Raw genomic sequence first — 57671 nt, 5'->3', positions numbered from 1 at the left:
TATTATTATAACGATTCTAAAAGTTATTTCGCGACGCACCTTACTTGGTTCCATCCGTCGTATGGAGTACCTTTTTCGTGAAATCTTGTGTAGAAAAGCATTACAAATAAAAACAACATATTATGAGGCAAATGGACCTGGTAAAGTTATGGCGTTGATGACAAATGATGTTACATCTCTTCGTGTAGCGTTAGGTTTAGGTGTAATGATCGTGGTGGATATTATATTTTATTCCATTGTAGGATCTATTATTTTAATACAAAAAATAGATGGTCTATTAGCTTTTAAAATCATGACACCTGTATTCTTCATCATTGTTGCAATATTTGTGTTGGGCAGAAAATTACGTGCTAAACAGCGTAGTGCTCAAGCTACTTATAGTGATATGACAGAGTTTGGGCAAGAATTATTCCAAGGTATAGATGTAATTAGAGCCTTTAATCGAGAACGTATTATTTCTGACTCGTTTGAAAAAATAAATAAATTGAACTATAAGAAAAATATGGAGGTTGCCTTATTAGATTCTGTACTAACACCGTTAACAAGAATTGCACCGTTTATTTGTATTAGTATCAGTATTTTCATATGTGGTCACCTAGCTGTAAATGGTCAAATGTCCATAGGTGAATTTGTAACTATCAATTCATTCATTATGCTAATCGTAGGACCTTTAATTGGCTTTGGTGGACTCATTTCGATTGTACAAAAAGGCTTGGCATCGTTAGATCGTATTACCGATTTCTTACGACTACCAATAGAGTCAATTGATGACTCAACTGAAGTATTACCACTTGAGGATATTAATATACGATATTTAGATTTTAATTATGAAAATTCTAAAGGTCATGCATTGTCTCAAGTATCTACAACTATTCGTAAAGGCTCTTTTATAGGCATTGTTGGTAAACCTGGATCTGGTAAAAGTACTCTCTTTAAATTACTCATTGGTTTGCAACAAAGCCCCGCTAAATCTATTTATTTTGGGAACCAAGATATTTCAGATATACCTTTATCTAAGCTTCGAAATTCAATAGCTTATGTACCAACTCAGTCTTACTTGTTGAGTACTACTATTGAAGATAATATTAAATTTGGTAAAAATTTACCTATGCATGAATCTGTAGAGGTGGCTGCTAAAAAAGCCGACCTATATAGAGATTTAGGAAATCTATTAGATAATGACTTACATACTCTCGCAGAAGAAGGACATGACTTATCTGGTGGTCAAAAGCAACGTATTAATATGGCTCGAGGATTTTACAAAAATGCACCATATTTATTATTAGACGATTGTTTCTCAGCTTTAGATGCAGTAACAGTAAATACTATTTTAGAGACATTACATACGGTAAATGCACAAACTATATTGTTCATTTCACAGCGTTTAGAGGTTATAGAAAAAGCAGATAAAATCCTTGTATTTGATGAGGGCCGTATTGTAGAAGAAGGTACTCATGAAGAATTATTAGCTAAAAAAGGCTTATATCACACCTTATATGAAGCGCAGAAAGGAGGGGCTAGTAATGAAAAAGCGTAATTTTAAAAATGATTGGGCTTTGTTCTCCTATATAACTGCGTATATTAAGCCTTATTTGGGGATTTTATTATTAGCTACCATTGCGCTAGCTGGCAATTTAGTACTTTTACTTTTAAGACCTTATATAACTAAGCAAGTTATTGATCTCGGCTTTGCTACTAATGATATTAATGTTATCGAATATTATGCTGTAATATATGGTCTTACTATTATTGGTAGTGTGTTATGTATATTTGTAGAAAATTATTTTTTGAAAAGCTTTGGACAAAAAATTATTTATAATATACGTGCCATTGTATTTCAAAAGATACTTCATAAGTCCCATGATGAGTTTTATAAATTACCCATTGGTAATTGGGTAACTCGTATTACTAATGATGTAGAATCACTTCGTACCTTATATACAGACGTACTATTGAATTTAGCGAGTAGCGGCTTAATGATTATCGGTATTTTAGGATTCATGTATGCTATTAATGTACCGTTAGCAATTATCATGACGATTTTATTACCAATCATGGGCGTAATCATATGGGTATTCCAAAAGTTTTCTCGTAAAGCATTCCGTCAAGTTCGCCGTTCTGTAGCTGCCTCTAATGCGAGTATTAAAGAGCTATTAAACTACATAGTCATTGTCAAATCTTATAGCGGTGAAAAAGAAATTGAGGAGCGTTACAATACGGTTAATAAAGGTTTTTTAGAAGCCGGTCTTTTTGAAGTAACAACATTTTCTATTTTTAGACCTCTCGTTGATGGATTATTTTTTGTAGCATTAATTGTTATATTTACCACTACCAATTTAATTGATTCTATAGCTGATGCAGGTACTGTTTTTGCTTTCATTCAATATATGGATCGATTCTTTCAACCATTAAAGGACATTGCAGACAAATATAATTCCCTGCAAAGTTCATTAGCTGGTGCAGAGCGGTTAGTTCCATTATTAGAGGAAAAAGAGCGAAATATGGTGGATGAAGTTCCAAAGGAACTGATTCCTGTAGAATCAATTGAATTTGATCATGTTTGGTTTTCCTATGAGAATAACGATGTCTATGCATTACAAGATTTCACCTTACATATTAAAGCTGGTGATTTTACTGGTATTGTAGGTCCATCCGGTAGTGGTAAGTCCACATTATTATCCTTACTAATGGGTATCTATAAACCTACAAAAGGTTCCATCTACATTAATGGTATTGATATTTCAAAATATGATACTTCTGTACTTCGTCATTTAATGGGCTATGTATTCCAACAAGCTTACTTATTTAAAGGTTCTATTAAAGATAATCTTACACTTTTTGATAACTCTATATCTCATGATGAAATGGTAAAAGCTGCAAAACAAGTAAATTTAGATACTATGATTGAACAATTACCTGAAGGCTATAATACACCTGTTGGGTACTTAGGTTCTTTATTATCAGATGGACAAAAGCAATTACTAGCCTTTGGTCGTACATTAATAAGAAATATACCTATTTTATTATTAGATGAAGCAACTGCTAATATTGATAGTCATACGGAAAAACAAATACAAGCAAGTATCGAAAATATCCGTGGCAGTAAAACAATCGTAAGTATTGCTCATCGGCTATCCACCGTACAAGACGCCAATGAAATTGTTTATATTGAATATGGTAAAATAAAAGAAAAAGGTTCTTTCAACGAATTGATTGAGTTAAAGGGCGCCTTTTATAATCTATGGATTCGTCAAAAAAGTGGGAGTTAGCATGGAATTTATCCAATCTAAAGATAATAAAACTATAAAGCATATAGTTTCTCTAGGGCAACGCAAAAATCGTAGTAAATATGGTGAATACATTGTAGAAGGGATTCGTTCCATTCGTGATATTTCAACTATGGGAGTAATAAAAGCAATTGTTATACGCGAATCTAAATGTAAAGATAAAAATATAGAGGCATTATTATCCTTAGAGTCGATGCAATCGATACCTACTTATATTGCTCAAGATCCAGTATTTGATAAAATTGATAACACCGTAAATGGACAAGGTATCGTTGCAATAGTATCTAAACCTAAACATAGTATGGAATCAATTTCTATTGAAGATGGTGTATATATTACATTAGATGGCGTACAAGACCCGGGTAATCTAGGTACGATTTTACGTACCGCTGTAGCGGCAGGTGTGAAGGGGATATTTTTAATGAAAGGTACTGTTGATCCATATAATGGTAAGACTGTACGTAGTACAATGAGTGCATTACATAAAATACCTGTTTATGAAGATGTTACATTATCTATGCTTAATGATCTTATTGCAGAATCTAATATGTCTACCTATGTAACTGCCCTAGATAATTCAAAACCATACCATATGGTGGCCTATGATAAACGTTGTATGTTGATTTTAGGCAATGAAGGGAATGGTGTAACACCAGAGGTTATGAATCTATGTAAACACCGTATTATGATTCCTATGTATGGAGATATAGAATCCTTAAATGTGAGTGTGGCAGCAGCTCTATGTATGTATAAAGCACAAGAACAATTGATGTGCTAATTAAAATATATTAGGGTTGAATTATGTATTTATGATAAAAATTTATAAGTATATCGAAAGTCCTCTACTAGTATACAAGTAGAGGGCTTTTGTATTGATTTTATAGCTCTGTATTTGGTACAATAACATATATCCTTTGTGGGAGAACAAAGTTCTCCCTTTTTTTTATGAAAAGGAAGTAAACTATGTCCAAATTAATAGTAAATGCAGATGACTTTGGTCTTCATAGTGCAGTTAATGCTGCCGTCATTGATGGTCATCGTACAGGTATCATTACGAGCACCTCTCTATTAGCGGGAGGCGAAGCTTTTTCAGAAGCCATAAGTATGGCAAAAAATAACCCTAAGTTGGGCATTGGTGTTCATATCGCCTTAGTAGGTGGACTTAAACCGGTATGTAATCCTGCTGAAGTACCATCGCTGCTAACCTCTGAAGGCGTATTTCCAGAAACATATATCGATTTTATGAAGCGAATTTATACTGGAAAGATTAATTATAGTGAATTGCGCAAAGAAATTCACGCTCAAATGGAACGTATTATGGAATCTGGTTTACATGTAACGCATATTGATGGTCATCAACATATGCATGTATTACCGACGGTACTACCAATCGTAATAGAGCAAGCTAAACAGTATGGTATTAATGCTATACGCATTCCAGATGAATCTTCTTTATTTGTCAATTATATGTACTCTCCGGTGCGATTGTTAGGTAAGGTGGGATTATCCACTGTGGCTGCAAAAGCACGTCCTACAATACGTGATAATGGCATGTATTCCACACAATATTTTTGGGGTATGGTAAATGGGGGACACATTAATCAAAAAACGTTAATGGGTATATTAAAATCCGTATCTAAAAAATCGGGTACTCATGAATTGATGATTCATCCAGGTTTAAATAATACGCTTCTTGGAAATCAATATAAATGGGGCTATCATTGGGAAGATGAATTACAAGCTGTGTGTTCCAACCATACGCATTTATATATTAGACAACATAATATTGAGCTAATTAATTATGGAGATTTGATATGAGTAAAATGATGAAGAGAGGCATTTTTATGTTTCTCTTACTATTGGCTGTGTCAATTGGCATCATTTACTACACTATTGATCTAGATGCATTAAAAACAATTTCATCATTTAATAGTATTTCTTTATTATTGGCTTTAGTGGCCTTAACAGTAGGCATGTATTTTGATGGTTTACGGTTACAAAGACTCGTAAAAATCGGAGGATATAAGTTATCTATAAAGGCTGTGCTTCGTGTAATCTTTAGTAATTATTTCATGGCTATGTTAACCCCAGGTGCTAGTGGGGGTGCTGTTGCTCAAGTATTAGTATTACGGAGTTATGGTGTGCCAATATCTAAAGGGACTCCTATTGTGTTAATACGTACCGTATTTTCTATTATGTTCCTTGTTATTATGTTACCCTTCGTATTCTTAAGAGATGCTATTGAAATTCCATATATTTCAAGAGATACGCTATTGATTTTTGCAGTAGTATCTGTCATTGCAATGCTGGTAGGTACTTATATCTTACAAACTAAATATATGCGTCAATTTGTATATAACTTAGCGCAACGGTTTAAAGCACATAAAACGAAAGATTGGCTTTCTAAATTAGAAACATTGAATCAAGGTTTAGGATTACTATATAAACAACCAATTCAATCATTTATTGTATTTATTGAATCTGGGTTGAGTCTATTATGCTTATACTGTATTGCGCCAGCATTAATGTATGCTTTTACACCAGATGTTTCGATCATTGATATATTAGATCGAATGATTCTATTGAATCTTATTTTATATTTTGCACCAACACCAGGGGGAACAGGGATTGCAGAAGGACTATTTGTAGTATTGTTTAGTACCTTTGTCCCTAATGGAACGGTTGGTATTGTTGCTGTAGCATGGCGCGTTATGGCAGAGTATTTGCCATTTTTTGTCGGCATGTATGCGGTGTTAACATTATATGGGCGTCAATTTGTAGCCCAAGAAACTTCAACAGAACAATAAGGGAGTGTGTGTTCTATGACTAAACCAAAAAAAGATAAGTTTTATCTGGTGCAAGAAGATATTTTACCAGAAGCGATAAAAAAGACAATTAAGGTAAAAGAAATTTTGAAACTAGGTGAGGTTAAAACTATTAACGAAGCAGTGGAAAAGATGGATTTGAGTCGTTCTGCATACTATAAGTATAAAGATTATGTATTCCCATTTTTTGAAATTGCTCAAGGTAAAATTGTAAGCATTTATGTTTCAATGTCTAATGAATCAGGTATGTTATCTAGTGTGTTAAAAGCTATTGCAGAACGCAATGGTAGTATATTGACTATCAATCAAGACATTCCACTACAAGGTATAGCTAATAGCAGCATTTCCTTTGAAACTAAAGACTTACAAGGTTCATTAGAAGATTTATTATTAGATATTCGCTCTATGAAGGGCATTATTAAAGTAGAAATTTTAGGCCAAGCATAGGCTAATTAAGAGAGTAGGACAATTATGACCACTATAAAAATTGCGTTATTAGGTTTTGGTACTGTTGCACAAGGTACATTTAATTTATTGCAAGATAATGCTGAGTTAATTAGAAATCGCACAGGTGTTAATGTTGAAATTTCTAAAATCTTTGTACGTAATCCTGATAAATATAGCCATATTACATTGCCTGAAACAGCTCAATATGTAACAGATATTGAGGAAGTACTAAAAGATGATTCCATTCAAATGGTTGTGGAATTAATGGGTGGTACAACCTTTGCTAAAGATTGTGTAGAAGGTGCTTTAAAGGCTAAAAAAAATGTAGTAACTGCAAATAAAGATTTGTTAGCAGAATCCGGCCCATATCTATTAGACTTAGCTAGCAAAAACGGCGTAGATTTACGCTTTGAAGCATCTGTATTAGGTGGGATTCCAATTATCCGTACATTATATGAGTCCTTAGCTGGCAACCGTATTACAGAGCTCATCGGTATTATGAATGGTACTACAAACTTTATTTTAACTAAAATGTCTGAAGAAGGTTTAAGCTATCAAGACGTACTAAAGGAAGCGCAAGATCTTGGTTATGCTGAGGCCGATCCTACAGCAGACGTTGAAGGTCTAGATGCGGCACGTAAACTTGCTATCCTTGCATCTATTAGTTTCAATCGTCGCATTTTCTTTGAAGATGTATCCGTAGAAGGTATCACTTGCATTGATACGGAAGATATTAAATTCGGTAAAGAATTTGGTTATAATATCAAGCTATTAGGTATTGCAAAAGAAACTAGTCAAGGTTTATCTCTAAATGTATACCCAGCATTTATTCCTACCACACATCCTTTAGCATCTGTTCGCGGTTCTTATAATGCGATTTATGTAAAAGGTAATGGTATTGATGATGTAATGCTATACGGTCGTGGTGCTGGTAGCTTACCTACAGGTAGCTCTGTAGTATCCGATATTATGGAAGTAGCTAAAAATGTTTCATACAACGAAACAGGTCGATTGAAACCATTCTATTATGACCAAAAGAATATTTACTCCCCTGGTAAGATTCAATCTAGCTATTACTTACGTTTGGAAGTAGATAATAAAACAGGTGTATTAGCTAAAATTTCTGCCAAATTAGCAGAACAAAAGATTTCTGTTTTATCCATCGTTCAAAGAAATATGGATCCAGAAACTGCTGTATTAGCGATTGTAACATCTAAATGTCCTAGATCTTATATTTTAAATCTTATCGATTCCTTTAACAGCTTGCGTTCCGTTAAGTCTGTTAATAGTGTAATTCGTATTATGGAAGCTTAAACTATGAACACTGTTCGCGTACAAGTACCAGCCACTAGTGCTAACTGTGGACCTGGTTTTGATTGCTTAGGTTTGGCACTCAATCTATACAACATTTTTAGCTTTATACCTGATGTAAAAGCTACAGAATACACCTATACTTTTGAAGGTTTTGGCGCAGACATTTTACGTGCTGAAGATCCTAAAAAAAATCTTATTGGCTTTGCAATGGATCAAGTTTTTGCTACTGCGCAAGAACCAATCCAATATGGACATATTACGTCTGAAACTTTAATTCCTCCATCTCGTGGGCTCGGTAGTAGTAGTACAGCAATTGTAGGCGGATTATTATTAGCTAACGCATTAGTTAAACATCCTCTTTCAAAAGAGGAATTGTTAGTCATTGCAAACCGTATGGAAGGTCATCCAGATAATGTGGCACCTGCTATTTTCGGTAATTTATGCTGTGCTACAGGCTTAAAAACAAAGGTATTAAATACAGTTATCTCTGTTCCATCTGAATTGCATTTTGCCGTAGTCGTACCTGAGGTGATGGTTTCTACAGAATACGCTCGTTCTGTGTTACCTAATCATGTACCATTTAAAGAGGCTGTACAAAATGTGAGCCATGCATCTTTATTTGTAACTAGTTTGATTACACATCAATTAAGCAATTTATCTGTTGCATTAGATGATAATTTGCATGTACCATATCGTAAAACATTAATACCACATTGTGAGGCAGCCTTTGAAGCAGCTAAAGCAGCTGGTGCATATGGTGCAACTATTAGTGGATCTGGTTCCACACTAATTGCCTATGTAGATAAAGCCCACGTACAAGCTGTGGCAGATGCTATGGGTGCTGTATTTACATCTAATGGAATTGAAAATAGAACATATTGCTTAGAAGCCGATAGTACAGGAGCATCAATTATCTAGTTTGTGGTATAATTATAGTGTTAGGCATAGTCCATAACTATAATTGGAGGAAACTATGAACAATATGAAAACAACGCTTTTATTAGCGACTTTGACGGCCATTTTAGTGGTCTTAGGTGATATGATTGGCGGTAGAAGTGGTATGATGATTATGTTCGTTATATCCATGGGCATGAATTTTATGTCCTATTGGTATAGCGACAAGATTGTTTTAGCACAATATAACGCACAACAAGTTACGGCACAATCTAACCCTAAATTATATGGTATGGTAGAACGATTGGCTAAAAATGGTAAATTACCAATGCCAAAGATATATATCATCCCTAGTGATGTACCTAATGCATTTGCTACAGGCAGAAATCCGAGTCATGCAGCAGTTGCTGTTACAGAAGGTATCCAACGACTATTAACAGACGACGAGCTAGAAGGTGTTTTAGGACATGAGTTAACCCATGTCAAGCATCGTGATACATTGATCAGTACTATTGCTGCCATGATGGCAGGCGCAATTTCCATGATTGCCCATGTGCTTCAATTCTCAGCTATATTTGGTCGTTCAGATGACCGTGAAGGCTCTAACCCGTTAGAGTTAATAGGCGCCATAGTTATTGCACCTATCGCAGCAGCTCTTATTCAGATGAGTATCTCTAGAGCTCGTGAGTTCTTAGCTGATGAGGGGGGCGGAGAGATGTGCCGCAACCCTTTAGCTTTGGCATCAGCCCTTGCAAAAATTGACTACTATTCAAAACATGGTGCATTGCCAAATGCAAGTAATGCAACAGCCCATATGTTTATTATCAACCCTATGGTTGGTATTGGTGAAAGCTTGAGCAATCTTTTTAGTACACATCCTCGTACAGAGGAACGTATTGCAAAATTGAAACAACAAGCAATGAATCCTAAATATAAAGAGAAAGCATTATTTTAATTAATATCTACAGGAGGATATCATGCAAGAAACATTAGTTTTAATTAAACCAGATGCAGTTAAGCGTCAATTAAGTGGTGAAATTCTTAGCCGTTATGAACGTAAAGGTCTTGTCATTAAAGCATTAAAACTTTTACAAGTGCCTCGTGAATTAGCGGAAGAGCATTATGCTGAACACAAAGAAAAACCATTCTTCGGTGAATTAGTTGATTTTATCACATCTGGTCCAGTTCTTGCTTTCGTATTGGCCGGAGACAATGCCATCGTATCCGTACGTGCTTTAAACGGTGCCACAAATCCTGTAGATGCTGCCCCTGGTAGTATTCGTGGTGACTATGCCCTAACAATGGATGCAAACGTAGTACATGCGTCTGATTCTCCAGAGGCTGCTGCTCGTGAAATTCATCTTTGGTTCCCAGAATATAAATAATCTCAAGTTGAGAACATGTAGCTTTTCATTCTACATTTATGTATTTCTATAGGAGGTAATACATATGGCAAGTAGTGTTTATACAAAAACAGGCGATGCTGGTACAACTGGTTTATATACCGGTGAACGAGTACCTAAATCCTCTTTACGCGTAGAAGCTTATGGTACAATCGATGAATTACAAGCCTTTTTAGGCTTGGCTCGTTCCTATGCTGAAAATCCACGTGTTGCTACTGAATTATATGATATTGAGCGCAACTTATGGACTTTAATGGCAGATATTGCTAGTTTAAATGCGGCGCCAGTCATTACAGAGCAACATGTTAAACATTTAGAAAAGGTTATTGATCGCTTTGACGAAAAGCTTGAACCATTATCTAATTTTGTGATTCCTGGTGAAAAACAATCTTCAGCTTATTTACATGTAGCGAGAACGATTACTCGACGTGCTGAACGTGATTTATGGCGTGTATTAGATGCTGGTGAAAGCGTTCACGAATCTAATTTAAAATATTTAAATCGTCTATCCGACCTTTGCTTTATTATGTGTCGCGTAGAAGAGGAAATTGGAGCTGAATAAACAAAAAAAAGCTATGTATTTTACATAGCTTTTTACTCGTTATAGACCTTATTGTGAAATTGTTTGATTTAAAACATCGTGAGGACTTGGATAGTAGAAGAAAATATGAGGAATTTCATAACGGAATTTTTCTCTCAATAGATCAGAAAGTGTTGTTTCGAAGTTTATAATCTTATCAGCTCCGAAATCAAAATCTTCTACCAAAACCAATAACTGTGGTTCTACTTGAGGTGCATTTTCTGGTAACAGTTCTGGTGGTAGTGGAACATTTACTACTACACGTGTGGTACCAATATATTTACCTTGTCCATCGTCGATGGCAACACGATAGGTATTATCCCATAAAGTAGCCATCATTTTTAGTTTCATATTCATAATTTCCATAGTATCGCTCCTTTGTTATACTTATAATGATACTGAAATTATAAATTCTTGTATAGGTGCATTATGAAATCCCAAATTATATTGTGTTCCGGTGGAGCACGCAGTGGAAAAAGTGAATTTGCAGAACGTTTAGCACTTTCTACGGAAGGGCGTAAAGCTTATGTAGCAACAGGACAAGCGTTTGATGAAGAAATGGTTGATCGCATAAAAAAACACCAAGAACGACGTGGCGACATATGGAGAAATTTTGAAGTACCATTATATTTGGCTAAAGAGTGGCAAAATATTAGCCAATCTGCTGATGTAATTCTTATAGATTGTTTAACTATGTTTACTACGAATCACATGATGGCACATGGTTCTATACAAGGGCAACAAGATGCTAATGACTTGGAAGAGGCTGTACTTTCAGAATTAGAATCATTACTAAGTTTAATTGCATCAAGTGATGGGAAAACAGTTATTTTTGTAACTAATGAAATTGGTCTTGGTATTGTACCAGATAATAAGCTAGCAAGATATTTTAGAGATATTGCAGGCCGCGTCAATCGAACAGTAGCAACTGAGGCTGACAAATTATACCTAACGATTAGTGGCGTTACCATTGAGTTAAAATCCCAGGAGGTTCATATAAATGGCTAAGAAAATTATGTTCCAAGGAACAAGTTCCAATGTAGGCAAAAGTATTTTATGTACTGCATTATGCCGTATCTTTTATAGAAGAGGTTTTAAAACTGTTCCCTTTAAAGCTCAAAATATGGCCCTCAATTCTTATGTAACAAAATGGGGCGATGAAATTGGTCGTGCTCAAGTAGCGCAAGCTGAGGCTGCTGGCATAGATCCAATTGTACAAATGAACCCTGTGTTATTAAAACCTACAGGTAATCAATCTTCTCAAGTTGTATTGATGGGTAAACCTGTGGGCGTTTATAGTGCTAAAGAATACCATACAAAATATTCCTTAACCGCTCTTGATAAGGTAAAAGAATCTATCGATTTCTTAGATTCCAATTTCGATATGATGGTTATTGAAGGTGCAGGTAGCCCTGCAGAAGTGAATCTCAAGGCTAATGATATCGTAAATATGCGCATTGCTAAGATGACGCAAGCACCTGTATATCTCATCGCTGATATCGATCGTGGTGGTGCTATTGCATCTATTGTGGGTACATTAGAATTACTCGAACCAGAAGAACGAGATCTCATTAAAGGTATTGTTATCAATAAATTCCGTGGTGATATTAAACTACTAGAACCTGCACTAACCTTCATTGAAGAAAAAACAGGTAAAAAGGTAGTTGGTGTCATTCCTGCCATTGAAAACCTTGATATTGATGAAGAAGACTCTGTTGCACTGGAAAACAAACGCAATAGTGGTGCTAAAGAAATTCAAGTAGTGGTTATGCAAACACCTAAAATTTCTAACTTTACTGACTTTGATGCATTAAATTATGAACCAGATGTATCTGTTCGATTCGTCGGCCCTGGCGATGTTATTGGCAATCCGGACTTAATCATTTTACCGGGCTCAAAAAATACACTAGCAGATCTTACATATCTTCGTAACTCTGGTTTTGCCGATGAAATAAAAAAACTTGCCGACCAAGGTACACCTGTTATTGGTGTATGTGGGGGCAATCAAATGTTGGGCAAAACAATTTATGATCCGCATCATATGGAAGGAGATATTGAAGAAATTGAAGGCCTTGGTTTAGTCGATTCTTCTACGACTATGAAGAATCAAAAAACAACACATCAAGTAGAATTCAATGTTTCAAATCTTCAATTTTTAAATGGTACATTTACAGGTGAAAAACTAGTAGGCTATGAAATCCATATGGGTGATACTACACCATTAGTAGATACTGTGCGCCGTTGTTTCACCATTACAAGTCGCAGTGAAGAAGCCGTTAATGTAGTTGATGGTTTTATCGATGGTAATCACCAAGTAATGGGGACATATATTCATGGTGTGTTTGATAATGATGAATTTAGACGCTTTATTATCAATCAGTTGCGTGAACGTAAGGGGTTAGAACCATTAGATGTAGTATTCCATTATTTCGAACACAAGAATGCAGCTTATAATCGATTAGCTGATATTGTAGAAGAACACTTAGATATGGATTATATTATGTCTACCTTGGGGTAATAGGGGAGATATATGGAACATTTAACAATCTTGCATTGGTTTACAAAGTATAGCTTTGTATGTATACCAGTCTTAGCATTTTTATTAGATTTACTCATTGGAGATCCTAATAGTAAATACCATCCTGTAGCTATTATTGGTCGCATTATATCTTTTTTTGAAGCAGTTCTCTATAAAGATACTGATAACGATACTAAAAAATTATGGTACGGTGGTATTGCGGTTGGCTTAATCCTCGTTTCTGTATATATTATAGTGTCTTTAATATTGTGGCTTGGTGGCGTAATTGATGAATGGGTAGAATATGCTCTTGAAGTAATTATTTTATATATTGCTATATCTCCACGTTCACTAGCTGGTGCAGGCTTTACTATTAGCCAATTAATTAAACAAGATAATATTGTAGAAGCACGCAAGCGATTATCTTGGATTGTAGGTCGCGATACAGAAGAATTAGATGAAAGTGAAATTACACGAGCTACTGTAGAAACCATTGCTGAAAACACAGTGGATGGAATTATTGCTCCGTTATTTTTCTTTATCCTCGGCGGCCCAATGGGTGCAATTCTATATAGAACTGCCAATACTATGGACTCTATGCTTGGGTATAAGAACCAAAAATATTTATACTTTGGTCGAGTAGCAGCTCGCTTTGATGACGTGCTCAATTGGATTCCTGCACGCATTACCTTTATATTATTAATAATTTCTGCATTCTTTTTACGCTTTGATGCTAAAAAAGCCCTACAAATTGGCTTGCGTGATGCCCATAAGCATCCAAGTCCTAATGGCGGTTATGCAGAAGCACCAGTTGCAGGAGCCTTACATATTCGATTAGGTGGTTACAACCAATATTTCAAAAAAATGACCTTCCGTGAATACATGGGAGATCCCATTGAAAAATTAAATCGTAACCACATTACACGTACAATTTATATGATGTATTTTACGACTATACTAATGATTATAATTAGTACAGCCATTACTTATGGGATGAATGTATAATGACACCTTTTTTCATAGCATTACAGTTTCTAACACGTTTAAAAATCGTTAATCAAACAGAATGGTCTGTAGAAGATTTTGGTAAATCCGTTGTAGCCTTTCCCTATGTAGGCTTAATTATTGGCCTTATTTTAGCATTATTGTATGGTATATTATCACCATTTATACCGTTAGTACCATTGATGTTAATCCTTGTTATAGCGGAATTCTTAATTACAGGTGGTCTCCATGCTGATGGCCTAATGGACACCAGTGACGGTTTATTTTCTGGACGTGAAAGGGAACGTAAGTTAGAAATTATGAAAGATAGCCGTATAGGCTCTTTTGGTGTTGTTGCTTTTGTATTTGTTACACTTTTAAAATGGCAATTATTAACAGCGATTCCAACAGCGGAATTTATTCCAATGGCACTAATTATGATGCCATTAATGAGTCGTTGGTCCCTTGTTTTGAGTATTCGATCCTATCCCTATGCACGAGAGCAGGGGATGGGGGCTGCATTCGCTAATTTAGCACCAAAGCATGTTATTACGTACAATACACTTTCAACCTTCTTTATGCCTATTGTAATATTACTAATTGGTGTAATTTTATATACCCTTTTATATGGTGTATATTCTATTTTTTCCATAGCTGATGTAGGCTATGTTGTTGGATTAGGTGTATTGGTTTACGCTACATTAGGTATTTTTCAAATCAATATTGTAAGTATGATTATTACCTATATTATCAATCGTATACTCAACCATTATATTGTTAAGCAACTTGGTGGTACTACAGGTGATACTTACGGATTTGTTGTTGAAGTTACAGAGGTTTTATTACTTTTAATTTATATTATTATATTATCTGTATTATCTGCTTCTGTGGCTTCTAATACTACGATGTTTTAATACTTATTTATCCATTGTTTTATAAAAACAATTACTGTTTTTGTTTAATGCGAAAGGAGTTTAATGTGACCTATTATGTAAGAGCCCCAGGTACATGTGGGGAATTTCTACAAGGTTCTATTAATGGCCAGTCATTTTTAGTGACTTGTCCTATTAATCGTTACTCCTACGCATTAAGTAATGTAAAACATCCATTTTCACAACATTATTGTGCATTACAACCTAAGTCAGCTCTGGCAAGACAATTAGTACAACGATTATTAGAGAAAAAAAATAAAGATCAAACTTGTCCACCTGTATATGTACGTTCTGACATTATACAAGGTAAAGGGATGGCTTCAAGTTCTGCTGATATTTCTGTAACGGCTATGGCTACCGCTTTAGCTATGGATTATAATTTATCACTAAAAGAACTAGAGCAAATCTGTTTATCCGTAGAACCTACAGATGCTTCATTTTATCAAGGTGTTACGCAGTTTGATTATATTAAAGGTACCATTTCTCAACCACTAGGAATGTGTCCGCCATTGAAAATTCTTGTATTTGATGAAGGCGGTAGTATAGATACCATTACCTTTAATCAACAAGTAGATTTACAAACTAAAATTTTAGAAAAAGAGCCTATTATACGTGAGTCACTAGATTTATTTAAACAAGGCTTAAAAACACATGATATCAATTTAATTGGTCAAGCAGCTACATTGAGTGCTTTTGGTAATCAACGCATACTATATAAAGCAAACTTATATGATTTTCACGATATAGGAAATTACTATAACAGTGTTGGTACAATCATAGCTCATAGTGGTACTATTATGGGACTGCTATTTCCAGTAGATTACAGTCGCATTGATGATTGTAAGCAAGAAATCATACGTAAGTTACCTCACTTATCCTATGTGGATACAGTAGAAACCACAAATGAAGGATTAACCTATATTAAACGATAATATATTTAATAGAAAGAGAATTATATGTCTAAGATACATGGGGGCAATATATTTCAGTTTGCCCATGAACAACGAATTGAACCATATGAGGTGGTCGACTTTAGCGCTAATATTAATCCCCTTGGACCTAGTCAACGTGGATTAGACGCATTAAATGTACAATTGCGCTACATTTCTCATTACCCTGATGCTACCAATGATGATGTATTAAATGCTATTGCTGATACATATGGAATGGATAAACATCAAATTATAGTTGGTAATGGTGCAGCCGAGCTATTATATGCTATTTGCCGTTTACCTGGATATACAGGTGCTTTTGTACCAGCACCAGGATTTTCTGAGTATAAAGAGGCTCTTGAAGCAAGTAAGATTCCTGTACTTGATATTTTTTATCGACCTCGGGAAGATGATAATGGAAAACCTTATTTTGAGGTACCATATTTGGCATTGGAAACCTTTGCAGCTGAACTAAAAGGGCAAGATGGTCGCATCATTGTATTTTTAGGTAATCCTAATAATCCAGATGGTACATTACTTGATAAAGATCATATTCGCACTGTAGCGAGCATGTTGAAAGATGCAAATAGCTTACTTGTTATAGATGAATCATTTATCGATTTTGTTGGAAATGATCCGTTACAAGATAATGAGCATTCTATACGCTCTTTAGTAAATGAATTCGATAATATCATCGTAGTTCATTCCTTCACAAAATTCTATGCTGTACCTGGTTTACGCATTGGTGCCGCTTTTACTAACGAAACATTAATTACTCAATTACAGCAATATATCCCTAGTTGGTCTGTAAACACATTAGCGCAAGCATATACAAAGGCTGCCTTGAATGATGTGGATTACATTAAGCGAACTAAACAAGAATTAAATGAAGAAAGAGCATTTATGTACAATGCATTAGATGCTATAGAAGGAATTACTGTATATCCACCTTCAGCTAATTTTATTTTGTTCCAAGTTAATCAAGAAGGAATTACAGCAAACTATATTAATGAAGAGCTAAAAAAATATAATATGATTGTGCGCAATTGTGACTCCTATGTAGGTTTAACTAATCACTGGGTACGCATTGCTATTAAAGATCATGATACTAATATTAAACTGGTGGATAAACTGACAGATATTTTGAAAGTATAGGAAGATTATGAAGACATTATATATTGTGCGTCATGGTGAAACTGATTGGAATAAAATGGGGAAATATCAAGGTATTACAGATATTCCCCTCAATGAAAACGGTTTGAATCAAGCTAAAGCATGTGCTAATGCCCTTAAAGATGTTACCTTTGACCGTATCCTATCTAGTGATTTAAGTCGTGCCTTAGTTACAGCCGAAACGATTCGAGGTGACCGCACAACATCTATCACAGTAGATAAACGATTGCGAGAGCTTAATTTTGGTGACTGGGAAGCTATGCTATTTTCAGACATTGAAGCACGTTGGCCTGGCCTTATTGATGAGATGTATTTGCGGCCTCATCTTGTAAAAGTACCAAATGGCGAAAGCTTTAAAGATTTGCAAGATCGTGCCTGGGCAGGTCTGGAAGAATTCCTCAATGTTAATGATGAGGAAGAGACTCTTTTAATAGCATGTCATGGCGGAACAATTAGAACCTTATTATGTAAATTATTAGATATTTCTATTAGTCATTGTTGGAATTTTAGCCAAGGTAATACAGCTATTAATCGTATTTTCTATAATGGTATGGGCGAATACGATCATAATATTTTGAATTTGCTCAATGATACAGCTCATGTTGAATTACTCCAAGGACATGTATGATGCGACTCGATAAATTATTAGCTAATAAAGCTTATGGCAGTCGAAAAGAAGTTCATCAACTATTAAAGGATCAAAGAGTTACTATTAATGGTGAAATAACAACAAAAAAAGATATCCACGTTGATATTGAATCTGATGTAATAACAGTTGATGGTCAAGTGGTTAGTACTAAGCAGCAGTATTATGTAAAATTTCATAAACCCAAAGGCTATGTTACAGCTGTGGAGGATGCAAATCATCCCGTTGTAATGGATTTATTGCCCCCTGAATATATTAAAATGGGGGTAGTTCCTGTGGGAAGATTAGACAAGGATACAGAAGGATTACTGTTGCTTACCAATGATGGTGTTTGGGGACATTTAATCATCAATGGTAATAAACATGTATCCAAGGTTTATTACGTAGAATATGATGGTGAGTTAACAGAAGAAGGAATTCAACGTATAAAAGAGGGGATTGTACTAGGTGACGGAACCCATTGCAAGCCTGCTTTAATTGATGTTGTATCTTCTCAATCTCTGCATATTACCATTGAAGAAGGCAAATATCATCAAGTAAAACGTATGATTGGTGCTGCAGGCGGTACTGTTACATATTTAAAACGGTTAACTATAGGCCATATAGATTTAACAGGCATAGAAGAAGTTGGTTCTGTACAGGACTTAACCATTGGTGATATAGAGGCTTTCAAAAAATAGCATAAAATTCTATTCAATATAGGTATTTTATGGTAAGATTAATTGTACTTTATAGACTAGGAGCATGATTATGAATGGTTTAAATCTGCTACAACAGTATATTAAAGACCAAGAATTAACAGGCGTCATTTTGATGAGCCCTATAAATTTACATTATTTTGCTGGTTTTACTGGTACTACAGGCTTTGCTATCATTACACAAGATAAAGCCTTTATGATTACTGATTTCAGATATACTGAGCAAGCTACAAAACAATGTGAAGGATATACAGTCATTCAATATGAATCCTCTGTTATGGATACTCTTGTAGATATATTCAATGAGCATCATATTCACGAAGGTTTATTCGGTATTGAAGGCAAGCAAATGCCGGTAGATACGTATGAAACCTTATGTGATACATTAGATGAACGCTTTAATTTTACATCTATCAATTTTGCTAAACTACGAGCAGTTAAGCGAGAAGATGAATTAGAATTATTGCGAAAAGCTGCCAAAATTGGTGACGACGCCTTTGCTGCATTATTACCACAATTAAAGGTAGGAATGACAGAAAACGAAGCGCGCATCATATTAGAAACAGAAATGTTAAAACGTGGATCAGAGGAGCCTTCCTTTGCAACCATCGTTGCTTCTGGTAACCGTTCTAGTATGCCTCATGGTGTAGCTAGTGATAAGGTCATTGAAGCAGGTGATTTTGTTACCTTCGACTTTGGCTCCGTATATAAGGGTTACCATTCCGATATGACTAGAACTATTGTAATGGGTCCTGCCTCTGAATTACAAAAAAAGCTGTATAGTATAGTTTTAGAAGCACAAAAACGCGGCGTAGTTGCTGTTCGGGCTGGTATTACTGGTAAAGAACTCGATGCAGTATGTCGTGATTATATCAAAGAACATGGATATACCAAGGAATTTAATCACGGTACTGGTCATGGCGTAGGTCTCGAGATTCACGAAGAACCAGTGGCTAATACAAAATCCGATACGGTATTTACAGAAAATATGATCATTACGGTAGAGCCTGGTATTTATATTACAGGTACTATCGGATTGAGAATAGAGGATAGTGTCATCGTCAAATCTGACGGCTATGAGGTGTTGACACATAGTCCAAAAGAGTTAATTGAAATAGGTATTTAGAAGGAGAAGAGTTAGATGATTTCCAGTAATGATTTTCGTCCAGGTGTAACCGTTGAAATCGACGGTAATGTATGGCAAGTAGTTGATTTCCAACACGTTAAACCAGGTAAAGGTGCTGCATTCGTACGTACTAAAATGAAAAATTTGCAAACTGGTTCTGTAGTAGAACGTACGTTCAATGCTGGTGAAAAAGTTCCTAAAGCACATGTTGACCGTCGTCGTATGCAATACTTATACGAATCTGATGGCGCTTACACATTCATGGATAACGAAACTTATGATCAAGTTGAACTTAACCTTGAACAACTAGGTGATGCTAAAAACTTCCTTCTTGAAAATATGGAAGTATCCATCATGTTCTTCCAAGGTATCGTAATCGGTATCGATTTACCTGTAGCTGTTGAACTTCGAGTAGTTGAAACAGACCCTGGTATCCGTGGTGATACTGCTACTGGTGGTAACAAACCAGCTGTATTGGAAACAGGCTACACTGTAAAAGTACCTCTCTTCATTGAAGTAGATGATGTACTTCGTATTGATACTCGTACAGGTCAATACATCGAACGTGCCTAATACTTATTGATATGTATTGGGGCTAGATCTTTTCATGGAATCTGATTCCCCATATATCTAACATTTGCACTGTAAGCACTTGTCGTCTATGTAATTATATATAGGGACAAGTGCTTTTTTTGAAAGAGGCCAGTATGACCAAGAAAAATACTGAACTAGAGTCTGGTAAAATTAAGATTAGTGAAGATGTATATGCTACGATTGTCACTATGGCAGCACTTGAAACAAAGGGTATACATCATATGAGCTCCACCTTTAATGATGGTGTTAATACCTTCTTTAGACGTAAATCTGATCATGAAGGTGTAAAGATATCATTTAATGATGAAGGAGCAATTTCTGTTACTTTATATGTTTGCATTCAATATGGGTATCGTATCCCTGATGTGGCCTTACGTTTACAAGAACGTATCAAAACAGCTTTAGTTTCTTATACAGAAATTGAGGTACAAACCATTGATGTAGTGGTACAAGACATTATTTTTGATGATTTAGTAACACCATCACAGCCTTAGGAGGGTATCTATATGAGTTCAGACAATCAATTAAACTATGGATTAGATATGGATACCATTGATATTGCAGACTCTGTCATCATCGATGTAGCTACTAAAACGTTAGCTACGATTCCAGGTATTCATTCTTTAAGCCCTCGCTTTTACGATGAATTAGTAGAGGGCATTACACATGCCTTTGGTCAACGTAGTTTACCAGGTATCAATGTTAAACATCGTAAAGGTTTTATTGAAATCAATATTTATATTAAAGCCTTGTATGGATACAATCTTATTGAATTATCCAAACAATTGCAGTTAGAAATCAAACAAACCTTAAAGAATATGCTTGATCTTGATCATGTTAAGGTTGATGTTCATATTGAAGGTATTGTTAAAGAAAAGGAGCCAACTCCACATGGTAATTAAGCGAAATCGACGTGAAGCACGTCAATACGCATTTCAAATGTTATATGCTAATGAATTTCATGTAGACCAAAGTGATGTTCAATTTCCAGAAGGACATATGCATAAATCTATGGATAAGGCCTATGCGAATAACATTATAAATGGTGTATTATCCGCTTCTGAAATTATAGATGCAGCATTACAGCCATTTTGTAAATCACGTAAAGTCGAAAACTTAGACAAGGTTGATCGTGCTATTTTACGTATTGCTCTATGGGAAATGACAAATGAAGATGAACCTTTAGAACCATCTATAGCTATTAATGAAGCTATTCAATTAGCTAAAGATTTTGGTTCTGATTCTTCCTACAAATTAATTAATGCAATTCTAGATGCATATAATAAGAGTAAATAATGAAACGATATTACTTAGGCATTGATACTAGTTGCTACACTACAAGTTGTGCCATTATAGATAGCGACTTTCAAATAGTTGGGGAAGCTCGCAAAATATTAGAGGTCAAACAGGGTGAGCGAGGACTACAACAATCAAATATGGTCTTTCAACATACAAAGGCATTGCCTAAGTTGATATCTGAATTGCCACAACTACCAATTAGCGGTATCGGTGTTAGTGGTTTTCCTAGACGTGAGGAAAATTCCTATATGCCAGCCTTTATGGTAGGGCTAGGGTATGGTCAATCTCTAAGTCATATGATGAATGTACCGCTACACGTTTTTGCACATCAAGAAAATCATATTTTAGCTGCCCTTCGAGAATTAAAAACAATTCCCAGTGAACCATTCTTAGCACTTCATTTATCAGGTGGTACTACGGAGCTCGTGTATTGTCATTATAAAGGTGAAGGCATTTTTGATTCTCATATTATCGGTGGTTCTAAGGATTTACAAGGCGGACAATATGTGGATCGGATTGGTGTAGCTATGGGCTTGCCATTTCCAGCAGGGAAGCATCTTGAAGCATTAGCATTACAAACTACCGAATATGAACCGTTGCCATCTTCGGTAAAAGAAGGTTGGATCAGTTTTGCTGGTCCATGTAGTGCAGCTATGCGACGTATAAGTGATTCTATGAATGATACAGAAAAGTCTAACTTAGCGAGAGCTGTATTCACATCCATAGGAAATGCATTAGAAAAAATGATTACCTATCATTTACAAAATAAACCGGTTCAAACATTAATTGCCGTTGGTGGTGTAATGAGCAATAGCTTACTTCGTCATCGTATGGAGCAGTATTGTAGACGTAACCATCTTACATTACATGTAGCACAGCCACAATTTTCTGTTGACAATGCCACTGGCAATGCTTTTGGCGCAGCTTTTTTACAAGAAACTAGAGGATAATCGTGAATGTATTAACCATTACACAATTAAACAATCTTATAAAGCGCACCTTAGACCGTGAATATCTCCTTAAGAATGTCTATGTTAGCGGTACTATTATTAACGCAAAACGCCATAGTAGTGGTCACATGTATTTCTCGTTAAAAGACGAAGAATCTGCTATTGATGTTACCATGTGGTCTAGTACTGTTATGCAAAAGGGCCTTGCCAATGCCATTCAGAATGGTTTATTAGTGACTGTAAAAGCATCTGTTAATTTTTACAATAAAATGGGCCGTTTAAATCTTATTGCATCCGATATGCAAATAGGGTCTAAAAGCCCATTACAGCTCGAATTTGATGCGTTAAAACGAGAGTTAACGGCGCTAGGATACTTTGATGACAGCCACAAACAAAGTCTTCCGTACATGGCAAGTTGCATAGGCATTGTTACATCTCAATCTGGTGCTGTATTACATGATATTTTACATGTCAGTGAGAGACGTAACCCACTAGTGCAATTTAAGTTATTCTCTGTTCCGGTCCAAGGCAATACTGCAGGACCTGTTATTGCCAAAGGTATTGCTGCTGCCGATACTGATCCTGATGTAGATGTCATCATCGTTGGTCGTGGCGGTGGATCTATGGAAGACCTATGGTGTTTCAATGATAGATCTGTTGTAGAGGCGATTTATAATGCTAATACACCAATTATTTCAGCAGTAGGTCATGAAACAGATTATACCTTATGTGATTATGTAGCAGATGCTCGTGGAGCAACACCTAGTCATGCTGCAGAAATGGCCGTACTTCCTATAACGACATTGCAAGATCAATTGTCAGAAAAAGAAGAGTATCTACATGAGTTTATACGGTATACATTACAACAGAAACGTACCGATTTAACATTGCTCTTTAATCGTAGATTAGGCATTCCAGCTCTACAATTTCTACATAAACAAAAAACACATTTACAAGAGCTTTCACAGTCTTTAACCAATGCCACAAAAGAACGATACAATACAGAGAAACATAGTCTAGCATTGTTAGCTCAACAATTAGAATCTCTAAATCCATTACAAATGATGGTAAAAGGATTTGCAAAGGTTGAACATAAGGATAAACCTATAACGTCTGTTACACAATTACATCCAAAGGATGATATACGAGTTACACTTGCTGATGGTTATGTGAATGCTATGGTAAAGGAGGCGCACAAAGATGGCCGCATCACTAAAAAGTTATGAAAAGAAATATAAAGCCTTAGAGGATATCGTGAAGCAATTAGACGATGGTGATATGACCATCTCTGAACTCTTAACTCAATATAAAAAGGGCTTAACATTAGTAAAAGAATGTGCAGAAATGCTCGATTCGGTTGAAAATGAAGTTCAACAAATTATCGAAGAAGTCCGCATCAGCGAATAAGGAGATTCTATGTTCAAAGATTATTTAGGGTCTAGCAAACAACATATTGAACAATGGTTAGGTGAGGTCTTAAGTAGCCCAAATCAAGAATTTAAACCTCTTTATGAATCCATGAGTTATAGCTTAATGCAAGGCGGCAAGCGAATCCGACCAATCTTATCTAAAGCTGTGTTAGAAATGCTTCATAAAGATCCAGCTGATTATAAGGAATTTCTATGCGCCATGGAGTGTATCCATACATATTCCTTAGTACATGATGATTTACCCGCTATGGATAATGATGATTATCGCAGAGGTAATTTAACAAATCATAAAGTTTATGGTGAAGGTATGGCGATTCTAGCAGGTGATGGTTTATTAACTTATGCTTTTCAGCTAATGACTGAGAATAAAACTGCTACGCCTCAGCAAAAAATAGAGGCCATTCAATGTGTAGCTACTGCAGCAGGCCCGGAAGGCATGGTCGGTGGTCAAGCCTTCGATATGCTCAGTGAAAATAAGCATATCCCACTAGAAGAGTTAAAGGTTTTGCACAGTGGAAAAACGGGTGCATTATTTAATGCATCAGTAGAATTAGGCCTTATTTTAGGCAATGTAGATACGACTACTCGAAAAGCGCTTATGGATTATGCTAATTGTTTAGGATTGTTATTCCAAATTACTGATGATATTCTAGATGTAACTGGAACAATTGAAGAATTAGGAAAAACTCCTGGTAGTGATATTCGACAACATAAATCGACGTATGTATCTTTCCTTGGTTTAGAAGGAGCAAAAGAGCAAGCCCTATTAGTTGGCAAACAAGCTCACGATGCATTAAACTCTGTTTCTTATGATACATCTATTCTGGCTGCTCTAATTGATTATCTTTTAGAACGCACTAATTAATTATTACGACCTGTAGAAGGTATAAATAATGATTGATATATTACCACAAATAGCACACAACTACATAGCGCAAGCCGCATTTTGGGGATGGTTTACTGCGCAGGCTATCAAATTCGTATGGCAACTAGTTCGGCATGGTAAATTTCGTCCAGAACGATTAGTCGGATCTGGTGGTTTCCCAAGTTCGCATACATCCTTTGTAATCGCTACAACCACGGCTATATATCTAAAAAATGGAGCATCTGATCTTTTTATTCTATCCTTAGTATTCTCTATCGTAGTCATGTATGATGCATCTGGCGTACGTTTAGAAGCTGGTCGTCAAGCTCAAATTCTAAACCAAATTGTAGATTATTTTACAAAGAAAAACATACCTGTTGTCATTACTCGTAAAGAGGCCTTGAAAGAGTTATTAGGCCATACACCAATAGAGGTATTTGGGGGATTAATTCTTGGCATTCTTGTAGCATGTATTCAATTTTATTATATTTATAATGGTGTCATATGAGCAGTAAAGAACGTTTAGACATACTCCTTGTTAATCGAGGACTTTTTGAAAGTAGAGAAAAAGCCAAAGCAGCCATAATGGCTGGCCAAATCTTTATGGATACAACGCGTATTGATAAAGCGGGTACAAAAATTCCTGTAGATGCTAATATCGTAGTAAAGGGTAACACCTTACCTTATGTTAGTCGTGGTGGACTAAAGTTAGAAAAGGCTATTCAAACGTATCCTATCGATTTACAAGACGCTGTTATGGTCGATATAGGTGCCAGCACTGGTGGTTTTACAGATTGTGCTCTACAAAATGGAGCAGCTAAAGTATTTGCTATCGATGTAGGCTATAATCAATTAGCTTGGAAGTTACGTCAAGACCCACGTGTTATCAACATGGAAAAGCAAAATATTCGCACTGTCACACCAGAACAATTAGGTGAACTGGTTGACTTTATTTCCATAGATGTAGCATTTATCTCTTTAGATAAAGTATTGCCTGTAGCTACTACATTGTTAAAAGATACAGGCTCCCTCGTTGCTTTAATTAAGCCGCAATTTGAAGCTGGCAAAGAAAATGTTGGCAAAGGTGGTATTGTGCGCGACCCGAAAATCCATAAAGAGGTTTTACATCGTATCTTACACGTTGCTCATGATTGTGGATTATATGTTCATGGATTAACTTTCTCACCAATTAAAGGTATGGAAGGTAATATTGAGTTTTTAGGTTATTTTAAAAAGTACGAAGAAGGGGCTTTAACCATTGATGATACTTTAATCGATACAGTGGTTGCAGAGGCTCATTCATTATAGGAGATTACTATGCGTATCGGATTCTTCCCGAATATGGGGAAAAGCAACATTATGGCAGTTTTAAAAATGGCTGCTCATATTTGTAAAGAAGAAGGTATCGAAGTATTCTTGCCAGATGATCTCGAATCAGATGCACCTGCACGAGTACTTAAGATTCCTGAAACTCACATTTTAAGTCGTCCAGAAATCTTTAAACAAATAGATATTGCCTTTAGTTTTGGTGGTGATGGTACCATCATCCATTTGGCACGACAAATTTACCCATACAATGTACCTGTTTGTGGTATTAATCTTGGTGAGTTGGGTTTCTTAAACCAAATCGAAGTTCACCAAATGCAAAGTCATATTAAACGTATTGCCAAGGGTGATTATAATATCGAAAAACGTGGACATTTATATGCATATATTGACCGAAATAATTGTAATGAAGAAGAATTAGTACCTATCATTAATGAAATCGTTATTACCCGTGCTGAACCAGCAAAAATGGCACGTATTAACATGTCCATCAATAATCAACATACACAAATGTATCCTTCAGATGGCTTGATTATTTCCTCTGCAACCGGGTCTACGGGATATAATCTATCCGCAGGTGGCCCTATTATGAAGCCTGATAATAGATCCATTATTGTTACACCTGTTGCGCCACATCTGATTCAAGGTGTTTCACTTGTATTAGAAGAGCATGATACAATCCAAATCACAATGCCAGAACGTGAACCACAATTACATATCTGTATAGACGGTACATTTGACTATACATTTACCAATAAAGAAACACTACATATAAACTCTAATCCTGTATATTGTTTATTCGTACGTTTTAAAGATCAATGTTTCTTCGGTACATTATTTAAAAAACTAGCATCTCGTCGTGACGAGTTATTATAATACTAAAATCTCAAGTGGGGTGATTTTGTGATTAACATTAACAATGCTGTTCAGTTTCAACATTTAATCTGGGATCGAGTAATGAAACACGCTAATGTTGTAGTAGATGCAACATGTGGCAATGGCCATGATTTATTGTATCTAGCAGAGCGAGCAAGAAAAGGCTGTCATTTATATGGCATCGATATCCAAATGAAAGCTATTAATAGTAGCCAAGAGTTATTGCAGTCAAATGATATAGCTGAAGATGTGAGCCTAACATTTATCCATGACTCCCATGATCGTGCATTAGTTAATCAGTTAAAAGATGAAGTAATTGATTTAATGATTTTTAACCTAGGATATTTACCAGGTGGCGATCATCAAGTTATAACTAAACCGCATCAAACAATTGACGCTATAAAAGAGGGTTTAGAGAAATTATCTAAATCTGGAGTTATCACAATTGTTGCTTACCCTGGAACAACAGAAGGGTTAGAAGAAATGCAGATCCTTAAATCGTATTTATCAGATTTAAAACAGAAATTGTATAATGTATGTCATTGGCATCCAATGAATCAAATAAATAATCCACCTGAGTTATTTATATTGCAAAAACGATAAAAAGAAATATATCTTTATTCATTATGAATAAAAGTCATAAGAAACATGTAAAAGCCCCTTTATAGGGGCTTTTATTTATACATGCATATTATTCTAGTTTTAAATTATTAATTTCGTATAAATAGATGAAGCCTATAGGCTATGTGTTTGTACGCCCTCAATCTATAGAATGTTAACGTTTTTTTAAATATAAATATAATATGCATAACTAGTATGAGATATGCGATTTATACCATATATTAATTATGAATATATGGTATAATAATAGCAGAAAGATACTATTCTCTTTTATGTGCAAGTTTTAAAAAAGGGAGTTTAAAATGAAACGCTATCGCTATAACAAAATTAAAGAAATCGTTCAGTCCAAGGCGATTGAAACTCAGGAGGAATTAGCAGCGGCCTTATTAGAAGAAGGTATTGAGGTAACGCAAGCTACTGTTTCTCGTGATATTAAGGAATTGATGTTAATCAAAATTCCTACAGGCGATGGACACTATCGATATGCATTATCTCCAGAAGAAAATGTAGTTCTATCTCGTAGTCGAATCAATCGATTATTCCAAGATTCTCTAATTAAGGTAGATCATAGCTTGAATCAAGTCGTATTACATACAATTCCTGGTTCAGCTCAATCAGTAGCATTTTCTATTGACCATGCAAAATGGTCTGAAATTATTGGTACATTAGCTGGTGATGATACAATTTTGTTAATTGCAAAATCTGAAGCTGAAGTTCCAGCAATTTTGGCGAAAATTCAAGATTTAATGAAGGACTAAATAGATGTTAACGCAAATGAGCATTCGCAACTTTGCGTTGATTGAGCAAATGAATATTTCATTTAATGATGGCATAACTATCTTTACCGGCGAAACTGGGGCAGGGAAATCCATATTAATGGATGCCTTTAGTATCCTTTTAGGAGAACGCGCAAGCAGCGAGTTCATTCGTCATGGTAAAGATAGTTTTGTTATAGATGGAATATTTGATATTGCCGATCACCAAAGTATACAAGAGCTATTAGAATCAAAAAATATTATGGTTGAGGAAGGGGAGTTAATTCTCTCCCGGTCATTTAACCGCAATGGTAAATCTACCATCTTAGCTAATGATCAACCTATACCATTAAAAGCATTAAAAGAGATTGGACAATATTTAGCTGATATTCATGGTCAATATAGTAATCAACTATTATTAGATGCCAACACGCATCATGAATATTTGGATACCTATAATAAAGAGGGACAAAAGGCTTACAAGACCTATTTAGATGCTTATAAAGTATATAAGCAAGCCAAACAAGATGTAGATCATTTACAAGAAAATATGTCTGAACGAGCACGAGAGCTCGATATGCTGCGATACCAAATCGATGAGATTGAAGAAGCAGGACTAACTATCGGTGAAGATGTTTCTATTGCAGAGGAATTAAAACGACTCGATAGTTTTGAACATATTGATAAGGTATTAGGTTCCTGTTATGATGCCTTTTATAATGGTCGCCAACCATTACTAGACACGATCAACTCTATTAAGGTAGAGGTTAATGACCTTGTAAAATATGATGGTGAACTGAAAGAAGTATCTGAAATGGTTGATTCTGCTTATTTCCAACTGGAAGAGGCGGCGCAATCGTTAGATCGTTATAGAGATACTATTAGCTATGACGAAGAACGCTATAAATATTGCCAAGATAGAGATACAACTATTTACGGCTTAAAGAAAAAATATGGTGAAACTGTAGAAGAAATTCTGGCTTACGAAGAAAAGGCACAAGCTCGTTTAGAAGAACTAGAAGGCCTTGTATTTGCACAAGACGAATTAGAAGCTCGTCTTGAAGAGGCAAAAAAGGTAGCAGAAGAAGCTTTAACAGTTTTACGTGATATACGTCTTAAAAATGCAAAGACTATTGCTAACGCTCTACATCAGGAATTAGTAGACCTAGGCATGCCAAAAGGGGAGATACAGTTCCATATAGAGGATGAGGATGGCTTATCAGCTTTAGGTGCAAACTCCATTGAACTACTATTTTCTGCCAATAAGGGGGAACAATTGTTACCGCTTCACAAGGTAGCCTCTGGTGGCGAATTAGCTCGGATTGCATTAGCCTTCAAATCTGTCTTCCGTAGTGATACGTTCAAAACAATGGTATTTGATGAAATTGATGTTGGTATCAGTGGAGATATAGCTTTAAAGGTTGCTGAAAAGATCCTACATCTTTCTAAGACTAATCAAGTATTCTGTATTACTCATTTACCTCAAACAGCAAGTATTGCAAAGCAACATTACCATTTGGCTAAAATTGAGCAAGATGATCGTACTGTTTCAACATTGTCGGTACTTAATGAAGAGGAACGAGTTACACAAATTGCTTCTATGATGTCTGGTCGAGGCATGTCTTCCACTGCATTAGCTGCAGCTAAAGAACTAATTGACCATTTTAATTGACTAAAATCGCATAATTACTTATACTAATAGTATTAAGTGAATATGTTGATAGAGGTGCGAGTATAAAGAGTAATCATGAGGAGTAGGCATGCATTGATCCATGATAAAAGGGATGCTTGCCGAAGTTCGGTGATTGCGACTCATCGTTCTGGTTGTCTATTTAATAGATGGACGACTGTCATCAATTTGAATTGGTGGAGTGCTATCATTGAGCTTTTAGTAAAAGTTATAAGCTATATAAACTATAAGGCCAGTGGATGCATCCACTGGCTTTTTTGGAGGTATATATGATTCGAGTAATGGTAAATGGCGCTGGCGGTAAAATGGGCCGCGAAGTAGTCAAAGCAGTACATAATGATTCTGAATTAACATTAGTAGGTGGTATCGATCCTACTAAGGCAGGTCAAGATGTAGGCACCGTAGCGGGCATCGAACAATTAGGAATTACAATGAATGCCTCCATCGATGAGGTACTTGATACAAATAAACCTGATGTTATTGTAGATTTTACAAATCCTGCTGTCATCTATGAAAATGCTAAAAAGATGTTATCCGCAGGCATTCATGTAGTTATTGGTACTACTGGTTTAACAGCGGAACAACGCGATGAATTAGATGCTATTGGTCGTAAGAATAATGCCAATTGCCTTGTAGCACCTAATTTCTCTCTTGGTGCAGTTATGATGATGAAGGTTTCTGCAGAATTGGCTCCATATTTCCCTAATGTAGAAATTATTGAGCTTCATCATAACCATAAATATGATGCTCCATCCGGTACATCTATTTTAACAGCTAAATTAATTAACGAAGCTAAACAAGCTGCGAATGCAACTGCAGCAGAAGATTTAACTCGTGAAAGTTTACCAGGTGCTCGTGGCGCTAAGGTTGATGACGTAACCATTCACAGCGTTCGTTTACCTGGTTACGTAGCTCACCAAGAAGTACTATTTGGTGGCTATGATGAAACATTAACAATTCGTCACGATAGTTTAAGCCGTCTTTCCTTTATGCCAGGCGTAGTATTAGCATGTAAAAAAATTAGTACTAAAGCTGGTCTAACATACGGCTTAGAGCATTATTTATAATATAAGAGCAAGGAGATATAGTAATGAAAAAACCTAATGTTGCAATTCTTGGTGCTACTGGTGCAGTAGGTGCTGAATTTATTACACTTATTGAAGAGCGTAATTTCCCATATGAAAATCTAAAATTGTTAGCATCTGCTCGTTCTGCAGGTACTGAACTTACCGTTAATGGTAAAACATATGTAGTAGAGGAAGCTAAACCTGAATCTTTTGCAAATATTGATATCGCTCTATTTGCAGGTGGTTCTATTTCTAAAACATTAGCACCAGAAGCAGCTAAAAGAGGCGCTATCGTTATTGATAACTCTAGTGCATTCCGTATGGATCCTGAAGTACCTCTTGTAGTACCAGAAGTAAATCCAGAAGATATTTTAAAACATAAAGGTATCATTGCTAATCCTAACTGCTCCACTATTATTATGAGCTTAGGTTTGAAACCACTTCATGATATTTCTCCAATTAAACGCATTGTTGTAAGTACATATCAAGCAGTATCTGGTGCAGGTAAAGAAGGTATTGAAGAACTTGAAAACCAAGTAAAACAATATACAGCCGGCGAAGAAATGACTGCAAACTTATTGCCAACAGGTTCTGCGCCTAAACATTATCCTGTAGCATTTAACCTTTTACCACAAATTGATGTGTTCTTGGACAATGATTACACAAAAGAAGAAATGAAAATGGTTCATGAAACACAAAAAATTCTTCACGACGACACAATTCAAGTTGTACCAACTACTGTACGTGTTCCAGTGTATCGTTCCCACTCTGAATCTGTTTTAGTAGAAACAGAAGAACCAGTTTCTGTAGAAGCTTTCAAAGCAGCATGTGAGAAATTCCCTGGTTTACAAGTAAAAGATAATCCTGCAGAACAAATTTACCCAATGCCATTATATACATCTAATCAAAACGACTGTGAAATCGGCCGTATTCGTAAAGACTTATATAACGACAAAGGTATGAATTTCTGGATTGTAGGGGACCAAATTCGTAAAGGTGCAGCACTTAATGCGTTGCAAATTGCTGAATACTTGGTAGAAAAACAAGCTTTTTAATCTATCAAGGGGAGGACAGATATGAAAACCTTTGGTCGAGTATTAACGGCTATGATTACATCATTTAATAATGATGGATCCCTTAATATAGAAAATAGTGTAGCTATTGCTCATCATTTATTGGATAATGGGTCTGATGGACTTGTTGTATGCGGTACAACAGGAGAAAATCCATCCATGTCTAAAGAGGATAAATTATCATTATTTACAGCTATTGCTAAAGAGTGTGGTCATAAAGGTTCTATTATTGCTAATGTAGGTACAAATGACACAAAATCCTCTGTTGAATTTGTAAAAGAAGTATCTAAAATTGATGGAATTGATGGTTTATTAGTTGTAGTACCTTACTACAATAAACCAAATCAACAAGGGCAATATTTACACTTTAAAGCTATTGCAGAGGCTACTACACTTCCAATCATGGTATATAATGTACCAAGCCGTGTGGGAACAGGTATATTCCCTACAACACTAGCGCAATTACACAGTGAATATCCACATGTATGCGCTATTAAAGAAGCAAGTGGAAATCTTATGATTGCATCTGAAATCAAACGCTTAATACCAGGAGACGATTTCATGGTATACAGCGGTGATGATGGACTTACATTACCAATGTTATCTGTTGGTGCATGTGGTGTAGTATCCGTAGTATCCCATGTGGCTGGCAAAGATATGAATGCAATGATTCAAGCCTATGAATCGGGTCATAATCACGAAGCACTTCGTATTCATCAAAGCTTAGCAGATATTATAAAAGCTATGTTTATCACTACAAATCCTATTCCTGTTAAATATGCAGCTCGTAAAATTGGCTTACCTGCAGGTGTATTTAATTTGCCAATGTGTGATCCTAGTGCTGATGAAGCAGCATATATTGATAAAGCTTTAGCAGAATACGTAAAATAAAATATACAGATAAAAAAACAGTAGCTATCATAAGTAGCTACTGTTTTTATTTTATAAGTAGGAAGCATAATATGCATTCATATAGTATTACTAAAATGATGTAATTTTTATAATATGTAAGGTTTTATTTATGATATAATCTCTCTGGAGATAGTAATTTTAACTATACTCTAGTCTACTGTTAATTCATGATAAACAACAATTTGTGATATTTCGAATCGACCATAAGGCGATTACATTAAAACACAAGGAGTTTAACATGGAACTAACAATGTTAAAAGGTAAAATTCACAGAGCCACTGTGACACAAGCAGAACTTGATTATGTAGGGAGCATTACTATTGATACAGATCTATTGAATGCATCAGGAATACGAGAATATGAGCAAGTTCAAATTGTAAATATTAATAATGGAGCACGATTTAGCACATATACTATAGCCGGAGAAGCCGGTAGTGGTGTTATATGTTTAAATGGAGCTGCTGCACGACATGTACAAGTACATGATAAAATTATTATCATGTGTTATGCACAGTTGAATGAAACTGAAGTTGAGAGCCATAAGCCTCTCGTTGTATTTGTAGATACAAACAACAAGATAAGTCATATAAAAAACTATGAGAAACATGGTTTATTAGTTGATCAAAATTAATTGTTATTGATCGAATTACAGTAGACTGTATAGGACTATCTTCGTATTTACAATAAACGGAGGAATTACTATGGAACATGTACTTACAATTGAAAATGTACGCAATACGATTAATAAATGGAAAAAAGAAGGCTATTCCATTGGTTACGTCCCAACTATGGGGTTTTTACACGATGGGCACGCATCATTAATAGATCAAGCAAGAAAAAATAATGATAAGGTAATTGTCTCTATTTTCGTTAATCCCATTCAATTTGGAGAAAATGAAGATTTAAGCACATATCCACGTGATATCAATAGCGATAAAAAGCTATGTGAATCACATGGTGTGGACCTCATATTTACACCTAGTCCAGAAGAAATGTATCAAGATAAAAAGGCTTTTGTAGATATTGTTGATTTATCTAGTACATTATGTGGCATTCGTAGACCAATTCACTTTAAAGGTGTATGTACTGTTGTAGCAAAATTCTTTAATATTATTCAGCCTACAAATGCATATTTTGGTGAGAAGGATGCACAGCAATTAGCCATTATCCGTAAAATGGTTTTTGATTTAAACTTTCCTGTAAATATTATTGGTGTTCCTATTGTGCGTGAACAAGATGGATTAGCAAAATCTTCTCGCAATACATATTTATCGACTGAAGAGCGTAAGGCAGCAACTATATTATATAAATCTATCCAAAAAGGTAAAGAATCAATTACACCAGGTTGTTCTGCGGATAGCATAATTAATACTATGACAGAAATAATACAGTCAGAGCCTCTTGCTAAAATTGACTATATTTCAGTTGTAGATGCTAATACTATGCAACCAGTTGAAGAGATTAATGCTCCTGTTCTAGTTGCCATGGCAGTATATATTGGTACTACACGTCTAATAGATAACTTCTCCTATGATCCAAATTAGGAGGGAGAGGTTATGAAGCAACTAGTAACACTAAATCAACTGATATCCAAATACTTAATGATACTAATCATAGGCTTTTCTTGTATTGCTTATATAGTGCCTTCATATTTTTCTTGGGCCATAGCGTATACACCATTTTTACTTGGCATCGCTATGTTTGGCATGGGACTAACTATTAAATTTGAAGATTTGTGTAGTATTCTCAGACATCCAAAGGATATTTGTATAGGTGTACTGGCTCAATATACAATAATGCCTTTATTAGCTTGGGGAATCTGTCATATTTTTACATTACCTCCAGATTTAGCAATTGGTGTCATATTAGTTGGCTGCTGTCCAGGTGGAACCGCCAGCAATGTCATCACCTATATTGCTAAAGGTGATGTTCCTTTATCTGTAGGAATGACGATTACTTCAACATTAATAGCACCAATTGTAACGCCTTTACTAATCCTATATTTGGGAGGTACATGGGTAAATGTAGCATTACTACCAATGATAATAACTATGGTAAAAGTAATTATAGTTCCTATATTATTAGGTGCAATCATCCAATATGTTTGTAAATCACGGATTAATACATTAACTAGCGTAAGTCCTATTGTTTCTATGATTGCTATCATATTATTAATAGCAGCCATTATAGCCATTAATAGAGATAAACTTTTAATTTCTGGCCTAGAAACACTAATAGTTGTTGGTATACATAATATACTAGGCATGCTGTTAGGCTTAGGTGTAGGATATATACTTAAATTAAGATATGATAAAACTACAGCGTTAGCGATTGAGGTAGGAATGCAAAATAGTGGTTTAGCAGTCACATTGGCGGCAACAAATTTTGCATTAAATCCTTTAGCAACGTTAGTAGGAGCTATCTTTAGTGTATGGCATAATATATCAGGTGCTATCTTTGCTATGTTACGTAGAGAAAATAGTTTACAAGATATTTGAATCTTATAAATGCAATAAAAAACGGCTACATTACGTAGCCGTTTTTATATTATATTCTATCTCGTACAAGACCGATAACAAGGCCTTCAATATGACAGTCATCTACAATAATAGGATCAAAATTATCATTTTCAGGTTGCAAACGAATATGTCCATTTTCTTTATAAAAACGTTTTACTGTAGCTTCGTCATCAATACGTGCTACAACAACATCACCATTATTAGCCGTATTTTGATGACGTACGATGAGCATATCACCTTCATACATACCAATATTCATCATGGATTCGCCTTGAACGCGTAATAAGAAGCAGTCAGAATCACCAGTTAATTGAACAGGTAATGTAAGAGTAGATTCTAAATTTTCTACCGCTGTAATAGGCATACCAGCTTGTACAGTACCAATAAGAGGAACTTGTTTTAAACCAGCCCCTAAGAACTCAAAATTATCAGAACTTGATGTTTCATTACCATCTACAGAAATAGAAGGTTTTGTATCCTCTAGTACTGTAATAGCACGATTTTTATTAGGATCCCGTTTAATATAACCAAACTTTTCAAGAGCGTTCAAATGAGATTGCACAGTAGAAGTAGAACTAAGTCCTACATGGGTACAGATTTCTCGAACAGTAGGACAACGATATTCATTATGTAATGAGTCCTTAATAAAATCTAATATACGGCGCTGTTTAGTATTAATATCTGTAGCAGGGCGTCTCACGATGAACCTCCATAGTCAATATAATGTCAAAATACTATTAATATATATGCGGAAAAATTTACTCATTTAGTACTATATAATAAAAACATAAGATAATTACTTATCTTATATACCTATTATAGGCAATTTTAAAAGTTTTTGCAAACATTTGTTCTAAAACACTTGACCGAACATTCGTTCGTGTGCTAATATAAGCATGTAAACAAACAAATGTTCTCAGATATTATGTTCGATGTAAATGTGAGGTATGAGATGAAAAATATATTGATGATGGTAGGAATGTGCTTAACAATCTTGTTCGGCTATAATATGACAAATCCTGTAACAGCTACAAATACACATGCAGTACGTGAAGTAAAGGTACAAGCAGGCGATACTATGTGGGATATTGCAGCTCGTTCAGCTCATAAAGATATGGATGTTCGAGAAATGGTATATGCCATGAAAGAACTCAACAACATCAGTGATTCTGGTACACTTGTACCTGGTACAGTATTAAAGGTACCAGCACATAATTCTGATAGTCCAGTTAGAGCTTTGGACTATGTGGCTCAAAACTAAATATATATGGGTATAACCCACACGAAAAAGCAGCTACTCAATTGAGATAGCTGCTTTTTGTTATCTAATGCATGTTATTATACGATTTATAGATATTATCTTAATCAACTGATTTATAATTATCATCTAAATCGTTTTTCAAAAATTGTAGAAATAGGATTATCTACAAACTTATTGGCTTCATTAATATAACGACGAACCATGTTAACACTATGATGACGTGTTTGTCTCATAATATTACGTTCTTCCACACCATAAGCTGCGGCAGTTGTTGCAAAGCCATGACGTAAACTATGAGCTCCATACATAGATGGATCAAGACCAATGAGAGAAATATATTTCTTCACAATTTCTGCAATCATTTTATCGGATATGCCTGTTTTACGAAGTGACATATTTTTAGTAAAACCTCTAAATATAGGACCTTCAGTAATACCAGAGGCACGTAACCATTGCTGTAAAGCACGTACCGCGTCTAGAGGAGAACCGGATAGATGAGGAATCGCTACAACAGCACCTTGACCTTCTTGGTCGGCTTTTGAGGATGGCACAAAGATTTCAACACCTTGTGGAGAAAACTGTAGATGTTCTACTGTAATAGCTGCAATTTCACTACGACGAAAAGCACCCATAAAACCAATTAAAAGAATGGCCTTATCTCGTAATAACTGTAATTCAGGTACATCTAGTTTAGTCATACAATCTAAAATATCTTCAATATCCTCTAATAGTACTGGTGTTTTACCTTGTTGAAATGTACCTTTTAAACGTCTAATCCCTCGTAACGCTTGTTTTACAATTGGTGCCATACATGGATTATCCCGATGTCCAGAGGCATTATAATTCTCTGAGATAGCGCTAATACGACGAGAGATTGTATTTGCCTTAGCATAATCAGCAAGATCATTTATATAATTCACAATTGTTTCTGGTGTAGCTGGAAAATAAGGTACCTTTTGATAAGTACACCAATCAACGAAATCATCCCAATCCGATTCGTAAGCATCCACAGTATTCTCAGCCTTAGATAACAATATACTTTGTTTAGCTTTCATAGACAACTTGGTACTATTCATAAGCGCATCATTATTACGCAAATAGAAATGTTTTTGTTGTTCCTTAGATTCTGACATAATTCACCCTTACCCCTAAAATTATCAATATAATTGTACCATAGATTAGACCGTAATATGCTATAATTAGAGAATATGATAACTAATTCGGGAGAGTTTATAAATAATGACGAAGAAATATATTTTAGTAGGAACTATGCTTGTCCTCTTGGGGACGAGCGGCTGTTCATACATTCCAACAGAAAATATATCGTATGGCGTATTTTACAATGATACTGATTTATCTAATACACCAAAGGGTGAATTGCAAGCTCAAATACAAGAGCTAAATAGTAAAATACCACAACAGACTATATCCATTGATATGGGGAATAATAAAAAACAACAGTCTACGTATCATGATTTAGGTATTCAGGTAGATACAGAGGCTGTAGTAAAAGCTATTTCTACATATGGGTATGAAGATAATTGGTGGACCTTGCTTTCACATAGATTTAATGCCTTATATTATGGCCAACATTTTCAACCACAATATAAGCTAGACGAGGTAAAAAGTAAAACCTACCTTACAGAACTTGCCAAATCAATTGATACACCAGGACATGATGCATATCTAACTATTGAGAATGGTCAAGTTGTATTCCATCCTGCTAAAGAAGGTAAACGCATTGATATTGATGCAACCTTACAAAACCTTAAGGATCAATTACAATCTGGAGAGAGCATTACATCTCTATCTATGGTATTTACCACAAAAAATACTATTAAGGTTACTGATTCTGATTTAAAACCATTAAATACCGTTCTAGCATCCTTTAGTACAGATTTTGATCCAAATAATGAAAGCAGAACACATAACATTCAACTCGCATCTGATAAAATCAATGGTACGTTGATTAAGCCTGGTGCAGTATTCTCCTTTAACGATGTTGTAGGCGAGCGTACTGCTGAGGCTGGCTATGATGATGCACCGGTAATGATTGATGGCAAATTAGTTCCAGGTATTGGTGGTGGCATTTGCCAAGTTAGTTCTACCATCTTTAATACAGCCTTATTATCTGGCATGAATATTGTAGAACGTACACCTCACTTTGAACCTGTTGGATATATTCAAGCTGGTCGTGATGCTACAGTAGCATGGGGATATTTAGACTTTAAGTTTAGAAATCCATACCAGCAATCCATTTATATTCTCAGTGTGATGAATCATGGTACACTAACCATCTATATTATAGGTACTGCTCAAGACAAGCCTAAAAATGTATCTATTTCAATTGGTGATCGTAGTGAAATACCAAATAAGACAATTACACGCGTAGATCCATCTTTAAAAGAAAAAGAAGTACAAGAGGGGCATGTAGGCTTAACAATGAATACGTATAGAACCATAACATATGGTAATTGGGTTACACAAACTGATTCCTTTGAATCTGTATATGATCCAGTAGATACGATTATAACAATGCCACCAGAAAGTGCTACTAAAAAAACAGATGAAAAGAAACCATAATTAAAGATTTTATTAAATATAGCCTAAACTATTGACCATGAAGTATAAATAGTTTAGGCTATTATTTGGATGTAAATGAGAAGTGATATATACATAGTATAAAGTATATAGAAATCCCATACAGAATATTGAGGATATAATCTACATTCATCCATTCTCAATAATTATCATTTAATAAAATAGAAGAGGAAGCTATGGACACAATCTTACAATTTGATCACTCTTTGATCTTCTATGTACATGATCACCTTGTATATAGTTTTTTAACGCCTATTATGGCATTTATTTCAAAAATTACTGGCAGCGGTGCCTTATGGATTGTAATTGCCTTATTATTGATGTTACAGAAAAAATATCGTGTATTAGGCGTTGCGATAATAATTGCATTAGGATTTGTATTTATCATCGGTGACCAAGGTTTAAAACCACATGTAGCTCGATTAAGACCATTTGTAGATTTTCCTAATGTAACAGTACCATTAGAGTCTGCATTACCAAAAGCAAGTAGTTATTCATTCCCGTCAGGCCATAGTTTTGGTTCATTTGCGTCAGCCATGACCATTTACCTAGGCTTGAGCCAAATAGCGCCTCAGAAGCGATATTTGGGAATTATAGCATTACTTGGGTCATTAGTAGTAGCATTTTCTAGAGTATATCTATTTGTGCATTATCCAACAGATGTATTAACAGGCTTAGTATTGGGAATCATCGTAGGCTTCATTGCTTGGAAACTTGCAAGAATTGGTTGGAACTGGTGGACTAACCGTCATAATGATGTAGAATACGAACCATATACATTTAAACGCAAATAAACTTAAATAGCTAAAAAACTAGATAACATAAGAGATTGGGCCATTTAGGCCCAATTTTCTTATCATAATTACTTCCGATAATATATCGTTATCGGAAGTAATTTAAAAACAAATAAAAAACTAGCCTATATATCTATAAGCTAGTTTATTTATATTTCAACCCAAATAAGCCTTTAAATTAATCAATCAACAGATTCTATCGTTTCATATTATGTAATCCAGTCCATTACACAATATTTAACTCAATTTATCTAACCTTATAATTCTAATTTAATTTATGTAACCTAGTTAATCTCACTATATAAAACTTAATATATGTAAATGTTTAAACTATGTTTTTTAAGCCTATTAATCATTAACCTTAGGTGTATATACAAATAAACTCTTAAATAATGCTTTGTATCTAATACAACTATCTTTTTATATAACATCATTTAGCTATCTATATTTATATAAGTCTTACATAACCTTAATATATACCAAACTAACTAGATGCTTATGATTCCTTATTTTATGTAGGTTTATGGTAACTATAATTTTATTATTATAGATGTATGTGTAGAATTATTATTATTTAATTTTAAATACATATTGAAATTTTTGATATAAGGTTGTAAAATAAGCATATAAGTTATGTAATTTACTCATATTAACTCTCACGGAGGTATTATATGTGCTGGTGTGACATCGTAAGTAAAGCCAAAATTGGCAGTTTAAAACATTTAGGTAATGGTATGGAAGGTTCCTTAAGATTCTTAGCTGAAATTATTGTAGGTCTTAGTATCCTTCGTGTATTCGTTAACTGGATTTTCGGAGTTTAGACCTTACAATTAAATATAATATATAAAAGACGCTTAGTATGCTAAGCGTCTTTTTTGTATATATTAAGTTTATTAGGTTTATATCTTTACATACTACACTAGATCATATTATTGATATGCTTCGCTGCAATCAATATATTCCATAATCAGTTGGCAGATTTGACCATCTTTATCAAAGGCCCAGTATACAGGATATAAACCATCTCCAAATCCCGATTGAATCATAGGTACTGTTAATTCAGTTTCAGGAATTGTAAAGTTAATCCAATCCCCTTTAGACCGTTGGAATTGTGGATATGCCAATGCATTTAACTGGAACAAATCACTGTAGTAATCATCATAGATATTCTTGTCAGGATAGTTTGTATGCCATTGATCATAGAACTTTCTATAAGTTTCGATAGTTTCTGCATCAACTACAGTAGCAAGTCCAGAATCTACAGGGAATCCGATGTAGCTTTCACCATCATCAAGATCTGTTAAGTCTTCCGTACCTTTTAAAGCCAATTCATAGTTCACAGGCTCATTGCCACTAAAAACAACACGGCTCGCCACATAGCGATACTCATTTGGCTCCATTTCAATAATTTTTGTTTCTAACAAATACGTACCTGGTTCTACAGTTCTAATATACGTATCTGGTTTATTAGGTAATGTTACCAAAGGATCACAGCATGTAATATGACCTGTTGGGAATGTTACAGTCCACATAGGCAATGTATGTAAAGGAAATCCTTTTAGCTCTTTACGGTTAAATAAATCATGATATGGTACAGTAGGTTTTAATTTACCTTCAGAACCTAAACGGTTAAACGTTTGAATCCATTCACTTGTCAATTTAGATTGTTCCATATTACTCCTCTGCTTCGTGTTTACAATGTATATACTCGCCCTCTAACACTTCATATGCTGCTGTTTTACGTATAATTTGTTTAACTAATGTATCTAATTGGGAGCCATTTGTATAGTCTGCTGGTGCATAATAGCGTATACGGTGATGACGCATCATTTTATATACTTTATCTTTGTCCTTTTTAATAGGATCATACACACCTATGGAATGGCCTCCATTAGCATTAACAAGGCTCATGCAAGGAATATCTGTATCACTATCTCCAATATAAATCATATTGCGGAATGGTACACGTTGGTCCTCAGGTTTCACATAATCGTTAACGCCTGTATCATTAATATCTAGAATTCCTTTTTGAATACGGAATAAAAACTGAGTTTTATTCGTATAGTTAATTGCTTGCGCAGGCCACACAGCTACGCCTTTATCATCGAACATGAATGCACTAGCATAGATTTTGGTGAAAGCTCCCTCTTTCGCCATTTCAGTGCCTTCTATCATCTCTTTCAATCCAGAAGAGATAATATAATGCTCAATGCGAACCCCATGTTCTAATCCATATTCTCGAATACGTTCAAACCAAGTGCGAACACCGTCATACAATTCTACTTGATTCCCATATTCCATGAGCTTTTCTTTAGTTACATAAAAGCGACCTACGGCTTCTTGGATCATCTTATACATATAGGCCAAGTTATTATCCATATCATTTTTCTTAGCCAATTGATTAGATTCTTGCCAGAACTGCTTAATTTGCTCCTCATCATAGCCAACAGATTGAATAAAGCCTTGCGCCTGCATATCATCAGGTGTTAAGGTCTTATCAAAATCGTAGCACATGGCAAGGACTGGCATAGAGTCTTCACGAGATACTAGGGATGAATCTTTAGAATCACTTTTGTATGTTATCATACGACACCTCCTTTAACATAGTATAAACATAACAATCGTCGTTCTACCCTCTTATATTCCTGAGGTGTCCCTTTGACAACCCCCTTTGCTATCTATTTTACATGATTCGTCAACGAAATAGGCGTTATATAGCATCGTAATTCCATCTAAAATAGAGTTTCTTGCCTGTAATTTGTATCAATAATCCAGCTTTTTTCCATGCTTTCTTTAATAATTGCCGTTTTTGGAAGCTGTCCAATAAGTAAACTAGAAGTTGTATCATGTAACAAACGATTGTGTCGGACTGCCGCCTGATTTGTATTGGCATAACAATAGCGACAGAAGTGACTACAACTATCATAGGCACCTATATCACCATGTAAATAACAATTACATTCTGGTCTCGCTGGGGTTCGTTTTGGTGCTTTTAACGTAACATTCCAAGCCCGTTCATAACAATCTAAGGTTAAACAACCTTCCGTATTAGCACCTAATTCTTTAAATGCGTCCCCTTCTCCACAGGTTTTAAGGTCCATATTGCAAGAATGAGCAATAGAAACAAGCTCCTTAATAATATTATGTTGTACATCAACACTTGGTCTAAAACCTTCAGGGAAGTTCTGGGCCACCTTATCAAATATATCTAAAAAACTTACAACTACCGTATCCGTGTATCCTTCGAGAGCCTTAGCCATGTTATAAAAGCTTTCAAAATGAAAATCTATTGTGTAGTTATGGGTTAAAATAATAGGATCATAACGCCACACCATGGATTGAGGATTCAGTCTTGTAGATATTTGTTTAAATCCATCTATTACAGAATCTGCTTTTGGTACATAGGGCTCGATATCTGGACCATAAGGGGTTATCGTCATATGCCAATATTGTCGGTAATCTTTAATATCGTTAAGTAATGGTATAAATGGCAAGGGATTTTTCGTACAAAACGCAATACCATCTACTACTTCATGATTAATCGTATAACGCGTCACTTGTAATGGATTATACGGATTTTGAACATCTACGAAACCTTCATTAATGCGATTAATTAGCCATTGTCCATAAAAGGCAGGTATATCTGTACGTTGTCCAGTTTGTAATATCATAGCGCTGCCCTTTCATTAAACAAAATATAAAAATATTATAACATATCTATCCCTATGTCTTTATAGTATAAATGTGATTTTTGCTGTATAGTTTATTCATATTTTATGGTACTATAAAGACTATAGAATATGAGGAGAACTAACGTATGAACGATATTTTTGAACAGAACCATCCTATGAAGGATGATAAAGAATTTATTACATCCTATTGGACAGATCGAGCTCACGATTTTGGAACCTTACGAGCTAAAGAATTAGAGAGCCCTAAACTTAAATTATGGAGAGATGAACTAACGAGTCATATCTTTGATTCTGATCGCTCTTTACGTATACTAGACATTGGTTGTGGTGCAGGCTTCTTTAGTATTATCCTCTCTCAACTAGGACATACAGTGCACGGCATCGATATTACGCCTAATATGATAGACGAAGCAAATCAACTAGCAGAATCCCTTGATTGTGATGCTACCTTCTCCGTCATGGATGCTGAAAATCTCAGCTTTGACTCCAATACCTTTGATATCGTTGTAGCCCGCAATGTAACATGGAACTTACCACATCCAGATAAAGCCTATGCTGAATGGTTACGCATCATTCGTCCAGGCGGTTTAATCCTCAATTATGATGCGGAACATGCTCGCAATCACCATGACTTACCACAATCTGTTCATCATGCCCATGAACATGTAAGCAGTGAGTTAAAAGAGCGGTGCCATACTATTTATCATATGCTTGAAATTTCATCCTTTACACGCCCTCAATGGGATAAAGAAGTGCTCACAAAATTAGGTGCTAGCTCTGTCAATATTGACTCCACAGTAGGAACTCGTATTTACAGCGAAGAAGATGAATTTTATATCCCTGTACCAATGTTCTTGGTGAAAGTAATAAAATAGCATTCAAAGTAAAACATTACAAAATAAACCCACTCCAAATGATATATTCCTTTATTAAGTATCTAATATAGGAATATATCATACTATGAGTGGGTTTTCTTTTATTTATTATTTATTATTTATTATTTCTTATTGTCTTTAATGATAGAGTCATCAAATTTATAGGTTGTTATAAATTTTGTTTTAGGATTTGCTGCATTACCAATCTCTTCTAAATATTTATTAGAAGCTATTTGGAGATCTTTCTTATACGCATCGGCCAAGGTTTGTAAATTATTTGTATCGCTTACCCGTTTAAAGGTTTGATCCATAAATTTAATAGTATCTGTTTTTGAATCATAAACAAGATCAGTATTTGGTATGCCAGTAATATCCATCTTAATTGTATTTGAATTTGAGCTATCTGCGTTACCTACTATATCGTTAGCACTCATTACAAGTGTAAGTGCCGTAATATAATTTAGACGAGCTTCCTTTATATCCCCTACCATTTGAGTAGATTCAATAACAGGTCTCTTTTCAGGCGTCGTATATTGATAGTTATAAGCTTTCATATTTGCAGTATAAATCGTCTTACTATCATTTCGAGCGGTAAGATTCATCGTAAAAATAGGCGTGTCAACAGCGCTCACTACATTTTGAACGGTATAGCCTGAGTAAGCAATCCATTCTCCTTCAGGTCCTTTAGACTGAGAAGACCCACTATTACTACTACAACCAGCTAATATCAACAAACTAACTAAGGCAATACAAAGTGAAAGGTATTGAAGTATTCTTTTTAGCATAGCAGTACCTCGCATACAAACTTATATTATATAAATACAAACCTAACTAATACTACACTAGACAAGAAAAGGCTAATCAATTACAGCTATAATTTTTTACTAATATATTAGTTGCTGAAATACGCTTGAGCCTTAGTGATTTCTGCACGAAGTTTTTCTTCATCAATAGTAAGCAATTGTTTATCTTTCATAAGAACTTTACCACCTACAATTGTAGTATTTACATCAGAACTGTTAGCAGAGTATACAAGTGCCGCTAAATCATTGTAACGAGGCATCCAATGCATACCAGATACGTCATATAATACGATATCTGCACGATAGCCTTTTGCTAAAACGCCAAGATCTGTATAGCCTAAGGCTTTTGCACCTTCTACAGTGCCCATATTCCATGCTGCTTGTGCAGGAATGGCTTTAGGATCGTAGAGACGTGCTTTGTGTAAGGTAGCAGCAAGGCGTACTTCTTCGAGCATGTCCGCATTATTATTAGAAGCAGAACCGTCTGTACCGAGACCAACAGTAATACCTTTACCGATCATTTCAGGAACTGGTGCAATACCACTTGCTAATTTAAGGTTAGATTGTGGATTATGAGCAACAGCTACATTGTTTTCTGCCATAATATCCATATCTTCGTCTGTTACATGAACACAGTGTGCAGCTAATGTAGTATTCCAGAATAACCCTAAATCATGCATATGAGCAATTGGTGTCTTACCAGTAGCTTTTATAACATTCTCTACTTCCCCTTTTGTTTCGGACAAGTGCATATGAATGCCACAATTTAGTTCATGAGATAAGGCAATAACCTTTTCCATGTACGCATCTGGACAAGTATATGGTGCATGCGGTCCAAGTAATACCTTGATACGGTCATTATCAAAGCCATTCCATGTGCGGAATAAATCAGCATTTTCAACTAATGCTTGATCTGCTGTTGGGGATACACCTGCTAAGCCACGAGATAGTACGGCGCGAATACCAATTTCTTTTACTACCTCAGCAGTAGTATTCATAAAGAAATACATATCGCTAAAGGTTGTTGTACCAGAACGCAACATTTCAGCGATGCCAAGTTGTGTGCCATACCGTACATATTCATCGTTAAGCTTTGCCTCAGTAGGCCAAATAGCCGTTTCTAGCCAGTCCATGAGCTCAAGATCATCTGCATAGTTTCTAAATAAACCCATTGCAATGTGCGTATGTGTATTAATAAGACCTGGAGCAGCCAATTGGCCTTTTCCATCTAATACATCCTTAGCAGACTCTTTAGCCTTTTCTACTTCACTATTCTTTACAATAGCTGTAATAAAGCCATTTTCAATTTCAATGGCATGATTCTTGAGAACGCCCTCATTAGTTAAGACGTCTACATTGGTAATCAATAAATCAGACATAAGCTTCCTCATAGGTATAACCGAGCTAAAATAGCTCGGTTATATTTGGTTAATTAATTTACTTTTGTTAGGTAATCGATTTGTTCTTGTGTTAAAGAATCTAAGTCGTAACCCATGGAGTTCAATTTAAGTTTTGCAATTTCCGCATCTAATTCATGAGGCAATACATATACCTTAGGGTCCATATCTTTACCATTATGTAAAATATGTTCTGCTGCAAGGGCTTGCATAGCAAAGGATAAGTCCATAATTTCTGCAGGATGACCATCACCAGCTGCAAGGTTAACAAGACGACCTTCAGCTAATACGTAAAGTTTGCGACCATCTGCCATAGTATAGCCTTTGATGTTTTGACGAACACGTTCATGACTTATCGCAAGTTCTGTAAGATCAGCTACGTTAACTTCACAATCAAAGTGACCAGCATTACATAAGATAGCTTTATCTTTCATTACTTCATAATGTTCTTTCACAATTACATCTTTGCAACCTGTAACAGTACAGAAAATATCCCCTACTTTAGCAGCTTCAATCATAGGTAATACTTTGAAGCCATCAAATACAGCTTCAATAGCTTTAATTGGATCTACTTCTGTTACATATACATGAGCACCAAGGCCTTTTGCACGCATAGCAACGCCTTTACCGCACCAGCCATAACCAGCAACAACTACATTTTTACCTGTTACAGTTAAGTTTGTAGTACGCATGATACCATCCCAAACAGATTGACCTGTACCGTAACGGTTATCAAAGAGATATTTACAGTAAGAATCATTAACTGCAATCATAGGGAATGTCAATTGTTTTGCATTTTCTAATGCATAAAGACGATGTACACCTGTAGTAGTTTCTTCACTACCACCTAATAGGCGTTCTTTTGCATCTTGGCGAGTTGTGTGCAACAAATTTACCAAGTCGCCACCATCATCGATGATAATATGTGGTTTGTGATCAAGTGCCTTATTAAGGAAATGGAAGTATTCCTCTTCCGTACAATCATACCAAGCATATACAGTAAGGCCCATATCAACAAGACCTGCAGCTACATCATCTTGTGTAGATAATGGGTTGGAACCAGTTACGATAACATCGGCACCACCGCGTTTTAAAACAGTAGCTAAGTATGCTGTTTTTGCTTCCAAGTGAACACTTACAACAATTGTTTGACCTTTGAAAGTTTGTTCTGCTTCAAAGCGGTCACCCAATGTATTTAATGTAGGCATAAAGTTGGAAACCCAATCAATTTTCTTGCGGCCTTCTGCGGCTAAATTAATATCTTTAATTAAAGATTGCATAATATCTCCTTTTACTCATACAAGTAGATTAGATAAAAAATACATATGGTTAATCCACTTGGATTTATAGTTACTACATAATTTAGTTAGTATAGATACTTAATTATATAGATAATGTATGCGAAAAACCAAAAATGAAAATCTACAATATCAAATACTAGATTACTTAGATTCTACAATCTGACGTAGCTTATCAATAGATTCTTCATAGTTCGGTTTTAATACACCCTCTTCAGTAATGATGGCAGTTACCAATTCATGTGGTGTCACATCAAAGGCTGGATTAAGCACATCAATACCATTAGGCGCTGTTTGAACACCATGTAGAGATGTTACTTCATAATCGTCGCGCATCTCAATAGGAATATCAGCACCATTTTCAAGGGTAAAATCAAATGTGCTATATGGCGCTGCTACATAGAATGGAATGTTATGGAATTTAGCTAGTACTGCTACACCATAGGTACCAATTTTATTGGCTACATCCCCTTTTGTAGTGATGCGGTCAGCACCGACGATAACGGCATCAATGAGTCCATGTTGCATCGCATAGGCCGCCATATTATCAGTCTCAAGAGTAACAGGAATACCATCCTCATGCAGTTCAAAGGCAGTAAGACGAGCACCTTGTAATAATGGTCGTGTTTCATCAGCATACACGCGTTCCAACTGACCATTTTCATGTAATTTACGGACAACACCGAGTGCTGTTCCTAAACCGCCTGTAGCTAGTGCACCAGCATTACAATGAGTAAGAATACGAATATTCTTTTGTCCTTCAAATAATGTGGCCCCTGCTTCTGCCATACGGCGATTCAAAGATACATCTTCTTCATGAATTATAATAGCCTCTTTTGTAATGAGATCGACTACTTCACTCATAGAGGACATACTTTCAACATGCTCTTTTACAAGAGAAATAACACGATCTACGGCCCAAGCTAAGTTGATTGCGGTAGGACGAGTTTCCTTTAAAGTCTCACTAAATTCATATAAGCTTGTAAGTTGTTCACTAAACGGAACATCCAAACGGCCTGCTTCCATAGCAGCTAGAATAAGACCATAACTAGCAGCTACACCAATAGCAGGTGCGCCACGGACGCGAAGCATTTTAATAGCTTCGGCTACTTGGCGCCAATCTGTACAGTGAACGAATGTAATTTCAGTAGGCAATTTAGTTTGATCTAATAATACCAGCGTATCTTTACGCCATTCAATATTAATCATACCTTCTCCTTCGATGAACTATTGTATTTCATTATGAATGGATTATAGTTTAAAACCACCATATTCTTGCATGCGATTATGTGCGTCATAACGAGCATCTACATCGATTGCATCAATAGCACCTAAAATAAGAGATTTAAGTTGAGCTGCCATGTCGCCCATCATTTCTACCACTTCACCATGTGTCAAAGCAGATTCAGAAATACCTGCTGCATAGTTTGTAATCATAGAAATAGTAGCATATGCCATTTCAGCTTCATTCGCTAAATTTACTTCCGGTACATTTGTCATACCTACTGTATCACCACCGAGCATGTGGAACATTTTAATTTCTGCTGGTGTTTCAAAACGAGGACCTTCTGTACAAACATAGGTACCGCCATTATGAATTGTTAGGCCTTGTTCAGTACCTACCTTTTGAAGAATATCACGTAATTCAGGGCTGTAAGGATTTGTTACATCCAGATGTGCTACTGGACGGTCACCACCTTCATAGAATGTAGTGATGCGGTTCTTCGTGAAATCTAAGAATTGATCTGTCAAAACGAAATGACCAGGCTTGAAGTTTTCATTTAAGGAACCTACAGCTGTTGTAGAGATAATAAATGTAACGCCTAATTTTTTTAGACCCCAAATATTAGCACGATAGTTAATTTTATGTGGAGGAATTGTATGATCTTTGCCGTGACGAGCAACAAAGATTACCGTTTTCCCATGGTATGTACCTTGTACATAATCTATTTCACCATATGGTGTCATTAAGGATTCTTCATGAATATTTTCAAAGATGGATGGATCATAAACGCCAGTACCACCAATTACGCCAATTGCACTCATTGTGACCTCCTATTATTAATCACTCTATCTTTTATTTTCTCATAGAATAGAAAAACAGGCTATAGGAAAAACCTAGTAGCCTGTATTTTTCAACATATTATAAAGTTTTATTGAATTGGACCTTTAGGAGCAAACATATCTTGTAACTCTTCACGTGTGAAATGATATTTTTCATTACAATAGTGACAAACAAGCTCTGTTACTTCATCTTCTAGAATAGCCTCTTTATCTTCTTCTCTTAATGTCATGAGTACGGCACCAAAGCGATCGCGTCCACAACGACATTGGAAATGTATCGGTTCATTATATACTTCATTCACAGTTAAGCCATCAAGAACGCGTTCCATAAGACCTTTACCATCTGGATTTGCTTTTAAATATTCTGTAATTGGGCCTAATTCATTAATATTCTTTTCGACTTGGGCTAATGCTTCATCTGTAGCATCTGGTAAAGCTTGTACGATAAAACCGCCTGCCACAACAGTATGATAATCTGGATCTACCAATACACCTAAGCTAATAGTAGAAGGTACTTGCTCAGAAGCATATAAATAATAAGCCAAATCTTCTGCTACTTCACCACTTTGAATAGGACTTGTGGAGGTATAGTCTTGTGCTAATTGTGTAAAACGAGTTACTTGGACTTCACCATTATGGCCTACAGCAGCACCTACATCGAGCTTACCAGCTCGTTTTAAAGGTACATCTACATGTGGCTCATCCACATATCCACGAACTGTATTATCTGCAAAAGCATCTACGTGAACAACGCCTAGAGGACCATCACCTTTGATACGAAGACTTACATTTTCATGGTTTTTAAAGTCTCCAGCCAATAAAATAGCTCCTGTCATAGCACGACCTAAAGCAGCCGTTGCTACAGGCCACAAATCGTGACGTACGCGAGCCGTTTCAACGGTATCTGTTGTTACCGCTAAAGACATACGAACCCCTTCGCGAGTCGTAAAACGTTTTATATAATCCATTCTATCATTCCTTATTTCTAATTAATAAATCGTACACACATAATAGTGCTTTTATAGTATATCATGTCATAGAATTACTTTTCAATAATAGGGAATATATGTTCGTCTACACTAACTTCAAGTTAAAAGAACATATTTTCGATAATATAAAAACCCCCAGCATCATAAGATACTGAGTGTTTACTATGTAATTATTAGAATTGATCGATAAGATTAACCATTTCAATAGCGCCCATAGCACAGTCGTAACCCTTATTGCCAGCTTTAGTACCAGCACGTTCGATTGCTTGTTCAATGTTTTCAGTTGTTACTACACCGAACATAACAGGAATACCTGTTTCCAAAGAAACATGAGCAATACCTTTTGCCACTTCATTACATACATAGTCATAATGAGTTGTAGCACCGCGGATAACAGCACCAACACAAATAACTGCATCGAAGCGACCAGATGTAGCTGCTTTTTTAGCAATTAAAGGAATTTCATAAGCGCCTGGAACCCAGATTACTGTAATATCTTCTTCTTTTACATCGTGACGCAATAAGCAATCTTCAGCGCCACCAATTAATTTAGATGTTATGAACTCGTTAAAACGAGAGCCGATAATAGCAAATTTTTTACCAGAACCTAATAAGTTACCTTCTTGAACCTTCATTATGTTGACCTCCTATATTCCATTAAAGGAAATTCTTATGTCCGAATAATTTGTTAAATAAAACTAAATGATTAGTCTTCTAACATATGCCCCATTTTTTCTTCTTTTGTTTTCAAGTAGCCTGCATTGAATTTATTGGCTGCAATGATAAGCGGTACACGGCTAGTTACATCGATACCCCAATGTTCTAAACCATGGCGTTTTTCAGGATTATTCGTTAACAAGCGAATACTCTTAATACCTAAGAAACGAATAATTTGAGCTGCTAAGGAATATTCGCGCATATCTGCAGGGAAACCTAATTGTTCATTAGCCTCTACAGTATCTAAACCTTGCTCTTGTAAAGCATAGGCTTTAATTTTATTTGTTAAACCAATGCCACGGCCTTCTTGGCGCATATATACTACAACGCCTTTGCCTTCTTTTTCGATGGCACGTAACGCATGATCTAATTGCTCACCACAATCACAACGTTTAGAACCGAATACATCACCTGTTAAACATTCAGAGTGAATACGTACAAGAACATCGTCACAGTTTTGTACATTACCTTTAACGATAGCTAAATGTTCTTTATGATCTAAATCATTTTTAAATACAAAAATATTAAAGTCACCAAATTTAGTAGGTAGTTTAGAACAAGCACCGAGTTCTACCATATCTTCATGTTGTTTACGATACTCAATAAGTTCTGCTACAGATGCAATTTTAAGATTATGTTCTTTAGCAAATTGTAATAGATCTGGCAAACGAGCCATATCGCCATCGTCTTTTGTGATTTCACAAATAACAGCAGCCTCTTGTAAGCCTGCTAAGCGACAAAGGTCGATAGATGCTTCTGTATGGCCTTGGCGAACTAATACGCCACCCTCTTTATATACTAGAGGGAATACGTGACCAGGACGACGGAAGTCTTCTGGTTTAGCATTAGGATCTAATAATTTTTGAATTGTATACGCACGTTCTGCTGGAGATACGCCTGTTGTAGTATCTACATGGTCTACAGTAACAGTGAAAGCTGTTTCATGATTGTCTGTATTTTTAGCAACCATTGCAGGGATGCCAAGCTTTTCTAAGGCTTCACGACGCATTGGTGTACATACGATACCGCGCGCATATTTAACCATAAAGTTAATATTTTCTTGTGTAGCAAACTCTGCAGCAATGATAAGATCGCCTTCATTTTCACGGCTTTCATCATCAACGATAATAACAGGTTTACCAGCTTTAAGGTCTTGTAAGACCTCTTCAATTGAATGTAATTGTTCGCTCATAGGAACGCTCCTTACTTTATATAAATCCATTCTCTACTAAGAGGGATTGCATAGATTTCTTAGGTTTCTCTTTGGTAGGTTCACTACCAAGATTCATAAAATGACGAATGTATCGACCAGCGATATCCGTTTCTAAATTGACCTCCGTCCCAATATGGGCAGAACCTAGAATGGTTTCGCTCAAGGTGTGAGGAATGATCGATACGGAAAAACTGCTGTCCGTTCGTCGCATAATAGTGAGGCTAATACCATCGATAGTTATAGATCCCTTATAGATAACATAATCCATAACAGATTTTGGAGCCTCTATGGTAAAGATAATGGCATTATCCGTTTGTTCCCGGTTAATGATGCGGCCTGTACCATCTACGTGACCTGCCACAATATGACCACCAAATCTACCGTTAGCAAGCATAGCTCGCTCTAAATTGAGTGGTTGATGAACTTTCAAATTTGTGAAAGTAGTCATCTTAATTGATTCAGGCATTACATCGGCTGTAAATACGCCATTACCAATGGTAGTAGCTGTCAAACATACACCGTTAACAGCTACGGAGTCACCGATTTTTAAATCGCTAAAAATCTTATCCCCCCGAATTGTAATGGCTAAGGATTTAGGGCCCTTTTTAATGCTTTCTACACGGCCGATTTCTTCAACGATTCCCGTGAACATAAGCGCCCCTCCTTCCTTCACGATACGCTTCGATACGAATGTTATTATCTAATACTTTAGTTTTTGTAAAAGTTAACTGTGGAGAAGATTCTAAACTTTCAAAGCCACGACCACCTACAGCAGGTGTAGCCTCTGTTCCACCGATTATTGTATTACCAATATAAGTAACTACCTTATCAAAGTTCAATGTTTCTACAAATGAACTTATAATGGCAGAGCCACCTTCAACTAATAATGAAGTATAACCAAAATCGCCCAACTTCGTAAGAATATCATCAATAGATAGTTTTTTAATATCTATTACGATATCTGTACTTTTACTTTTACGAGTAGATACTGATTCAACAACAGTAACAAGAGCCCCTACTTGTTCCAGCGCCTGTATTCGTTCTTTAGGACAGCCTTTCGATACAAATATATGTACCTTGCGAGTATCTATTTCAAATATACGACTTGTTGTTGGTGTTCTACCTAGACTATCTAAGATGATTACATCAGGCTGATGAACATGAATCGTTTCATCAAGTATGCTTGTATCTAATAAAGTCTCTGATAATTCAGTATCAGTTAAACGACAGTTTAATTGAGGATTATCTGCCAAAATTGTACCGATGCCAACGAGCATGGCATCATGAGTAGCACGTAGTATATGTCCATCTCGTCGGGAGGACTCATTCGTAATCCATTGGGATTGACCAGTAAAAGTGGCAATCTTACCATCAAGGGACATAGCACTTTTAATAGTTACGAAAGGTTTACCTGTCTGTATATATGTAAAGAAATGCTCATTTAGTTCAGCACATTCCTCACTACATACGGGGCAAACAACCTCTATGCCTGCTTCACGGAGTAAATCCATACCCTTTCCCGATACTAGTGGATTAGGATCTGTACTACCTACAACGACCTTAGCTATGCCAGCCTCGATAATACGCAGCGCACAAGGTGGAGTTTTACCATAATGAGAGCATGGCTCTAAGGTTACATATAAAGTAGCACCTTTAGCATTATTACCAGCTTGGTTTAAGGCATGAACCTCAGCATGAGCCGTACCAGCCTTATGATGATAACCTTCACCGATTATTGTATTGTCTTTAACCACTACGGCACCAACCAAAGGATTTGGCGAGGTGTGACCTGTGGCTAATTTTGCCAGTGCAATGGCGCGTTTCATATATGCTACGTCATCCACCATATCACCTCAATAAAAAAAGGACTATATACATAGTCCTTGGGTAATCATAAATACGCACGTCAAATGTGCTTCGTCTTTTCTCATCCAGACTGTACTGTCGGTATCGGAATTACACCGATTCATACCTAAAAGGTTCGCGGACTATACCGCCGGTAAGGAATTTCACCTATCCCCAAAGACTCATCTATTTTGTTTCTGAATTAATAGTAACACTTTTATTAACGTTATGCAACAATAAGAGTTTTGTATTGAGAAATATTATTAAAACTAAAGAAGGAATAAAATATCTATTATTATAGTTCAATATATAATAGATTAAAAATTTATTAATCATAACAATATAAACATATATAAATTATGTATACATAAAATAGTAACATTTATCACATAATTGCACTACAAAGAGGTCTAATATAATATATATGGTTTTTACAATTATACTTAATTGATATTAGTTATTAAATATAGGTGATAATATGGCAAAAAAACGAATTTCTGATGTACTGATAGATGTCTTAGCCAATGCGGGCATCGAACGCATTTATGGTATCACTGGTGATAGTTTAAACTCTGTAAACGATAGTCTACGCCGCAATGGTAAGATTGCTTTTGAACATGTTCGACATGAAGAAACTGCAGCCTTTGCTGCAGGTGCAGAAGCAGCCTTAACTCATAAATTAACTGTATGTGCTGGTAGTTCTGGTCCTGGTAATTTACACTTGATCAACGGTTTATTCGATTGTCATCGCAATCGTGTTCCAGTATTGGCTATTGCGTCTCATATTCCGCAATCCGAAGTAGGCTTAAATTACTTCCAAGAAACACATCCAGAAAACTTATTCAAAGAATGTTCTTGTTTCTGTGAACTCGTTTCTAATCCAAAACAAATGCCGGAAATTCTATTCCGTGCTATGAATGCTGCTATTGGCAACCAAGATGTTGCTGTTATCGTCCTTCCTGGGGACGTAGCAGTTATGGAAATGGAAATCGACGAGTTACCTGTATGGAACCAACCTCGTTTACCTCATATCGTTCCACAACGCGATGATATCGAAGAAATGGCTGCTCATTTAGAAACAGGCAAACGAATTACCCTCTTCTGTGGTGCAGGCTGTGAAGGTGCACATGATGAGGTCGTAGAATTAGCAAAACGCTTACAAGCTCCTGTAGTACATGCCTTCAGAGGTAAAGAATGGGTTGAATGGGATAATCCATATGATGTAGGTATGACAGGTCTATTAGGCTATACATCTGGTTATCGTGCTATTGAACAATGCGACACACTCGTTATGCTTGGTACAGACTTCCCTTACCGTCCATTCTATCCGGAAAATGCAAAAGTAATCCAAGTTGATAGAGATCCTAGTGCATTAGGTCGTCGTGTTCCTCTTACACAAGGTATTATTGGTACTGTAAAAGACACATTGAAAGAATTATTATCTCTTGTAGGCCAACGGAGTGATACTGAGTTTATCGATACTGTACGTAAAGCATATACTAAATTTAGAGGCGATCTAGATAGCTATGCTGTATCTGAACCAGATGGTGTTGCAATTCATCCACAATATTTTGTTAATCGTTTGAATAAATTAGCTGCTGAAGACGCTATCTTTACCTTTGACGTAGGTACTCCAGTTATTTGGACTGCTCGTCACTTAAAAACAAATGGTAAACGCCGCATCTTGGGTTCCTATAACCATGGCTCCATGGCTAATGCTATGATGCATGCTATTGGAGCTCAAAATGCATGTCCAAACCGCCAAGTCATTTCCCTCTCCGGTGATGGTGGTTTCACAATGATGATGGGCGAAATGTTAACATTAAAACAACTTAACTTGCCAGTTAAAATCTTTGTATTCAACAACGAGGAACTTAGCTTCATCGCTATGGAAATGAAAGCTTCTGGCTACCTAGACTATGCTACAGACTTTGTAAATCCAGACTTTGGAAAACTTGCAGAAGCGGCTGGTATTAAAGGTGTGAGCATTCAAAATTCTAGTGAAGTAGACGAAAAAATTATGGAGGCTCTTAACCATAATGGTCCTGTTATCGTCAATGTTCACGTAGATAAACAAGAACTTGCTATGCCTCCAAAAATTGCTTACCAACAAGCAAAAGGCTTCAGTAAATACTTGATTAATGCAATCCTTGATGGCCGTGGTACAGAACTTAAAGAAATGGCCAAAACAAATTGGATGAAATATAAATCTCTATACTAAAATCTGCCAAATATTCAAACTCTGTCAAAATAAATAAACTGCAAAACTTTCAAAAAGAGGTGTCATCAAATGATGACACCTCTTTTTTGGCTTATAGGACAAAAAGTGTTGCTATTTCAGTCCCAAAGATTGGTAAATAGGCGATCATAATTATGTAAATCACTC

62 protein-coding genes and 2 riboswitches (1 of these 64 running past the window's edge) are annotated in these 57671 nt (G+C 35.7%); of the genes, 46 read left to right on the top strand and 16 right to left on the bottom strand.

Going from position 1 to position 57671, the window contains the following annotated elements; all coding sequences use genetic code 11:
- The 11 genes from LKD20_RS03445 to LKD20_RS03395 all read left to right on the top strand — a co-directional run.
- A protein-coding gene (locus tag LKD20_RS03445) for an ABC transporter ATP-binding protein (protein WP_227720926.1) crosses the window boundary here: on the top strand, positions 1-1537 show its 3' portion. The gene continues 191 nt to the left of window position 1, outside the view; the window shows 1537 of its 1728 coding nt (coding positions 192-1728); its start codon lies beyond the left edge, outside the window; the stop codon is at positions 1535-1537.
- The gene (locus tag LKD20_RS03440; protein ID WP_227720925.1) at positions 1524-3269 is read left to right on the top strand and encodes an ABC transporter ATP-binding protein; all 1746 of its coding nucleotides are present in this window, start codon (positions 1524-1526) and stop codon (positions 3267-3269) included. Before LKD20_RS03445 ends, LKD20_RS03440 begins: the two co-directional genes overlap by 14 nt.
- A gap of 1 nt (position 3270) precedes the next feature.
- On the top strand, positions 3271-4065 hold the full coding sequence (locus LKD20_RS03435) for a TrmH family RNA methyltransferase (RefSeq protein ID WP_227720924.1): 795 nt from the start codon (positions 3271-3273) through the stop codon (positions 4063-4065).
- Between the two features lie 185 nt (positions 4066-4250).
- Positions 4251-5105 (top strand): ChbG/HpnK family deacetylase, encoded by an 855-nt coding sequence (locus LKD20_RS03430; protein WP_156719112.1) that lies wholly within the window; start codon positions 4251-4253, stop codon positions 5103-5105.
- Positions 5102-6094 (top strand): lysylphosphatidylglycerol synthase transmembrane domain-containing protein, encoded by a 993-nt coding sequence (locus tag LKD20_RS03425; protein WP_227720923.1) that lies wholly within the window; start codon positions 5102-5104, stop codon positions 6092-6094. Before LKD20_RS03430 ends, LKD20_RS03425 begins: the two co-directional genes overlap by 4 nt.
- 15 nt (positions 6095-6109) lie before the next feature.
- Positions 6110-6559: an ACT domain-containing protein gene (locus tag LKD20_RS03420; protein ID WP_005386672.1), complete on the top strand. Its 450-nt coding sequence runs from the start codon at positions 6110-6112 to the stop codon at positions 6557-6559.
- 24 nt (positions 6560-6583) lie between these two features.
- On the top strand, positions 6584-7873 hold the full coding sequence (locus LKD20_RS03415; protein ID WP_227720922.1) for a homoserine dehydrogenase: 1290 nt from the start codon (positions 6584-6586) through the stop codon (positions 7871-7873).
- A gap of 3 nt (positions 7874-7876) precedes the next feature.
- The gene (gene thrB, locus LKD20_RS03410) at positions 7877-8791 is read left to right on the top strand and encodes a homoserine kinase (protein ID WP_227720921.1); all 915 of its coding nucleotides are present in this window, start codon (positions 7877-7879) and stop codon (positions 8789-8791) included.
- A gap of 55 nt (positions 8792-8846) precedes the next feature.
- Positions 8847-9722 (top strand): zinc metalloprotease HtpX, encoded by an 876-nt coding sequence (gene htpX / locus LKD20_RS03405; protein WP_227720920.1) that lies wholly within the window; start codon positions 8847-8849, stop codon positions 9720-9722.
- A 22-nt stretch (positions 9723-9744) separates the two neighbouring features.
- Entirely contained in the window at positions 9745-10152 is a 408-nt protein-coding gene (gene ndk / locus LKD20_RS03400) for a nucleoside-diphosphate kinase (protein WP_005386668.1), read from the top strand.
- Positions 10153-10216: 64 nt separating this feature from the next.
- Positions 10217-10732, top strand: coding sequence for a cob(I)yrinic acid a,c-diamide adenosyltransferase (locus LKD20_RS03395; RefSeq protein ID WP_005386667.1), 516 nt, complete (start codon positions 10217-10219; stop codon positions 10730-10732).
- Between the two features lie 48 nt (positions 10733-10780).
- Here LKD20_RS03395 and LKD20_RS03390 read toward each other — a convergent pair whose 3' ends face one another.
- Positions 10781-11116 (bottom strand): hypothetical protein, encoded by a 336-nt coding sequence (locus LKD20_RS03390; RefSeq protein ID WP_227720919.1) that lies wholly within the window; start codon positions 11114-11116, stop codon positions 10781-10783.
- Positions 11117-11179: 63 nt separating this feature from the next.
- Between LKD20_RS03390 and cobU the strand changes: the two genes are divergently transcribed.
- The 29 genes from cobU to LKD20_RS03245 all read left to right on the top strand — a co-directional run bounded on the left by cobU (position 11180) and on the right by LKD20_RS03245 (position 35715).
- Entirely contained in the window at positions 11180-11758 is a 579-nt protein-coding gene (cobU, locus tag LKD20_RS03385; protein ID WP_227720918.1) for a bifunctional adenosylcobinamide kinase/adenosylcobinamide-phosphate guanylyltransferase, read from the top strand.
- The gene (locus LKD20_RS03380; RefSeq protein ID WP_227720917.1) at positions 11751-13268 is read left to right on the top strand and encodes a cobyric acid synthase; all 1518 of its coding nucleotides are present in this window, start codon (positions 11751-11753) and stop codon (positions 13266-13268) included. The genes cobU and LKD20_RS03380 overlap by 8 nt, the downstream gene beginning before the upstream one ends.
- 12 nt (positions 13269-13280) lie before the next feature.
- Positions 13281-14273 (top strand): adenosylcobinamide-phosphate synthase CbiB, encoded by a 993-nt coding sequence (gene cbiB, locus LKD20_RS03375; protein WP_105094364.1) that lies wholly within the window; start codon positions 13281-13283, stop codon positions 14271-14273.
- A complete protein-coding gene (gene cobS / locus LKD20_RS03370) occupies positions 14273-15166 on the top strand; it encodes an adenosylcobinamide-GDP ribazoletransferase (RefSeq protein ID WP_227720916.1) in 894 nt (297 codons plus the stop codon). The genes cbiB and cobS overlap by 1 nt, the downstream gene beginning before the upstream one ends.
- A 65-nt stretch (positions 15167-15231) precedes the next feature.
- Positions 15232-16116, top strand: coding sequence for a GHMP family kinase ATP-binding protein (locus LKD20_RS03365; protein WP_156719120.1), 885 nt, complete (start codon positions 15232-15234; stop codon positions 16114-16116).
- Between the two features lie 24 nt (positions 16117-16140).
- A complete protein-coding gene (locus LKD20_RS03360; protein ID WP_227720915.1) occupies positions 16141-17271 on the top strand; it encodes a pyridoxal phosphate-dependent aminotransferase in 1131 nt (376 codons plus the stop codon).
- 7 nt (positions 17272-17278) lie between these two features.
- The gene (locus LKD20_RS03355) at positions 17279-17917 is read left to right on the top strand and encodes a histidine phosphatase family protein (protein WP_156719122.1); all 639 of its coding nucleotides are present in this window, start codon (positions 17279-17281) and stop codon (positions 17915-17917) included.
- On the top strand, positions 17917-18615 hold the full coding sequence (locus LKD20_RS03350; protein ID WP_308693717.1) for a pseudouridine synthase: 699 nt from the start codon (positions 17917-17919) through the stop codon (positions 18613-18615). The genes LKD20_RS03355 and LKD20_RS03350 overlap by 1 nt, the downstream gene beginning before the upstream one ends.
- A gap of 70 nt (positions 18616-18685) precedes the next feature.
- A complete protein-coding gene (locus tag LKD20_RS03345) occupies positions 18686-19759 on the top strand; it encodes a M24 family metallopeptidase (RefSeq protein WP_227720913.1) in 1074 nt (357 codons plus the stop codon).
- A 15-nt stretch (positions 19760-19774) separates the two neighbouring features.
- On the top strand, positions 19775-20332 hold the full coding sequence (efp, locus tag LKD20_RS03340) for an elongation factor P (protein WP_060924599.1): 558 nt from the start codon (positions 19775-19777) through the stop codon (positions 20330-20332).
- A gap of 134 nt (positions 20333-20466) precedes the next feature.
- On the top strand, positions 20467-20847 hold the full coding sequence (locus LKD20_RS03335; RefSeq protein WP_178884980.1) for an Asp23/Gls24 family envelope stress response protein: 381 nt from the start codon (positions 20467-20469) through the stop codon (positions 20845-20847).
- 12 nt (positions 20848-20859) lie between these two features.
- Positions 20860-21255: an Asp23/Gls24 family envelope stress response protein gene (locus tag LKD20_RS03330; protein ID WP_129823021.1), complete on the top strand. Its 396-nt coding sequence runs from the start codon at positions 20860-20862 to the stop codon at positions 21253-21255.
- Positions 21245-21649, top strand: a complete 405-nt coding sequence (gene nusB, locus LKD20_RS03325; protein WP_213467831.1) for a transcription antitermination factor NusB — start codon at positions 21245-21247, stop codon at positions 21647-21649. The genes LKD20_RS03330 and nusB overlap by 11 nt, the downstream gene beginning before the upstream one ends.
- On the top strand, positions 21649-22602 hold the full coding sequence (locus LKD20_RS03320; protein ID WP_227720912.1) for a Kae1-like domain-containing protein: 954 nt from the start codon (positions 21649-21651) through the stop codon (positions 22600-22602). Before nusB ends, LKD20_RS03320 begins: the two co-directional genes overlap by 1 nt.
- A gap of 2 nt (positions 22603-22604) precedes the next feature.
- Complete coding sequence (gene xseA, locus LKD20_RS03315; RefSeq protein WP_227720911.1) at positions 22605-23828, top strand: exodeoxyribonuclease VII large subunit; 1224 nt, start codon at positions 22605-22607, stop codon at positions 23826-23828.
- The gene (gene xseB / locus LKD20_RS03310; RefSeq protein WP_105085617.1) at positions 23803-24009 is read left to right on the top strand and encodes an exodeoxyribonuclease VII small subunit; all 207 of its coding nucleotides are present in this window, start codon (positions 23803-23805) and stop codon (positions 24007-24009) included. Before xseA ends, xseB begins: the two co-directional genes overlap by 26 nt.
- A gap of 9 nt (positions 24010-24018) precedes the next feature.
- Positions 24019-24897 (top strand): polyprenyl synthetase family protein, encoded by an 879-nt coding sequence (locus LKD20_RS03305; protein WP_227720910.1) that lies wholly within the window; start codon positions 24019-24021, stop codon positions 24895-24897.
- Positions 24898-24925: 28 nt separating this feature from the next.
- Positions 24926-25405: a divergent PAP2 family protein gene (locus LKD20_RS03300; RefSeq protein WP_005386630.1), complete on the top strand. Its 480-nt coding sequence runs from the start codon at positions 24926-24928 to the stop codon at positions 25403-25405.
- On the top strand, positions 25402-26205 hold the full coding sequence (locus LKD20_RS03295; RefSeq protein ID WP_227720909.1) for a TlyA family RNA methyltransferase: 804 nt from the start codon (positions 25402-25404) through the stop codon (positions 26203-26205). The genes LKD20_RS03300 and LKD20_RS03295 overlap by 4 nt, the downstream gene beginning before the upstream one ends.
- A gap of 9 nt (positions 26206-26214) precedes the next feature.
- Positions 26215-27099, top strand: coding sequence for an NAD(+)/NADH kinase (locus LKD20_RS03290; protein WP_227720908.1), 885 nt, complete (start codon positions 26215-26217; stop codon positions 27097-27099).
- A 27-nt stretch (positions 27100-27126) separates the two neighbouring features.
- The gene (mnmM, locus tag LKD20_RS03285; protein ID WP_349226948.1) at positions 27127-27702 is read left to right on the top strand and encodes a tRNA 5-(aminomethyl)-2-thiouridylate-methyltransferase MnmM; all 576 of its coding nucleotides are present in this window, start codon (positions 27127-27129) and stop codon (positions 27700-27702) included.
- Between the two features lie 320 nt (positions 27703-28022).
- Positions 28023-28478, top strand: coding sequence for an arginine repressor (argR, locus tag LKD20_RS03280; protein ID WP_024065706.1), 456 nt, complete (start codon positions 28023-28025; stop codon positions 28476-28478).
- 4 nt (positions 28479-28482) lie between these two features.
- Positions 28483-30147, top strand: coding sequence for a DNA repair protein RecN (recN, locus tag LKD20_RS03275; RefSeq protein WP_227720906.1), 1665 nt, complete (start codon positions 28483-28485; stop codon positions 30145-30147).
- A 41-nt stretch (positions 30148-30188) separates the two neighbouring features.
- A riboswitch (Lysine riboswitch) is annotated at positions 30189-30360 on the top strand.
- A gap of 74 nt (positions 30361-30434) precedes the next feature.
- Complete coding sequence (gene dapB / locus LKD20_RS03270; RefSeq protein ID WP_039969200.1) at positions 30435-31232, top strand: 4-hydroxy-tetrahydrodipicolinate reductase; 798 nt, start codon at positions 30435-30437, stop codon at positions 31230-31232.
- Positions 31233-31255: 23 nt separating this feature from the next.
- A complete protein-coding gene (locus tag LKD20_RS03265; protein WP_005386623.1) occupies positions 31256-32287 on the top strand; it encodes an aspartate-semialdehyde dehydrogenase in 1032 nt (343 codons plus the stop codon).
- 21 nt (positions 32288-32308) lie between these two features.
- The gene (gene dapA, locus LKD20_RS03260; RefSeq protein WP_227720905.1) at positions 32309-33196 is read left to right on the top strand and encodes a 4-hydroxy-tetrahydrodipicolinate synthase; all 888 of its coding nucleotides are present in this window, start codon (positions 32309-32311) and stop codon (positions 33194-33196) included.
- 259 nt (positions 33197-33455) lie between these two features.
- The gene (gene panD / locus LKD20_RS03255) at positions 33456-33848 is read left to right on the top strand and encodes an aspartate 1-decarboxylase (RefSeq protein ID WP_187002470.1); all 393 of its coding nucleotides are present in this window, start codon (positions 33456-33458) and stop codon (positions 33846-33848) included.
- A gap of 70 nt (positions 33849-33918) precedes the next feature.
- A complete protein-coding gene (panC, locus tag LKD20_RS03250; RefSeq protein WP_024065700.1) occupies positions 33919-34761 on the top strand; it encodes a pantoate--beta-alanine ligase in 843 nt (280 codons plus the stop codon).
- A 12-nt stretch (positions 34762-34773) separates the two neighbouring features.
- A complete protein-coding gene (locus LKD20_RS03245) occupies positions 34774-35715 on the top strand; it encodes a bile acid:sodium symporter family protein (RefSeq protein WP_024065699.1) in 942 nt (313 codons plus the stop codon).
- A gap of 49 nt (positions 35716-35764) precedes the next feature.
- Here the strand turns inward: LKD20_RS03245 and lexA are convergent, their stop codons facing one another.
- On the bottom strand, positions 35765-36436 hold the full coding sequence (gene lexA / locus LKD20_RS03240; RefSeq protein WP_024065698.1) for a transcriptional repressor LexA: 672 nt from the start codon (positions 36434-36436) through the stop codon (positions 35765-35767).
- A gap of 252 nt (positions 36437-36688) precedes the next feature.
- Between lexA and LKD20_RS03235 the strand changes: the two genes are divergently transcribed.
- On the top strand, positions 36689-36997 hold the full coding sequence (locus LKD20_RS03235; protein ID WP_060924585.1) for a LysM peptidoglycan-binding domain-containing protein: 309 nt from the start codon (positions 36689-36691) through the stop codon (positions 36995-36997).
- Between the two features lie 122 nt (positions 36998-37119).
- Here LKD20_RS03235 and LKD20_RS03230 read toward each other — a convergent pair whose 3' ends face one another.
- Positions 37120-38130, bottom strand: a complete 1011-nt coding sequence (locus LKD20_RS03230; RefSeq protein WP_024065696.1) for a site-specific integrase — start codon at positions 38128-38130, stop codon at positions 37120-37122.
- A 106-nt stretch (positions 38131-38236) separates the two neighbouring features.
- Between LKD20_RS03230 and LKD20_RS03225 the strand changes: the two genes are divergently transcribed.
- The 3 genes from LKD20_RS03225 to LKD20_RS03215 all read left to right on the top strand — a co-directional run bounded on the left by LKD20_RS03225 (position 38237) and on the right by LKD20_RS03215 (position 41213).
- A complete protein-coding gene (locus LKD20_RS03225) occupies positions 38237-39580 on the top strand; it encodes a VanW family protein (RefSeq protein WP_227720904.1) in 1344 nt (447 codons plus the stop codon).
- Between the two features lie 194 nt (positions 39581-39774).
- Positions 39775-40392 (top strand): phosphatase PAP2 family protein, encoded by a 618-nt coding sequence (locus tag LKD20_RS03220; protein ID WP_060924582.1) that lies wholly within the window; start codon positions 39775-39777, stop codon positions 40390-40392.
- Between the two features lie 671 nt (positions 40393-41063).
- Positions 41064-41213 carry a hypothetical protein gene (locus LKD20_RS03215; protein WP_005386608.1) on the top strand — a complete coding sequence of 50 codons (150 nt, stop codon included), beginning with the start codon at positions 41064-41066 and terminating at the stop codon, positions 41211-41213.
- A gap of 108 nt (positions 41214-41321) precedes the next feature.
- On the opposite strand, the gene LKD20_RS03210 is transcribed toward LKD20_RS03215, so the two are convergent.
- The 3 genes from LKD20_RS03210 to LKD20_RS03200 all read right to left on the bottom strand — a co-directional run bounded on the left by LKD20_RS03210 (position 41322) and on the right by LKD20_RS03200 (position 44063).
- Entirely contained in the window at positions 41322-42065 is a 744-nt protein-coding gene (locus LKD20_RS03210) for a DUF4241 domain-containing protein (RefSeq protein ID WP_227720903.1), read from the bottom strand.
- Position 42066: 1 nt separating this feature from the next.
- Positions 42067-42978 carry a haloacid dehalogenase-like hydrolase gene (locus LKD20_RS03205; protein WP_227720902.1) on the bottom strand — a complete coding sequence of 304 codons (912 nt, stop codon included), beginning with the start codon at positions 42976-42978 and terminating at the stop codon, positions 42067-42069.
- 146 nt (positions 42979-43124) lie between these two features.
- Positions 43125-44063 carry a DUF1848 domain-containing protein gene (locus LKD20_RS03200; RefSeq protein WP_227720901.1) on the bottom strand — a complete coding sequence of 313 codons (939 nt, stop codon included), beginning with the start codon at positions 44061-44063 and terminating at the stop codon, positions 43125-43127.
- Between the two features lie 146 nt (positions 44064-44209).
- Here LKD20_RS03200 and LKD20_RS03195 point away from each other — a divergent pair, with 146 nt between their 5' ends.
- Positions 44210-44959: a class I SAM-dependent methyltransferase gene (locus tag LKD20_RS03195; RefSeq protein WP_227720900.1), complete on the top strand. Its 750-nt coding sequence runs from the start codon at positions 44210-44212 to the stop codon at positions 44957-44959.
- 122 nt (positions 44960-45081) lie between these two features.
- Here LKD20_RS03195 and LKD20_RS03190 read toward each other — a convergent pair whose 3' ends face one another.
- From LKD20_RS03190 to ribD, 10 genes are all read right to left on the bottom strand, one after another.
- Entirely contained in the window at positions 45082-45744 is a 663-nt protein-coding gene (locus LKD20_RS03190; RefSeq protein ID WP_227720899.1) for a hypothetical protein, read from the bottom strand.
- 107 nt (positions 45745-45851) lie between these two features.
- Positions 45852-47141, bottom strand: coding sequence for an amidohydrolase (locus tag LKD20_RS03185; protein ID WP_227720898.1), 1290 nt, complete (start codon positions 47139-47141; stop codon positions 45852-45854).
- A gap of 53 nt (positions 47142-47194) precedes the next feature.
- Positions 47195-48439, bottom strand: coding sequence for an adenosylhomocysteinase (locus tag LKD20_RS03180; RefSeq protein ID WP_227720897.1), 1245 nt, complete (start codon positions 48437-48439; stop codon positions 47195-47197).
- A 162-nt stretch (positions 48440-48601) separates the two neighbouring features.
- On the bottom strand, positions 48602-49666 hold the full coding sequence (gene mtnA / locus LKD20_RS03175; protein ID WP_227720896.1) for an S-methyl-5-thioribose-1-phosphate isomerase: 1065 nt from the start codon (positions 49664-49666) through the stop codon (positions 48602-48604).
- A 42-nt stretch (positions 49667-49708) separates the two neighbouring features.
- Positions 49709-50503 (bottom strand): S-methyl-5'-thioadenosine phosphorylase, encoded by a 795-nt coding sequence (gene mtnP, locus LKD20_RS03170; protein ID WP_227720895.1) that lies wholly within the window; start codon positions 50501-50503, stop codon positions 49709-49711.
- 107 nt (positions 50504-50610) lie between these two features.
- Positions 50611-51489 (bottom strand): Hsp33 family molecular chaperone HslO, encoded by an 879-nt coding sequence (gene hslO / locus LKD20_RS03165; protein ID WP_105089207.1) that lies wholly within the window; start codon positions 51487-51489, stop codon positions 50611-50613.
- Between the two features lie 194 nt (positions 51490-51683).
- Complete coding sequence (ribH, locus tag LKD20_RS03160; RefSeq protein WP_024064376.1) at positions 51684-52145, bottom strand: 6,7-dimethyl-8-ribityllumazine synthase; 462 nt, start codon at positions 52143-52145, stop codon at positions 51684-51686.
- Between the two features lie 71 nt (positions 52146-52216).
- On the bottom strand, positions 52217-53419 hold the full coding sequence (locus LKD20_RS03155; RefSeq protein ID WP_227720894.1) for a bifunctional 3,4-dihydroxy-2-butanone-4-phosphate synthase/GTP cyclohydrolase II: 1203 nt from the start codon (positions 53417-53419) through the stop codon (positions 52217-52219).
- Between the two features lie 16 nt (positions 53420-53435).
- A complete protein-coding gene (locus LKD20_RS03150) occupies positions 53436-54092 on the bottom strand; it encodes a riboflavin synthase (RefSeq protein WP_227720893.1) in 657 nt (218 codons plus the stop codon).
- Positions 54073-55287 carry a bifunctional diaminohydroxyphosphoribosylaminopyrimidine deaminase/5-amino-6-(5-phosphoribosylamino)uracil reductase RibD gene (ribD, locus tag LKD20_RS03145; RefSeq protein WP_227720892.1) on the bottom strand — a complete coding sequence of 405 codons (1215 nt, stop codon included), beginning with the start codon at positions 55285-55287 and terminating at the stop codon, positions 54073-54075. The genes LKD20_RS03150 and ribD overlap by 20 nt, the downstream gene beginning before the upstream one ends.
- A gap of 68 nt (positions 55288-55355) precedes the next feature.
- A riboswitch (FMN riboswitch) is annotated at positions 55356-55471 on the bottom strand.
- 292 nt (positions 55472-55763) lie between these two features.
- Here ribD and poxB point away from each other — a divergent pair.
- Complete coding sequence (gene poxB, locus LKD20_RS03140; RefSeq protein WP_227720891.1) at positions 55764-57506, top strand: ubiquinone-dependent pyruvate dehydrogenase; 1743 nt, start codon at positions 55764-55766, stop codon at positions 57504-57506.
- Positions 57507-57671 lie beyond the last annotated feature (165 nt).

It is taken from the genome of Veillonella fallax (genome assembly GCF_020687175.1).
Lineage (GTDB): Bacteria > Bacillota > Negativicutes > Veillonellales > Veillonellaceae > Veillonella > Veillonella fallax.
This window is presented reverse-complemented; position numbering and strand designations above follow the sequence as displayed.

Coding starts and splice junctions, on each gene's coding strand:
- LKD20_RS03440 (WP_227720925.1), top strand. CDS start 1,524: ATGAAAAAGCGTAATTTTAAAAATGATTGGGCTTTGTTCTCCTATATA.
- LKD20_RS03435 (WP_227720924.1), top strand. CDS start 3,271: ATGGAATTTATCCAATCTAAAGATAATAAAACTATAAAGCATATAGTT.
- LKD20_RS03430 (WP_156719112.1), top strand. CDS start 4,251: ATGTCCAAATTAATAGTAAATGCAGATGACTTTGGTCTTCATAGTGCA.
- LKD20_RS03425 (WP_227720923.1), top strand. CDS start 5,102: ATGAGTAAAATGATGAAGAGAGGCATTTTTATGTTTCTCTTACTATTG.
- LKD20_RS03420 (WP_005386672.1), top strand. CDS start 6,110: ATGACTAAACCAAAAAAAGATAAGTTTTATCTGGTGCAAGAAGATATT.
- LKD20_RS03415 (WP_227720922.1), top strand. CDS start 6,584: ATGACCACTATAAAAATTGCGTTATTAGGTTTTGGTACTGTTGCACAA.
- thrB (WP_227720921.1), top strand. CDS start 7,877: ATGAACACTGTTCGCGTACAAGTACCAGCCACTAGTGCTAACTGTGGA.
- htpX (WP_227720920.1), top strand. CDS start 8,847: ATGAACAATATGAAAACAACGCTTTTATTAGCGACTTTGACGGCCATT.
- ndk (WP_005386668.1), top strand. CDS start 9,745: ATGCAAGAAACATTAGTTTTAATTAAACCAGATGCAGTTAAGCGTCAA.
- LKD20_RS03395 (WP_005386667.1), top strand. CDS start 10,217: ATGGCAAGTAGTGTTTATACAAAAACAGGCGATGCTGGTACAACTGGT.
- LKD20_RS03390 (WP_227720919.1), bottom strand. CDS start 11,116: ATGGAAATTATGAATATGAAACTAAAAATGATGGCTACTTTATGGGAT.
- cobU (WP_227720918.1), top strand. CDS start 11,180: ATGAAATCCCAAATTATATTGTGTTCCGGTGGAGCACGCAGTGGAAAA.
- LKD20_RS03380 (WP_227720917.1), top strand. CDS start 11,751: ATGGCTAAGAAAATTATGTTCCAAGGAACAAGTTCCAATGTAGGCAAA.
- cbiB (WP_105094364.1), top strand. CDS start 13,281: ATGGAACATTTAACAATCTTGCATTGGTTTACAAAGTATAGCTTTGTA.
- cobS (WP_227720916.1), top strand. CDS start 14,273: ATGACACCTTTTTTCATAGCATTACAGTTTCTAACACGTTTAAAAATC.
- LKD20_RS03360 (WP_227720915.1), top strand. CDS start 16,141: ATGTCTAAGATACATGGGGGCAATATATTTCAGTTTGCCCATGAACAA.
- LKD20_RS03355 (WP_156719122.1), top strand. CDS start 17,279: ATGAAGACATTATATATTGTGCGTCATGGTGAAACTGATTGGAATAAA.
- LKD20_RS03350 (WP_308693717.1), top strand. CDS start 17,917: ATGCGACTCGATAAATTATTAGCTAATAAAGCTTATGGCAGTCGAAAA.
- LKD20_RS03345 (WP_227720913.1), top strand. CDS start 18,686: ATGAATGGTTTAAATCTGCTACAACAGTATATTAAAGACCAAGAATTA.
- efp (WP_060924599.1), top strand. CDS start 19,775: ATGATTTCCAGTAATGATTTTCGTCCAGGTGTAACCGTTGAAATCGAC.
- LKD20_RS03335 (WP_178884980.1), top strand. CDS start 20,467: ATGACCAAGAAAAATACTGAACTAGAGTCTGGTAAAATTAAGATTAGT.
- LKD20_RS03330 (WP_129823021.1), top strand. CDS start 20,860: ATGAGTTCAGACAATCAATTAAACTATGGATTAGATATGGATACCATT.
- nusB (WP_213467831.1), top strand. CDS start 21,245: ATGGTAATTAAGCGAAATCGACGTGAAGCACGTCAATACGCATTTCAA.
- LKD20_RS03320 (WP_227720912.1), top strand. CDS start 21,649: ATGAAACGATATTACTTAGGCATTGATACTAGTTGCTACACTACAAGT.
- xseB (WP_105085617.1), top strand. CDS start 23,803: ATGGCCGCATCACTAAAAAGTTATGAAAAGAAATATAAAGCCTTAGAG.
- LKD20_RS03305 (WP_227720910.1), top strand. CDS start 24,019: ATGTTCAAAGATTATTTAGGGTCTAGCAAACAACATATTGAACAATGG.
- LKD20_RS03300 (WP_005386630.1), top strand. CDS start 24,926: ATGATTGATATATTACCACAAATAGCACACAACTACATAGCGCAAGCC.
- LKD20_RS03295 (WP_227720909.1), top strand. CDS start 25,402: ATGAGCAGTAAAGAACGTTTAGACATACTCCTTGTTAATCGAGGACTT.
- LKD20_RS03290 (WP_227720908.1), top strand. CDS start 26,215: ATGCGTATCGGATTCTTCCCGAATATGGGGAAAAGCAACATTATGGCA.
- argR (WP_024065706.1), top strand. CDS start 28,023: ATGAAACGCTATCGCTATAACAAAATTAAAGAAATCGTTCAGTCCAAG.
- recN (WP_227720906.1), top strand. CDS start 28,483: ATGTTAACGCAAATGAGCATTCGCAACTTTGCGTTGATTGAGCAAATG.
- dapB (WP_039969200.1), top strand. CDS start 30,435: ATGATTCGAGTAATGGTAAATGGCGCTGGCGGTAAAATGGGCCGCGAA.
- LKD20_RS03265 (WP_005386623.1), top strand. CDS start 31,256: ATGAAAAAACCTAATGTTGCAATTCTTGGTGCTACTGGTGCAGTAGGT.
- dapA (WP_227720905.1), top strand. CDS start 32,309: ATGAAAACCTTTGGTCGAGTATTAACGGCTATGATTACATCATTTAAT.
- panD (WP_187002470.1), top strand. CDS start 33,456: ATGGAACTAACAATGTTAAAAGGTAAAATTCACAGAGCCACTGTGACA.
- panC (WP_024065700.1), top strand. CDS start 33,919: ATGGAACATGTACTTACAATTGAAAATGTACGCAATACGATTAATAAA.
- LKD20_RS03245 (WP_024065699.1), top strand. CDS start 34,774: ATGAAGCAACTAGTAACACTAAATCAACTGATATCCAAATACTTAATG.
- LKD20_RS03235 (WP_060924585.1), top strand. CDS start 36,689: ATGAAAAATATATTGATGATGGTAGGAATGTGCTTAACAATCTTGTTC.
- LKD20_RS03230 (WP_024065696.1), bottom strand. CDS start 38,130: ATGTCAGAATCTAAGGAACAACAAAAACATTTCTATTTGCGTAATAAT.
- LKD20_RS03225 (WP_227720904.1), top strand. CDS start 38,237: ATGACGAAGAAATATATTTTAGTAGGAACTATGCTTGTCCTCTTGGGG.
- LKD20_RS03220 (WP_060924582.1), top strand. CDS start 39,775: ATGGACACAATCTTACAATTTGATCACTCTTTGATCTTCTATGTACAT.
- LKD20_RS03215 (WP_005386608.1), top strand. CDS start 41,064: ATGTGCTGGTGTGACATCGTAAGTAAAGCCAAAATTGGCAGTTTAAAA.
- LKD20_RS03210 (WP_227720903.1), bottom strand. CDS start 42,065: ATGGAACAATCTAAATTGACAAGTGAATGGATTCAAACGTTTAACCGT.
- LKD20_RS03205 (WP_227720902.1), bottom strand. CDS start 42,978: ATGATAACATACAAAAGTGATTCTAAAGATTCATCCCTAGTATCTCGT.
- LKD20_RS03200 (WP_227720901.1), bottom strand. CDS start 44,063: ATGATATTACAAACTGGACAACGTACAGATATACCTGCCTTTTATGGA.
- LKD20_RS03195 (WP_227720900.1), top strand. CDS start 44,210: ATGAACGATATTTTTGAACAGAACCATCCTATGAAGGATGATAAAGAA.
- LKD20_RS03190 (WP_227720899.1), bottom strand. CDS start 45,744: ATGCTAAAAAGAATACTTCAATACCTTTCACTTTGTATTGCCTTAGTT.
- LKD20_RS03185 (WP_227720898.1), bottom strand. CDS start 47,141: ATGTCTGATTTATTGATTACCAATGTAGACGTCTTAACTAATGAGGGC.
- LKD20_RS03180 (WP_227720897.1), bottom strand. CDS start 48,439: ATGCAATCTTTAATTAAAGATATTAATTTAGCCGCAGAAGGCCGCAAG.
- mtnA (WP_227720896.1), bottom strand. CDS start 49,666: ATGATTAATATTGAATGGCGTAAAGATACGCTGGTATTATTAGATCAA.
- mtnP (WP_227720895.1), bottom strand. CDS start 50,503: ATGAGTGCAATTGGCGTAATTGGTGGTACTGGCGTTTATGATCCATCC.
- hslO (WP_105089207.1), bottom strand. CDS start 51,489: ATGGATTATATAAAACGTTTTACGACTCGCGAAGGGGTTCGTATGTCT.
- ribH (WP_024064376.1), bottom strand. CDS start 52,145: ATGAAGGTTCAAGAAGGTAACTTATTAGGTTCTGGTAAAAAATTTGCT.
- LKD20_RS03155 (WP_227720894.1), bottom strand. CDS start 53,419: ATGAGCGAACAATTACATTCAATTGAAGAGGTCTTACAAGACCTTAAA.
- LKD20_RS03150 (WP_227720893.1), bottom strand. CDS start 54,092: ATGTTCACGGGAATCGTTGAAGAAATCGGCCGTGTAGAAAGCATTAAA.
- ribD (WP_227720892.1), bottom strand. CDS start 55,287: ATGGTGGATGACGTAGCATATATGAAACGCGCCATTGCACTGGCAAAA.
- poxB (WP_227720891.1), top strand. CDS start 55,764: ATGGCAAAAAAACGAATTTCTGATGTACTGATAGATGTCTTAGCCAAT.